Genomic DNA, 52,569 nt, shown 5'->3' with positions numbered 1-52,569 from the left:
AAGGCCGCCTCGAGCACCGACCGGGTCCCGGCCGTGAGGATCGCGACCATCCGCAGCATCGGGTAGCCGGCCTCCCCGTTGGGGCCACCACGCGGCTTGGGATACCTCGCCCGGTTGGCCTCGGTGTCAGCCACGGCCAGTTGCGTTCCATCGATCGCCACGACCAGCCGCCCGGCAAACCGGGTCACCTGCCGGGTCCCGGTCACCGCGGGGCCCTTGACCAGGGTGAACAGTTCGCGCAGCGGGGCCACCCCGACCCGGCGCATCGCTTCACTCAGCGCCGAGGCCGAGGGGTTCTTCAGCGGTGCAGGAAGTCCGGAGACCAGGCGGGCGTAGACCTGTTTCCAGCCCTGGTCCGCGAACAGGACCCCGGCCAGCAGCAGGTAGATGACCACCCGGGAGGGCAGCTTGCGCACCCGTTGTTCCTTGCCTCCGGCCGTCTCGAGGGCGGCGTCGACCATCTCGAACGGAACGGCCCAGGTTAGCTCACCCAAATGTCCCGGCGCGAATACCCCCGGGGCGTGATTAATGGCAGAATCGGACATCGTGGCTCCCGTGGGGGTGGATCAGTCTTGGAGGACCGAACTACTGAAACAGGGGCCACACCTCTTTTCCCGGTGACACGCCGATTTGACGCCGAACTCAGGAGCCTAACCGAACGGCATTGGCTCTAACGCTGACCTACATCACATCCGGCTACTTCAGCCAGGCGTTCACCGCCTCCGGGTGGGCATCCACCCAGACCTTGGCGGCGTCAGCTGGCTTCATGCCTCCTTGGATGGCTTTTGCCACCGAGTTCTGGTCCGCGTTTGTCCATTTGAAGGCCGTGATGAGTTTCGCTGCGGGCGAGCCGCTGTCGGAGAGCTTCTTCGAGATCACCTTATTCAGGTTGTAGACCGGGTAGTCGCAGGCCACCTTCTCCGGATCGGCATCGCAGCCGGGCGTCCACGCCGGGAGGTTGACCTTCACCAGCGGGACCTCGGAGAGGAACCACTGGGGGTCGTAGAAGTACCCCAGCAGCGGCGTCTTGTTCGCTTCCGCGGTGCGGAACGACTGGATGAGTGCCGCCTCGGAGCCGGAGAAGACAACCTTGTAGTCGAGGTTGAGGTTCTTCACCAGGGCCTCATCGTTGGTCACGAAGGCCGGATCGCCGTCGAGCACCTGCCCCTTGCCTGCGGACTCCGACGTTTTGAACAGGTCCGCGTACTTGTTCAGGTTCGCGCCGTCGGTGATGTCAGGGTACTTGGCGGCCATCCACGGTGGTACGTACCAGCCGATGTGCCCCACGTTGCCCGTGGATCCCGCGTCGACGGCGACCTTCTGGTCCGTGATGTACTGCTTGGCCAGATCCTCGTGGCCCCAGTTTTCCATGATGACGTCGACCTGGCCGGAGGCGAATCCCTGCCAGGAGATCTGCTCGTTCAGGTTCTTCTCCACCACCGTGCAACCGAGTTTGTTCTTGGCCACGTAGTCGAAGACCGCCGCGTCGGCGGTGTAGCCGACCCAGGCATTGAGGGCAACATTAATGGTTCCGCAGTCTGTTTTCGCGGGACCGGCGGCTACCCCCTGGTTCACGGTTGCAGCGCCGCAACCGGTGAGCAGCATGAGCGCCCCAACTGCCGCGGCGGCGGCAGGGAGACTTCGGTTCAAGAGTCCTGCAGTTCTGGCCATGCTTTTCTCCTTGGATTGGCGGTTGTTAGATCTTGCTGGCAACTTGCTTCCTGACGGGAACCTGCCGGCGAACCGGGGTTGCGGCAGCGGCCTGGGTGATGCGGTCCAGGAGAATGCCCAGGAAGACAATGGCCAGGCCGGCGGCCAGGCCCTTTCCGAAGACCGAACTCTGGACGAAGCCGGCGACGACGTCATAGCCGAGGCCGCCGGCGCCCACCAGGGCCCCGATGACGACCATGGCAAGGACGTACATCAGACCCTGGTTGGCAGCCAGGGCCAGCGTCTTGCGGGCCATGGGAAGTTGGACCTTGCTGATGACCTGCCACGGGGTGGAGCCGCTGGAGACGGCAGCCTCCACCACGGTCGGTGAAATCCCGGCGACGCCGTCCGCGATGATCTTGATGGCCACCGGGGCGGCGTAGATGATGGCGGCCACAATGGCGGTAAAGCGGGTGGCCCCGAACAGTCCCAGGAACGGCACCAGGTAAACGAAGGCCGGCATGGTCTGGCCGGCGTCGAGCATGGGCCGCATGGCCTGGTCCAGTCTGCTGGAGCGGCCCATGGCGACCCCGAAGACGATACCCAACAGCATCACCATGATCGTGGCCAGCAGGGTGCTGGCCAGGGTCACCATGGCGTCGTTCCACAGGCCCAGGGAGATGATCACGGCCAGGCTGAGGGCGGTGACCGCAGCCAGCTTCCAGTGGCCGATGGCATAGGCAACCAGGATGATCACGGCGGACAGGAGGTAGAACGGCGTGTCCGTCAGCAGCGATTGGAACGGGTTGAGAATGCCGACCGTGACGGCTTCCCGGAATGAGTGGGTCAGGAAGTACAGGTTTGCCTGCAGCCAGCCGCTGGCGGCATTGACGCCGTCGCCGATGGCCGGGCCAATGTTGAGGTTCTGCGGGAAGACGGCGGCCCAGAGTATGGTGCGAGAGAGCTGGACAACCCCCAGGGCCAGCACAAGGGTGGCACCGAGCACAATGAGTCGGGTGCGTCCGGACAGCCTGCGGGACTTGGCCGCACCTGGCTCGGCCCGCTGGCTCGCTGCGGTGGTGACGCGGTCAAGCACAATGGCCATCAGCACGATTGCCAGTCCCGAATTGACCGCAGTGCCGACGTCCAGCGACTGCAGGGCGACGACGACCACCTGTCCCAGCCCCGGGGCCGCGATCAAGGCAGCGATGGTCACCATGGACAGCGCCGCCATGGTGCTCTGGTTGATGCCCATCACGATGGTCCGGCGGGCCATGGGCAGTTGCAGGGTGCGCAGCCGCTGCCAGCCGGTTGTCCCCAACGAATCGGAGGCCTCCCTGGTGTTCTCCGGGATGCTGCGGATGCCATGGGCCGTGAGCCGGATCACTGGCGGAGCCGCGTAGATGACGGTGGCGATCACCGCGGAGGCCGGTCCGATCAGGAAGATCAGCGCCAGTGGGGCCAGGTAAACGAATGTGGGCATGGTCTGCATGAAGTCCAGGACTGGCGTGAGGACCTTCTGCACGCGGTTGCTGATGCCGGCCAGCACGCCCAGCGGGATGCCTGCAACCAGGGTCAGCAGCACCGCAGTGACCACCAGAGCAAAGGTGTAGGCCGCATCGACGAACAGGCCCTGGAACCCGAAGAACGTGAATACGGCCGCGGTCAGCAGCGCCACCCGGACGTTTCCGACGGCGAAAGCAATCCAGGTCAGCACGGCCACCGTGCCCAGCCAGCCCATTACGGGGATGAGCTGGCCACTGGGGCTGGCCGCGAAGATGGCCATGAAGAAGCCGGCGACCCAGCCGACCGCGCTGCGCAACGGAGTGAGTAGGTACACGAAGACAGGGTTGCCGTCGCGGTTGTCTGCGATCCAGGCATTGAAGTGGTTCAGGATCCGGTGCAGGTCGGTCAGCTCGGCAGCCGGCAGTGACAGGGTGGCCGTGCCATGCAGGAACGCGAAGCCCAGCAGCCAGAGGGCGCCGGCCGCCAGCAGCAGCCAGGTCCGACGGTTGATCCGACGCCACAGTGCGGGATCAGCGGCCAGTGGGACGGCGGCCGCCGTCCGTTCGCGCAACAGCGTAGCCATCAGGCCACGGCTTCTTCGCTGGGGCTGGCGTGGCTGCCGCCGTCCGGAAGCTGTGCGGCAATGCCGTGGCTGCCGGCGCCGTGGCTGACACCGCCGTGAATGACGGAGAGGATGCTGTCGCGGTCGATCTGTCCCAGAACCGCGCCGCCGGGTTCCGCCACCAAGACCGGACAGGAGGAATCCGTCACCAGCGGGATGGCGTCCCTGATCAGCGTCCCCGCAGCCAGGACGGGAGCGTCGGCGGGCGTGGCGGCATCCACCGGGCGGGTGATCCATTTGAGGGTCAGGACGTCGGCCCGGGGTACTTCCGAGACGAAATCCGCTATGTAGCTGTCCGCCGGCGATCCGACCAATTCGTCGCCGGAACCCATCTGAACCATCTCGCCGTCGCGCATGATCAGGATCCGGTCGCCCAGCTTGAGCGCCTCGGACAGATCGTGGGTGACAAAAACCATGGTCTTTCCCATTTCCTTGTGCAGCCGGATCACCTCGGCCTGCATGTCCCGGCGGATCAGCGGGTCAAGGGCGGAGAACGGCTCGTCGAAGAGGATCGTATCCGGGTCTCCGGCCAGGGCCCGACCCAGCCCGACCCGCTGCTGCATGCCTCCGGAAAGCTGGTCCGGGTAGTGCTGTTCGTAGCCCTTGAGGCCCACCAATTCAATGATTTCGCGTGAGGCGGCGTGCCGTTCCTTCTTGGCCGTCCCCCGGATCTGCAGGCCGTAGGAGACGTTGTCCAGCACGGTCCGGTGGGGGAGCAGGCCAAAGTGCTGGAAGACCATGGACATCTTGCGCCGGCGCAGTTCCCGCAGCTCCGCCGGGGCAGCCTGCAGCACATCGCGGCCGTCCACCAGCACCTGGCCCGCGGTGGGTTCGATCAGCCTGGTCAGGCAGCGGATCAGGGTCGACTTCCCCGAACCGGACAGCCCCATGACCACGAACACCTCGCCCTTGGCCACGTCGAAATTCATGTTCCGAACGGCGGCCACGCAACCCGCCCTTCCAAGAAGGTCTGCGGGGCTCGACTGGGACAGCTTGGGATCGCCGGGTACCTTTTCACCGCCGGGTCCGAAGACCTTCCAGAGATTACGGACCGAAATAACGGGACTGTTCATCACTGTGCTCCTGCTGTCGAGGGCGAAGCCAATGCTTGGCCCAGATGTGACGTCTTTGTACTTCTTCCAGACCCGCTTTTCGTGCCGGACCGGAAGGATCTGTTTCGTATTGAACAACGTTGTCCGCATTACGCAACAGTGTGACGTGGGTCATGTGCGGCTGTCAACAGTTTCGAGCTGCGGTGGAAAATACGATCGGGAAGTCGTTCAGTGGCCGCGCGCGATCCACTGCCAAAGGTGCGATGCCGCGGCGCCGATGGTGGAGGGCCACTGTACGAATGGCCACGCGTATGGATTGCTTGCAGCCTGATAACCGCGACGTCGAAAAGGGCCCCATCCTCACCCCAACGGCCCGGAGTGGTTTTTGGGAAGACCTGCTCCCAGCGGACGATGTCCGCCGAGAGCAGGCAGGATCGCAGCCACCTGTGGCCGCCGACCCGGAGCCCGCCTATCCGACCTCTACCACCGACCGCAAGACCTTGCCTTCGTGGATCTTGCGGAACGCATCTTCGACCTCGTCGATGCCGATCCGTTCGGTCACGAAGGCGTCCAGGTCCAGCCGGCCGAGCTTGTACTGGTCGACCAGCATCTGGATGTCCCGGGAGGGCAGGCAGTCCCCGTACCAGGAGGATTTCAGCGCTCCGCCGCGCCCGAAGACGTCCAGCAGCGGCAGTTCCACGGTCATCTGCGAGGTGGGCACGCCGACGAGCACCACTGTGCCGGCCAGGTCGCGGGCGTAGAAGGCCTGCTTGTAGGTTTCCGGCCGGCCGACGGCGTCGATGACGACGTCCGCGCCGTGACCGCCGGTGAGCTTCCGGATGGCCTCGACCGGATTGGTCAACGATGAGTCGACCACGTGGGTCGCACCGAGTTCCTGGGCCCGGCCGAGCTTGTTGGCGTCGATGTCGACCGCGATGATTGTGGTGGCGCCGGCCAGGGCCGATCCGGCAATGGCGGCGACGCCGACGCCGCCGCAACCGATAACGGCCACGGAATCGCCGCGAGTCACCCCGCCCGTGTTGATGGCGGCGCCAATGCCGGCCATCACGCCACAGCCCAGCAGGCCGATTGCGGCGGCGTCCGCGCCGTCGCCCACCTTCGTGCATTGCCCTGCGGCCACCAGCGTCTTCTCCGCGAAAGCGCCGATACCGAGCGCTGGTGAGAGCTCGGTGCCGTCTTCCAGGGTCATCTTCTGGGTTGCATTGTGGGTGTTGAAACAATACTGGGGTTCACCACGGCGGCAGGCCCGGCACCGTCCACAGACCGCTCGCCAGTTCAGCACCACCCGGTCGCCCGGGGACACGTCGGTGACGTCGGGTCCGACCGCGGCGACCACCCCGGTGGCCTCGTGGCCGAGAAGGAAGGGGAAATCATCGCTGATTCCGCCCAGCTTGTAATGCAGGTCGGTATGGCAGACGCCGCAGGTCTCGATATCCACCAGTGCCTCCCCGGGGCCGGGGTCGGGCACCAGGATGGTTTCGACCGAAACCGGCTGGCCTTTTGCCTTGGCAACAACTGCCTTCACTCTGTGAACCACGTGGATCTGTTCCTTTCAGGAGGTTTGTGCTAAGTCCAGCTCCGGGCGCGGGTCGGGTTCGACCCCGTCCGGGCGCGCCGCATGCTCGGTCCGAACACCGGTCTGGTGTCTGATCTTCGTCCGGAAGAGCGCAAGCCCCCCGACCACGACGGCGCCGACGAAGATCACCCCGCCCCAGCGCCAATACCACTGGAACGGCGGCAAGGGGTTGTATATCGCGGTGCGCGGCCAGATCAGGTTCACCGTCATCGCCACGCCCCAAAGCACCGCCACAAGATTGACCACGAGCCCCCACCTGCCCAACGAGAAGCCCACCTCGGCTCCGTCCCGCAGGGGCCATTTCTTCTGCAGCCGGTTGCGCAGCATCGGAAGGGTGACCAGCAGGTACGACAGGTAGATCAGCACAATGGCGATGCTGGAGACAATCGTGAAGATCGCCGGCTGGCCGATATTGACGATCAGCGGAATCATCGCGCAGGCCCCGGTCACCACCGAGGCGACCGTCGGGGTCTTGTGTTTCGGGTGCACCTTGCTCAGATACCGGCTGAATGGAAGGTTGTTGTCCCTGGCCATGGCGAAAATCATCCGGGCCGAGGCCGCCTGGACGGCGAGGCAGCACACCGTGATCGCGATCACCACGCAGACCAGGAATGCCTTCCCGAACGGGTTGCCCAGGACCTCGAGCACAATGTACTGCAGCCCGCCGTCGGCCGAGCCCAGTTTCGGGTCCAACAGGTTCGGCGCCGCCAGGATGCTCAGGAATAGGATCAGCCCACCCAGCAGGAACGACGCGGTCACCGCCCGGATGATTGCCCGCGGGGCGGTGTGCTTGGGATCCTTGGTCTCTTCCCCCAGCGAGCTGGCGGTATCGAAACCGTACATGACGTAGCCGGAGGCGAGCGCTGCGATCAGGAAGGCTCCGAAGTAGCCCAGCGACTGCCCGTGCCCGATCCCGCCCGTATGCACGAACACGCTGGGGCCGCGCACCACGTGGAAGGCCAGGGCCAGGACCAGCAAAACGGCTGCGGTCAATTCCACGAAAACGCCGAAGCTGTTGATCCGGGTGGTCAACTTCACGCCGAAGGAATTGACCAGGGTGGAGAAGGTGATAAGCAGGCCGGCCAGGACGACACCGTTCAGCGCGAAATCATAGGGTCCGCTGCCGTTTCCCACGAATTGGAACCCGGACCAGATCTGCGGCAGGGTGATCTGCAAGGCCAGGGCCACCGCCGCCAGCGATACGACGGAGGAGATCAGCAGCAACCATCCGGCCATCCAGGACGACGTCGGTGAGGACAGTCTCTTCGCCCAGTTGTATACCGAGCCGGCGACCGGATAGCGGCCGGCGAGTTCGGCGAAACACAGTGCGATCATGAGCTGGCCGACGAAAACCATCGGCCAGGACCACGCATAGGCCGGGCCCGCTGTGCCGAAACCGAAATAGAACAGTTGGAACACGCCGGTGAGTATGGAGATATAGCTGATGCCGGCCGCAAAGCTGGCAAACTTTCCGATGCTGCGGTCCAGGGTCTGCGAGTACCCGAACTCGTCCATGCCACTCGCGCCGTCGCGACCTCCCCGGCCTCCATCGTCGCCCGGGGCCCCTGGGTTGCTTGGCTGTGCACCAGTGCTTTGTTCAGACATTGGTATTCCTTTTGGACGGTTCGAAATGGGGTGGTACGACCAGGTGCGAGTCTGGTCGTAGCGCAAGTCACCGATGCACTTCACGCAAGACCTACTCACCCCATGAACATGGCCGGGGATTGTCGGCCCGGTCAGACCCGGAGCGTCTCGGCCGGGTGTGAACCGGAGCGCCGCTGCGACTGCCGCAGGCCCCGAACGTCGCCATCGCGTCGGGCTGCCTTGATCAGATCCGAACAGCGTTCACCGATCATCATGGTGGTCAAATTCGGATTCACCGTGGTCAGTTCGGGCATCACCGACGCATCGGCAACGCGAAGACCGGTGACCCCCTTCACCCGCAACTGCGGATCCAACGGCGAGCCGTCGTCGTCGGCCGCTCCCATCCGCACCGTCCCGGCCGGGTGGTACACGGTGTTGTGCGTCTTGCGGATGTACGCGGCGATTTCCTCATCCGTTTGCACCGCCGGGCCAGGGTACAGTTCTGCCCCGGCCCAGTCCGCCATGGCGGACTGGGCGACGATCTCGCGGGCCTTCTTGATCCCGGCGATCATCACCCGCATGTCGTGCGGATCGGTGAAGTATTGTGGGTCGACCTTGGGCTTGTCCCGGAAATCTTGGCTCCGCAGCCGGACCGTGCCGCGGGAGCGGGCGTGTGTGACGTTCGGAGTCAGGCAGAAGCCGTTTTCGGTGGTCGGGAAGCCCTGCCGCGCCGTGTGCATGTCGAACGGAACCGAGCCGTAGTGGAACATCAGGTCCGGTCGGTCCAGGCCGTCCTCGGTGGTGGTGAAGATACCGATCTCCCACCACTGGGTCGACTCGGTGACCATCGGCTGCCTGGCTTCCCACTGGATCACCCCTTCGGGGTGATCCTGCAGATTGGAGCCGACCCCGGCCGAATCCACCAGCACGTCGACCCCGATCTCGCGCAGATGCCCCGCCGGGCCGATCCCGGAGAGCATCAGCAGTTTCGGCGAGTCGATCGCACCGGCACTGAGAATGACCTCCCGCCGGGCGCCGATGGTGCGAGTGTGAATCAGGTCGGCATCCAGAACGTCGACGCCGGTGCACCGCTTGTGCGCGTCGAAGTTGAGTCTTTTCGCCCGCAGCCCGGTCAGGATGGTGAGGTTGGGGCGGCCCAGGATCGGGTGAAGGTAGCTGACCGAGGAGGAGGCCCGCACCCCGTCCTCGCGCACATTGATCTGGAAGAAATTGGCGCCATTGACCACGGTGGCCTCGTCATTGAACTGCACCCGCGGGATCCCGGCCTGTTCACAGGCGTCCAGCAGCGCGACGCCGCACGGGTCTGTGGGCGGAACGTTGCGCACCCGCACGGGTCCTTCGTGGCCGTGGTGCTCACCGCGTTCGGCGTTGTTTTCGAGGCGCCGATACAGCGGACGGGTGTTCGCCGCCTGCCAGCCCTGCGCGCCCATCGCCGCCCATTCGTCCAGGTCCTCAACCGGCGCCCAGAAGGCGATGCAGGAGTTGTGCGAGGAGCAGCCGCCGAGCACCTTGGCCCGGGCATGGCGCATAAAGGAATTTCCGTTCTGCTGGGGCTCGATCGGGTAGTCCCAGTCGTAACCGGATTCGAGCAGCTCCATCCAGCGTGTGACCTGCAGGATCGCGTCCTGGCCGACGTCCGACGGGCCGGCCTCCACCAAGGCAACGGTGACGTCGTCATCCTCGCTCAGCCGGGCCGCCACCGCCGCGCCGGCGGATCCACCGCCGACCACCACATAGTCGTATTCTTCGGTCTTCACAAACTTCACCTCAGCCTCATTGCCGGTTGATTGTTCTTCGGGTCAGCGTTCATGGGTGGGAAACCACCCGGTGACCGCGGGTTGCAGGTTCTGGTAGATGTGCTTGGCCTCCTGGTACTCGGCCAGGCCGCTCGGCCCCAGTTCGCGGCCGACGCCGGATCGGCCGAAGCCACCCCATTCGGCCTGCGGGAGATAGGGATGGTAGTCGTTGATCCACACGGTGCCGTGGCGCAGCTTGGCGGCCACCCGCTGCGCCTTGCCCGCATCTTGGGTCCAGACCGCGCCGGCCAGACCGTAGGCGGTGTCGTTGGCGATGAAGACCGCGTCGTCCTCGGTGCGGAAGGTCTCGACGGTGACGATCGGGCCGAACCCCTCCTCGATCACCACGGACATGCCGGACTTCACCTCGTCCAACACGGTGGGCAGATAGTAGTAGCCCTCCGCCAGTTCTCCGTCGCCCCAGGCCCCGCCGCAGCGCAGTACGGCACCCTCGTCCAACCCGCGCTGCACATAGGCGCTCACCTTGTCCCGGTGGCCCGCCGAAATCAGCGGGCCGGCCTCTGCCTCCGGATCGAAGGGGCCGCCCAGGCGAATCGACTGGGCCCGCCGAACCAACGCGTCGACGAACGCGTCATGAATGGACTCTTCCACGATCAGGCGCGACCCGGCGGAGCACACCTGGCCGGAGTGTACGAAGGCGGCGTTGAGCGCATTGTCCAACGCGGCGTCGAAGTCGGCGTCCGCGAACACCACGTTCGGGTTTTTCCCGCCGAGTTCCAGGGCCACCTTCTTCACCGTGGCCGCCGCAGCGGCAGCCACCCGGGTGCCGGTGGCAAGGCCTCCGGTGAAGGAGACAAGGTCGACGTCGGGGTGCTCGGACAGTGGCGCTCCGGCCACCGGGCCGGCCCCGAGCACCAGATTGGCGACGCCGTCCGGAACGCCCACCTGAGCCAGGACGTCCATCAACAGGATGGCAGTGTGCGGGGTGAGCTCGCTGGGCTTGAGCACAAAGGTGTTTCCCGCTGCGAGGGCAGGGGCAACTTTCCAGGCCGCCTGCAGCAATGGATAGTTCCAGGGCGCGATCAGCCCGCACACCCCTACGGGTTCATAGGCGATGCGGCTGACGACGTTACTGTTGCCGGCGTCGACCAGCCGGCCGGCGTCTTGACCGGCGAGCTTGCCGAAGTACCGGAAGCAGTTGGCGATGTCGTCCATGTCGATTTCGCTCTCGACCAGCCGTTTGCCGGTGTCCAGCGATTCGGCCCGGGCGAATTCGTCCTTGCGCGCTTCCAATGCGGACGCCACTTTCAGCAAGGCGTCGCCACGCTCGGCGGCGGCGAGGCCGGGCCACCGTCCGGCGTCGAAGGCCCGGCGGGCCGCGGCGATGGCGAGTTGCACGTCCTCGGTCGTGGCCTCCGAGACCGTGCCCACCAATGTGCCGTCGGCCGGGCAGCGGATGTCGCGGGTGCCCCCGTCGGAAGCGGGGACCCAGGCCCCGTCGATGAACAGGGTGGCGGGTGAACTCATGAAGTCGACTCCTCGTCTGGCTGGTTTCTCACCAGGGCGTTCGCGCGGAAGGCGTGCCCATCAAGGTTAGGCGCTCGAAGCTGCAAATTCGCCGGGATCAGGCCGGGCCACCAACGGACAGACCCGGGGGAAGGTTTGGGACGTCGCCTGATTCCGTGATCATGATGTCCCCGTCGATCACGCGGACTTCGTGCACGCGCACCGGCAGCTTCGCCGGCGGGGCATCCACGGCGCCCGTGCGTAGATTGAACTTGGATGCATGCAGCGGGCACTCGACCTCACACCCTTCAACCCAGCCGTCCGCCAGGGATGCGTCTTGATGCGTGCAGGTGTCATCGATGGCGAAGAGCTCCCCCTCCTCCGTGTGGAAGAGGGCTATGGGCGGCGTCGTATCCAGCCGTAGCGCGTCTCCCGGCGCCAGCTGACTCAGTGGACATGCCTTGTGCATCGGATCTACCTCATTTCTTGCCAAATGACCCAGGCGAGCCGGATGGTTTCACATTGTTCAACTAGACTCACAATATGCAACAGTGTGACGGCGCACACATCGCGGCGTCAAGGCCCCGGGCAATTTTGCGATGTGCTTGACATCACAGCGGTTCGGATCCATCCTGTTTCACATAGTGCATCGAGTTGCGTAATCCGCAATTGCTTACAAGGAGGTAAAGATGCAGACCATTGCGATCGTCGGGGCGTCGCTCGCCGGCATCTCGGCCGCCCGCGCACTGCGCATTCAGGGTTTCGAAGGTCGGCTCGTCATCATCGGCGATGAGGCACAACGGCCGTACGACCGCCCGCCGTTGTCAAAGGACTTTCTTGCCGGCCGGATCAGCGCGGACGACCTCGCCCTGGAGGACTCCGCGGAAGATCTCCAGGCCGAATGGCGGCTGGGAGCCGCCGCGGTCAGTCTCGATGTCGCCCGGCGAAGCATCCGACTCAGTGACGACAGCCGGATAGGTTTCGACGGCGTCGTCATTGCGACCGGCGCCTCGGCCAGGATGCTGCCGGAGGTGGCCGGCCGAACGAATGTCCACCGCCTGCGGACCCTCGAGGACGCCCGGGCGCTGCGCGAGCAGCTCGTACCCGGCGCCCGTCTGGTGGTCATCGGGGCCGGCTTCATCGGCGCCGAGGTGGCCTCAACCGCCCGCGGCCTGGGCCTGGACGTCACCGTGGTCGAGATGGGTGAAGTCCCGCTCAGGGGCCCGCTGGGTGCCGAAATGGGCGATGCTGTCGGGCGCCTGCATTCGGCCAACGGCGTGGAATTGATCTGCGGGGCACGGATCGCGGGTTTCGACATCAGCAACAATCAGGTCACCGCCGTCCGGTTGGACGACGGCCGGTATCTGCCGGCCGATGTGGTCGTGGTCGGCATCGGCGCCGAGCCGAATATCGCCTGGCTGCGAGACGGCGGCCTCGAGTTGGGCAACGGTGTGTTGTGCGATTCGACCGGCCGGACCAGTGTCCCGGGGATTGTCGCGGTCGGCGATTGCGCCGCGTGGCAGGATCCGCGCACCGGCGACCACCAGCGGATCGAGCATTGGACCGGCGCGATCGAACGGCCGGCCCTGGCCGCCGCAGCCCTGCTGGCCGGCGAGAGCGGTGCGGATTACGGGCCGGCAGCGCTGAACCTGCCGTATTTCTGGTCCGACCAGTATGGCACCAGGCTGCAATTCGTTGGCCACGCCGCGTCCGCCGACCGGGTGGTGATCGAGACCGGGGACCCGGCAGACCACAATTTCCTCGCCGTCTACTACGACGCCGAAGCGCCGGTGGCAGTGCTCGGCTTGAACCAAACCCGCCTGTTCACCAAATGGCGCCGGGCCTTGAACCAGGGAACCGGGTTGCCGCTGCAACCAGCCGGCGCATCGTAACTGCCGCATCCACACTTCACACCATCCGTCACTATCGTCGCTGAGGAGTCACCATGACCGCTGAAGTACTTTCGGAGAGCCTCATCTCCACCCTGCCCGGCCACACCTATGTGGATGAGAACATCTTCCGTGCCGAGCAGGAACGCATTTTCGAGAAGATGTGGTTCTGCGCCGTCCTGGCCGCGGATCTGGACAAGGCCGGGGTCTATAAAACGGTCCAGGTCGGCCGCGAGAGCGTGATCATCAACCGGACACGCAAGGGCGAGATTCGCGCCTTCTACAACATCTGCCGGCATCGCGGAGTCAAGCTCTGCATGGAGGAATCAGGGGAGGTCAACCGCGCCTTCCAGTGTCCGTACCACGCGTGGACGTACGACCTCGAGGGGAAGCTGATCGCGGCGCCAAATCTGACCAAGATGCCCGACATCGACCGACAGAAATACGGGCTGGTCAACGTCGCCGTGCGCGAGTACATGGGCTACATCTGGGTGTGCCTGGCCGATGAGCCGCCGTCCTTCGAAGAGGACGTGATGGGTGCCATCGAGGAGCGGCTCGGCGACCTGCGCGCCATCGAGGGTTACGACATCGCCCATCTGAGCCTTGGTCGCCGGATCAAGTACGACGTCAAGGCCAACTGGAAGCTCATCATTGAAAACTTCATGGAGTGCTACCACTGCGCCACGATCCACCCGGAGCTCACCGAAGTGCTGCCGGAGTTCGCCGACGGTCTGGCCGCCCAGTACTTTGTCGGGCACGGGGCCGAATTCGGCGCGGACATCAAGGGCTTCACGGTAGACGGTTCCGAGGGCCTGGACGTGATTCCGAGCCTGTCCGAAGATCAGGACCGCCGCTACTATGCGATCACGATCAAGCCCACGGTCTTCGTCAACCTGGTCCCGGATCACGTGATCATCCACCGGATGTTCCCGCTCGCCGCCGACCGCACCATCGTGGAATGCGACTGGCTGTACCTGCCCAGCGTGGTGGAAAGCGGAAAGGACGTTTCTGCCTCGGTGGAGCTGTTCCACCGGGTGAACCAGCAGGACTTCGATGCCTGCGAACGCTGCCAGCCCGCGATGGGATCCCGGATCTACGCCAAGGGTGGCGTGCTCGTGCCCAGCGAACACCACATCGGCGCCTTCCATGACTGGGTCAACGACAAGGTGGGCGACGTCGTCCCGGCTTCGTAAAGCCTGGGTCAGGGTGCGAGCGGGTGGAGTCCCCGCTCGCCGGGTTCCCTGACAGCGCGAAGCGAGGTCAGGGTGCGTGCGGGGAAAAGCCCATCTTCTCGCTGATCAAGAGCCCGGTCTGCTGGAGTTCCGCCAGCAGACCGGGTTCTTTCTCGGGGTCGAAGCGGAATGCCGGTCCGGAGACGCTCACCGCGCCGATGACGAGGCCCCGGTGGTCCCGGACGGGAACCGCTACGGCGTTGATGCCGATTTCCAGCTCTTGGTAGGTGGTGGCGTACCCCACATGCGCGGCAGTCATGAGTTGTTTTTCCAGCGCCTTGCGGGAGGTGATGGTATTCGCCGTCAACATTGGCAGGCCGGCCTCCTTCAAGATCCGGTCGCGTTCTCCGGTTTCCAGATACGCGAGCAGGATCTTGCCGCTCGAGGTTGCGTGCACGGGCGTGAGATTCCCCACCCAGTCATAGGTGGCCAGCGTCGAACTGCCCATGGCCTGATCGACATTCACGGCGAAATTCGAGCGAAGCACTGCCAGATTGGCAGTTTCCTGAAACTGGGCCGCCAAGGCCTGCAGAAAGGGACGGGCCTCGTGCGCCAAGCTGAGGCGTCCCGGAATTGCGCTGGCAAGACGCAAAATGCCCACGCCAAGCTGATATTTGCCGCGCTCACTATTCTGCTGGACCATCCCCCGCGCATCCAGGGCGCTCAGCAGCCGGGAGGCGGTGGATTTGTGGACGCGCATTTCGTCGGCGATTTCGCTGACGCCCGCATCGCCCCTCCGGGCCAGGATCTCCAGGACCGTAATGGCTCTATCCACGGACTGCACGCCGGTGTGCGAAGCGGCCTCCGCTTCGAGTTCGGGTTCTGGGGACTTGTTGGCAACCATAGGAATATGTTCTCAGACCGCCTGTGTCCTCGTGCACCACGAATAGTTCAAGCTGGGTGGTGGCAGCGGGAGTTAGACGCCGCGCCTTCGTGCCCCGTGACCCTTGACACACCGACGAGCCGGCCCATAGAGTTCCTCATATATCAGTTGTATTTTCAAAGATGAGAGGCTGATGATGGCGCTAATCCGCGACGAACAAATCGGTTCCTACATCGATCGATTGGGGCAGCGGGTCCCCGCTCCGGGCGGGGGTGCCGCTTCGGGCCTGAATGTTGCCCAGGCCGCTGCGCTATTAGGCATGGTCGCCCGGTACACGTCTGGGGCGAAATTCGCGGACCACCAGGAAACCGTCGAACGGCTGGTCGAGGAGTGCGGCCGGCTGGCCGAGTCCGCTCTGCGTGCGGCCGAAGATGACGAGGCAGCGTTTGCGGCGGTGGGCGCCGTGTATCGCCTGCCCAATGTCACGGCGGACGAACGGCGGGAACGTTCGCTGCGGCTGGCCGACGCCGTTCGGGCTGCCGCCAAGCCCCCGGCGGACGTCGTCGACATCGCCGAACGTCTGGTGGCTGTCGCCGAGGAGCTGCTGCCCATCGGCAACAAAAGCGTGATCTCTGATGTGGGCGCCGCGTCGGAGTCCTTGCGGGCAGGCGCGGCCACAGCCAGGATCAACCTCGAGGTCAATCTCCCCGGAGTCCAAGACGAGCAAGAGAAATCGGCTCTTCGAAAGCAGGTGGGGCGAGTGGACGGCATCCTGTCTCGAAGCCAGCGGATCGGCGACCAGGTACGTGAGGTGATTCGCGGATGAGCGCCCGAATCTTGTCCGGGCAGCCGGCGGCGGAGCGGATCAGGGCGGACGTCGGAAGGCAGGTTGAGGAGCTGACGCAGCTTGGCCGCGAGGCGACTCTGGCCATCGTGACCGCCAACGATGATGAGTCCAGCTCCTGGTATGTGCGATCACTCGTGTCCTCGGCCGCGAAACTCGGAGTCAATGCCGCGGTCCACGATCTCGGGCCGTGCGCCGGCGAGGTGACTATCCGGGCGACCCTGGAACGGCTCAGCACCGACCATGCGGTACACGGAATCATTCTGCAGACGCCGCTTCCCGGTGGCATTGACCTTGGGGATGTCGCACGTGCCATTTCGCCCGAAAAGGACGTGGACGGGGCAAACCCGGTGTCGTTGGGGTTGCTGGCCGCGGGCTTGCAGGCATTTGCTCCCGCCACGGCCGAGGCGGTGATGACCCTGCTGGATGAATATCAGATCGACGTCGAAGGCCGTGAAGCGGTCATTGTGGGGCGCTCCGCCGTGGTCGGCAAGCCACTGTTCCATTTGCTCCTGAACAAGAACGCGACAATCACCGTGTGCCACTCGCGCAGCAGCAACCTTCAGGACGTCACGCGGAGGGCGGACGTCGTCGTCGCCGCCGTCGGCAAGGCCCGCCTGCTCACTTCCGAACACGTCGCACCCGGTGCCGTCGTCATCGACGTAGGCACCAATGCCGACCCAAAGGAAGGCTTGGTGGGAGACGTCGATGCGAACGACGTCGGACCGCTCGCCGCCGCGCTCAGCCCGGTGCCGGGCGGGGTTGGCGCCGTCACCACCTCGCTGCTTCTGCTGCATACCACCAGCGCCGCCCTGCGCGCGCAGGGCCAAAACTTCACCCCAGCCGGAATCGGCAGTTAGCCACAGTTACGGAGACATCATGACCTCAACACTCGCTCCACGGTTGGACAGCGCACCGTCGCGCCCTGACGCCGCCGTCGTGCCCAGCACCTATGTTCTCACCCTCTCCTGCCTGGAGCAGCCGGGAATCGTGCACGCGGTGACCAAGTTCCTGGCGGACAGACTTTACGACATCGTCGAGCACCAACAGTTCGATGACAGCCGCCGGGGCGTGCTTTACCTCCGTACCGTCTTCGCCGGCACGGAAGGTCCGGCTTCCGCGGCGGACCTGGCGGCGGAATTCTCCCTGGTCGCTCGCGACTACGACATGGACTTTCAATTCCACGACGAGCGGGTTCCCCGGATCGCGGTCATGGTTTCCAAGTTCGGCCACTGTCTCAATGACTTGATCTACCGATGGCGTTCCGGCACGCTGGGTGCCGACATCGCCATGGTGATCTCCAATCATGAGGATCTACGCCAGATGGCGGAATCTGCCGGTCTTCCGTTCATACACGTCCCCGTCACCGCGGAGAGCAAACCGGCGGCCGAGGCCCGCCTGCTGGAGCTCATTGCGGAGTACCAGATCGACCTGGTCGTGCTCGCCCGCTACATGCAGGTGCTTTCCGACGCGTTGTGCACCCGGCTCGCGGGCAGGGCGATCAACATCCATCACTCCTTCCTGCCCGGGTTCAAAGGGGCCAGGCCGTACCACCAGGCCTATGACCGGGGGGTCAAACAGGTTGGTGCAACCGCCCACTATGTGACCGGGGATTTGGATGAAGGACCGATCATCGAGCAGGAGGTGATCCGGGTGGACCACCGCTACGGCCCGGCAGAGCTGACCACGGCGGGCCAGGACGCCGAGTCCCAGGCCCTGGCCAGGGCTGTCCGCTGGCACGCCCAGCATCGTGTGATGATCACCGGAAACAGCACGATCGTGTTCAAGTGACGCCCCTGGGCCACTGACCCAGTACCCGCAACAACGACCGCTCGACGTCCCATAGGAGAAAGAAATGTCCCTCAGCAAACCCCGCGTTGTCATCATCGGAGCCGGAATCGTCGGTGCAAATCTCGCCGACGAGCTCACCGAGCGTGGCTGGAACGACGTCACCGTCCTGGATCAAGGCCCCTTGCCCCTGACCGGGGGATCCACCTCGCATGCCCCGGGCCTGGTGTTCCAGACGAACACCTCCAAGGCCATGACCGAATTGGCCAGCTACACGGTAGCCAAGTTTCTCTCCTTGGAGAAGGACGGCGCCCGGGCGTTCAACCAGGTCGGCGGCCTGGAAGTTGCGACGACGCCGGCCCGGCTGGCAGAGCTGAACCGCAAACTCGGCTATGCGACGTCATGGGGAGTCGACGCGCGCCTGGTCGATCCGGAAGAGGCCAAACGCCTGCACCCGCTGATCGACCAGGCCCAAGTGCTCGGCGGCCTCCACATTCCCTCCGACGGCTTGGCCTCCGCCGTTCGAGCTGTTGAAGTCCTGCAAGCCCGTGCCGAGTCGCGTGGAGCCCGGTTCGTGAGCTTCACGAAGGTGACCGGCATCGAGCAGAACCACGGTCGAGTGACCGGCGTCCGCTCGGGCGATTCAATCTTCCCGGCGGACATCGTCGTCTCGTGTGCAGGGTTCTGGGGGCCGGCCATCGGAGACCTGATCGGCATGAGGGTTCCACTGATCCCGATGGCCCATCAATACGCGAAGACCACCTCGCTGGCCGAGCTACGGGGCGAGGCCCATGTCGATGCCAGGCTTCCGATTCTGCGCCACCAGGACGAGGACCTGTACTACCGCCAGCATGGGAACCAGATCGGCATCGGCTCCTACGCCCACCGTCCCATTCCCGTGGGACTCCATGAGCTGGATGAGAGCGACCCGCAGAATTTCAGCCACACCCGGATGCCCTCCCGGCTGGACTTCACGACGGAGGACTTCGAAACGTCGTGGAAGGCCAGCCAGGTGCTGCTGCCCGCGCTGGAAGCCGCCGAGGTGGCCGACGGCTTCAACGGCATCTTTTCCTTTACCCCGGACGGCGGCTCCTTGGTGGGTGAATCCGCGGACGTGAGGGGATTCTTCATCGCGGAGGCGGTTTGGGTGACCCACTCGGCCGGCGTTGCCAAGTCGATGGCCGAATTGCTCATCACCGGGCGTTCCGAGATCGACCTGCACGAACTGGATGTTGCTCGCTTCGAAGATGTGCAATTGGACTCCGGCTACGTGCTCGAGACCTCACAACAGAGCTTCGTCGAGGTCTACGACATCCTGCACCCGCTGCAGCCGCGCGTCTCGCCCAGGAACCTGCGGGTCTCGCCGTTCTTCGCTCGGGAACAGGAACTGGGTGCGTTCTTCCTGGAAAGTGGCGGCTGGGAGCGCCCGCACTGGTACGAAAGCAACGCTCGCCTGCTGGACACCCTCCCCGGAGATTGGCAGCCGCCGGCTCGCGGACCGTGGTCGGCCCAGTTTGATTCGCCCATCGCCGCCGCCGAGGCGTACGCCACCAGGACCAATGTGGCCCTGTACGACATGACGCCGCTGAAGCGGCTGGAGATCTCCGGACCGGGTGCGCTCGGTCTGCTCCAGCGTCTGACCTCCGGCCAGATCAACAAGAGCGTCGGATCTGTCACGTACTGTTTGGCACTTGACACCAGGGGCGGTGTCAAGAGCGATCTGACCGTGGCCCGAATCGAGGAGAACCTGTTCCAGGTCGGTGCCAACGGCGGCCTCGACCTGGACTATTTCACCAAGGCGGCCCAGGAGCAGACGAGCGCAGGTGCGGTGGGTGATTGGGTTGAGGTCCGCGACACCACCGGGGGCACCTGCTGCATCGGCGTGTGGGGTCCGCGCGCCCGGGACCTGGTCCAGCCGCTCAGCCCCCAGGACTTCTCCAACGAAGGGCTGAAGTACTTCCGCGGGCAGGCGGCAAACATCGCGGGCGTCCCGGTGCGTGCCCTGCGGCTTTCCTACGTCGGGGAGTTGGGGTGGGAGCTATATACCAGCGCGGACAATGGTTTGCGGCTCTGGGATGCGTTGTGGGAGGCGGGGCAGGAGTTGGGTGTCATCGCGGCAGGCCGCGAGGCGTTCAACAGCCTGAGGTTGGAGAAGGGTTACCGCTCCTGGGGAACGGACATGACCACCGAGCACAACCCGTACGAGGCCGGACTGGGGTTCGCCATCAACAGGAAGAAGGGTGAATTCGTCGGCAGCGCGGCCTTGGAGAACGAGAGCGACCAGACCGCCACCCGCCGATTGCGGTGCCTCACTGTGGACGATGGGCGCAGCATGGTTTTGGGCAAGGAGCCCGTGTACCTGAACGGCCGGCCGGCCGGGTATGTCACCAGTGCCGCCTACGGGTACACCGTCCACACCCCCATCGCCTATGCCTGGCTCCCAGCCACCGCCGAAGTCGGCACCCAGGTGGAGATCGAGTATTTCGGGAACCGGATCAAGGCAACCGTCACCGAAGAGCCCCTGGTTGATCCCGAAATGAAAAAGATCCGCAGCTAGTGACCCGAGGGGCCTGTTTGGGTGTCCGAGCTCCTGCTTGCCCCTGGTGAGCGTGTGCGCTCGATCTGCGTCACCTGCTCAGCTTCGGTGCCGCCGGCACACCCTCACGCCAGCGGCAACCTGGCTCACCTCATTGCGCGCAGGTTCGCGGCGCGTGCGGACAAGGCTGGCCGTGCGGATTTGCCGCGCAATCACTGGTGTAAATTCATAGTGAACTCGAGATCCCGCCCGATTCGGCGAGGGGAGGTAGGCAATGCAACGGACCGAATCGCTCACCATGGCCGAATACGCATACATCGAATTGCGCGACCGCATCATCGATATGCGGCTGCCCCCGGGCAGCGCACTGGATGAAGATGCGCTGATGAGCGAACTCGGCGTGGGCCGGACGCCCATGCGCGAAGCGGTCAAGCGGCTCGAATCGGACCGGATGCTCACGGTGTATTCGCGCCGGGGGACCATCGTGGCCGATGTCAATATCCTCGATTTGCGGCTGATCTCGGACGCACGCCGGGTGATGGAATCCTACGCGGCCCGGTGTGCGGCCGAGCGGGCCACCGCCGCCGATCGCCGGAAGTTGCGTGAGCTGATCGAGCAGATCGACGGCTCGCAGACGATGCCGGCGGCCCAGCAGATGAACTTCGATGCCTCTATCCACCGCCAGATCTACGCCGTCATGCGCAACTCCTACCTCGAAACCACCCTGGCCGCGTACTTCAACCTGTCCTTGCGGCTGTGGAATTTCGTCCTGGACCGGCTGCCCTCGATTGGTGGAAACCTCAGCGAACACATCACCCTGCTTCAGGCCATCATCGACGGCGATGCGGACAAGGCGGCCCTGCTCGCCGAGGAACACGTCACACACTTCGAGGAACGCATCCGCAGCATCCTCTAGGCCCGGCTTGTCGGCCGCGCTATCCCGGCCACGCATGAGGCCGGGGCTGCAGAGCGCTAGAGCACGCTGCGCACCGTCCGCTCGAAACTGGTCACATGCGCCAGGGCAAGGGCGCCGGCCCGTTCGCCGTCACCGTCGGCAATGGCCTGGAGCAGGTCGACGTGTTCGGTGATGTGTCCGGCCACGGACGGGATCTTGTCCAGCACCAGGCACCAGATGCGGGTGGCCAGGTTGTCGTACCGGATCAGCACGTCCTCCAGGTGCGGGTTCGCCGCAGCCGCATAGATCTGCCGGTGCACCATGATGTCGTAGCGCATGAGCGCGCGCTGGTCCGCATCGCTGGGATCCGACGCGGCGATGTCGGCGGCCAGGGTCCGAAGCGCGGTGCGCATGTCCGGGGTGGCGGTCCGGGCTGCCCGCCGGGCCGCCAGCGGCTCGAGCAACTCGCGGATCTCGGAGATGTCGGCCAGCTCGGTGATGTCCACGCGCGTGGCGAACGTGCCCCGGCGTGGATAGGACACGACCAGGTGGTCACCTTCCAGGCGCTTGAGCGCCTCCCGCACAGGCGTGCGGCCGACGCCGAGTTTCACGGCCAGTGACGAGTCGTTGATGGCGTCGCCGGGCCGGATCTCCAGCATGATCAGCTGGTCCCGCAGTTGCCGGTAGGCCTGTTCGGACAGCGGCAGGTCCGCGTCCATGGTGGGCTCGTCGTCCAGGGCCAGGCTCATCTCTCTCCTCCTCGGTGGTTCGTGGGCGCCCGGCGAAGTCCCGTTCCGCCGGGCCCTTGACGTGGCGTGATCTACAACATATTGTTGCACTCAATCTAATATATCAGTCAGGTATTAGTTGAGTAATAGTTTTGGACAACGAGGATTTTCGAAGGAGCTACCCATGGTTGATGTGCTCACCGGCACCCTTGCCGGCATCGACGCGGAGGTCGAGGCAGCCATCGCGCAGGAATTGGAACGCCAGCAGACCACGCTGGAGATGATCGCGTCGGAGAACTTCGCGCCCACTGCCGTGATGGCGGCCCAGGGTTCGGTCCTGACGAACAAGTACGCCGAGGGGTACCCCGGCAAGCGCTACTACGGCGGCTGCGAACACGTCGATGTGATCGAGCAGCTCGCCATCGACCGGGTCAAGGCGCTCTTCGGCGCCGAGGCGGCCAACGTCCAGCCCCACTCCGGGGCGCAGGCCAACGCCGCCGCCATGTTCGCGCTGCTGGATCCGGGCGACACGATCCTGGGCCTGGACCTGGCCCACGGCGGCCACCTCACGCACGGCATGCGGATCAACTTCTCCGGCAAGCTCTACAACGTGGTGCCGTACCACGTGAATGAGAAGGACCTGCTGGTGGACATGGCCGAGGTCGAGGCACTGGCCCTCGAACACCGGCCCAAGCTGATCGTGGCCGGCTGGTCCGCCTACTCCCGGCAGCTCGACTTCGCCGAGTTCCGCCGCATCGCCGATCTGGTCGGCGCCTACCTCATGGTGGACATGGCCCACTTCGCCGGGCTGGTGGCCGCCGGGCTGCACCCGAACCCGGTGCCCTACGCCGACGTCGTGACCACCACCACGCACAAGACCCTCGGCGGGCCGCGCGGCGGCGTCATCCTCAGCAAGGCCGGGCTGGCCAAGAAGATCAACTCCGCCGTGTTCCCCGGCCAGCAGGGCGGACCGCTGGAGCATGTGATCGCCGCCAAGGCCGTCGCCTTCAAGATCGCCGCCTCCGAGGCATTCAAGGAACGCCAGCAGCGCACCCTGGAAGGCGCGAAGATCCTGGCCGAGCGCCTGCTGTCCGACGACGTCGCGGCCGCCGGCATCTCCGTCGTCAACGGCGGCACCGACGTGCACCTGGTCCTCGTGGACCTGCGCCACTCCGACCTCGACGGCCAGCAGGGCGAGGACCGGCTGCACCGGATCGGCATCACCGTCAACCGCAACGCCGTCCCCTTCGACCCGCGCCCGCCCATGGTGTCCTCCGGGCTGCGCATCGGCACGCCGGCGCTGGCCACCCGCGGATTCGGCCGCGCCGAATTCACCGAGGTCGCCGACATCATCGCCACCGCGCTGCGTGGAAGCCAGGGAGGCGAGCTCGACGACGACCTCGCCACCCTGCTCCGCGACCGGGTCAGCGTGCTGGCCGCCAAATTCCCCCTGTACCCCAACCTGTCCGACGGCGTCGCGCCGGCCGCGGCCGAAACCAACACGAACGGAGACGTCCAGTGAGTGCCGACCTGCTTCCCGAACACCCGGACTTCCTGTGGCGGAACCCGGACCCCAAGTCCTCCTACGACGCCGTGATCGTCGGCGGCGGCGGGCACGGCCTGGCCACCGCCTACTACCTGGCCAAGAACCACGGGATGACGAACATCGCCATCCTGGAGAAGGGCTGGCTGGCCGGCGGCAACATGGCCCGCAACACGACCATCATCCGTTCCAACTACCTGTGGGACGAGAGCGCCGCCATGTACGAGCAGGCGCTGAAGCTGTGGGAGATCCTGCCCGAGGAACTGGAGTACGACTTCCTGTTCAGCCAGCGCGGGGTCATGAACCTGGCCCACACGCTCGGCGACGTGCGTGAGAGCATCCGCCGGGTCGGGGCCAACAAGCTCAACGGCGTCGACGCCGAATGGCTGGACCCGCAGCAGGTCAAGGAATTGTGCCCGATCCTGAACACGAGCGACAACATCCGCTACCCGGTCATGGGCGCCACCTACCAGCCGCGGGCCGGCATCGCCAAGCACGACCACGTGGCTTGGGCGTTCGCGCGCAAATGCGATGAGCTGGGCGTGGACATCATCCAGAACTGCGAGGTGACCGGGTTCCTCAAGGACGGGAACCGCGTCACCGGGGTGCAGACCACGCGGGGCACCATCCACACCGGCAAGGTCGGCCTGGCCGCCGCCGGCCACAGCTCCGTGCTGGCCGAGCTGGCCGGGTTCAAGCTGCCCATCCAGTCCCACCCGCTGCAGGCCCTGGTGTCCGAGCTGCACGAGCCCGTGCACCCGACGGTCGTCATGTCCAACCACGTGCACGTGTACGTGTCCCAGGCGCACAAGGGCGAACTCGTCATGGGCGCCGGCATCGACTCGTACAACGGCTACGGCCAGCGCGGCTCCTTCCACGTGATCGAGGAGCAGATGGCCGCCGCCGTCGAACTCTTCCCCATCTTCGCCCGGGCGCACGTGCTGCGCACCTGGGGCGGCATCGTGGACACCACGCTGGATGCCTCGCCCATCGTGGGGCTGACCCCGGTGGAGAACATGTACGTCAACTGCGGGTGGGGGACCGGCGGGTTCAAGGGGACCCCGGCCGCCGGGCTCACATTCGCCCACACCATCGCCACCGGCGCCCCGCACCGCCTCAACGAGCCGTTCTCGCTGGATCGCTTCGAAACCGGCGCCCTCATCGACGAACACGGCGCCGCCGCCGTCGCCCACTAAGGAAGGAGCACACCATGCTGCTATTCACCTGCCCCAATTGCGGCCCGCGGGACGAGACCGAGTTCCACTACGGTGGCCAGGCCCACGTGCCCTACCCGGAGAACCCGGCCGACCTCAGCGACGTCGAATGGTCCCGGTACCTGTTCTACCGGGAGAACCCGAAGGGCGTGTTCGCCGAGCGCTGGGTGCACAGCACCGGCTGCCGGCAGTGGTTCAACATGCTCCGCGACACCGTCAGCTACGACGTGCACGCCGTCTACCCGATGGGCGCACCCCAGCCCGCCACCGCCACCACCCAGCAGAAAGGGGCCTGAGGACATGACCTCCCCGAATTCCGCGCCGCACCGCCTGGCCACCGGCGGGCGCATCGACCGCACCATCACGTGGCGCTTCACGCTCGACGGGACCGAGTACACCGGCCACCCCGGCGACACGCTCGCCTCCGCCCTGCTCGCCAACGGTCGCATCGCCGTCGGCAAGTCCCTCTACCAGGGCCGCCCGCGCGGCGTCGTCTCCGCCGGGGTCGAGGAATCCAACGCGCTGGTCAAGGTCGCCGGCCGGTTCCCGGGGCACGCCGCCGAATCCATGCTGCCGGCCACCACGGTGGCGCTGGTCGACGGGCTCTCCGCCGAGCTCCTCGAGGGCCTGGGCCGGCTCGACCCGAGCGAGGACACCGCCGTCTACGACAAGAAATACGTGCACACCGACGTGCTCGTCGTCGGGGCCGGCCCGGCCGGGCTGGCCGCCGCCCGCGCCGCCGTGCGCACCGGCGCCCGGGTGATCGTCATCGACGACCAGCCGGAGCTCGGTGGCACGCTGCTCTCCGGCCGCGGCGAGACGGTGGACGGCGTCCCGGCCCTCGACTGGGTCCAGGACGTGGAGACCGAGCTGGTCTCCGCCGCCGAATGCACCGTCCTGCACCGCACCACCGCGTTCGGCGCCTATGACAGCAACTACGTCATCGCCGTGCAGAACCGCACCGACCACCTGTCCGCCCCCGCCGCCGACGGCGTGTCCCGCCAACGCATCTGGCACATCCGGGCCCGCCAAGTGGTCCTCGCCACCGGCGCGCACGAGCGCCCGCTGGTGTTCGAAAACAACGACCGCCCCGGCATCATGCTCGCCTCCGCCGTGCGCACCTACCTGAACCGGTACGGCGTGGCCGCGGGCCGCCGGGTTGTCCTCGCCACCACGAACGACAGCGCCTACCAGGTCGCCGCGGACCTGCTCGCCGCCGGCGTCGAGGTCGCCGCCGTCGTCGACGCCCGCACCGAGCTGTCCGAGGTTGCCGCCGCCAGCACGGACGTGCGCGTCATCACCGGCAGCGCCGTCGTGGACACGGCCGGGGAGAGCGTGCTCGGCGCCGTCACCGTCGCGGCCATCGACGATGCCGGCACACCGGTCGGCGCGCCCGAACAGATCTCCTGCGACCTGCTCGCCGTCTCCGGCGGATTCTCGCCGGTCGTCCACCTGCACAGCCAGCGCCAGGGCAAGCTGCGCTGGGACGACGAACTCGTCGGGTTCGTGCCGTCCAGCGTGGTCCGGGACCAGCAGGTCGTCGGCGCCGCCCGTGGCAGCTACGCGCTTATCGACGCGCTGGCCGAGGGGGCGTCGGCCGGCTCCAGTGCGGCCGTCGCCGCCGGGTTCGCGACGGCCGACGCCGTGGCCGCCGCCACGGCCGCGGCCTCCCGCCCCGTCCGTCCGGCCCGCGCACTCGGCCCCACCCGCGCGCTGTGGCTGGTCGCCGGCCGGGAGGGCACGCCGTCGGACTGGCACCACCATTTCGTCGACTTCCAGCGCGACCAGACCGTCGCCGACGTGCTCCGCGCCACCGGAGCCGGCATGCGCAGCGTGGAGCACGTGAAGCGGTACACGTCCATCAGCACCGCCAACGACCAGGGCAAGACGAGCGGCGTCAACGCCATCGGCGTCATCGCCGCCGCGCTGAAGAACGGCCAGGGCGTGGGCGACATCGGCACCACCACCTACCGCGCCCCGTTCACGCCCGTGGCGTTCGCCGCGCTGGCCGGGCGCAGGCGCGGGGACCTGTTCGACCCGGCCCGGTGGACGTCCATCCACCCGTGGCACGTCGCCCACGGGGCGGAGTTCGAGGACGTCGGGCAGTGGAAGCGGCCCTGGTACTACCCGCAGCCGGGCGAGGACATGGACGCGGCCGTGCTGCGCGAATGCGCGGCCGTGCGCGACTCGGTCGGCGTCATGGACGCCACCACGCTGGGCAAGATCGAGATCCGCGGCAAGGACGCCGGCGAATTCCTGAACCGCATCTACACGAACGCGTTCAAGAAGCTGGCGCCCGGCCTGGCCCGCTACGGCGTCATGTGCACGCCGGACGGGATGATCTTCGACGACGGCGTCACCCTGCGCCTGGACGAGGACAGGTATTTCATGACCACCACCACCGGTGGCGCCGCCAAGGTGCTCGACTGGCTGGAGGAATGGCAGCAGACCGAATGGCCCGAGCTGGACGTGGTCTTCACCTCGGTGACCGAACAGTGGACGACCATCGCCGTCGTCGGACCGCGCTCCCGCGACGTGCTGGCCAAGCTGGCCCCGGCGCTGGAGCTGGGCACGGCCGAGGACGCCGGCGCGTTCCCGTTCATGGCGTTCCGCGAGACCGTGCTGGCCTCCGGCGTCGCCGCGCGCGTGTGCCGAATCTCCTTCTCCGGCGAACTGGCCTACGAGATCAACGTCCCGGCCTGGTACGGGCTGGCGACGTGGAACTCCGTCATGGACGCCGGGGCGCGGTTCAACATCACCCCGTACGGCACCGAAACCATGCATGTGCTGCGCGCCGAGAAGGGCTACCCGATCGTCGGCCAGGACACCGACGGCACCATCACCCCGCAGGATGCCGGCATGGACTGGGTGGTCTCCAAGGCCAAGGACTTCATCGGCAAGCGCTCCTACCAGCGCGCCGATACGGCCCGCACCGACCGCAAGCACCTGGTCAGCGTGCTGCCGGACGACACGACCCTGCGCCTGCCGGAGGGAACCCAGCTGGTCGAGGCCGGCGTGAGCACGAACCCCGCCTACGGGCCCGTGCCCATGCAGGGCTTCGTCACCTCCAGCTATCACAGCGCCGCGCTGGGCCGGTCGTTCGGGCTGGCGCTGATCAAGAACGGCCGCAACCGGATCGGCGAGAAGCTCGTCGCCGCCGTCGGCAATGACCTCGTCACCGTCACCGTCGCCGAGACGGTGCTTTTTGATCCCGAAGGGAAGCGCAAGGATGGCTAACACAGCAGAACTGACCAACGCCGAGGTGCTGGGGCTGCGCCGCAGCCCCGCCGGGCACCTGGCCGACGACTTCGCCAAGGGCTCGACCGCCGGCACGCACGGCGTGAGCCTGCGGGAGCTCCCGTTCCAGTCCATGGTGGGCGTCCGCGTCGACCCGGGCTCGGACGCCGGCGCGCGCGTCGCGGCCGTCACCGGCGGACTGCCGGCGTCGTGCGGCCAGGTGGTGGCGGGCCCGGCCGGGCTGGCCACGCTGTGGCTGGGGCCGCAGGAGTTCCTGGTCACCGCGCCGGCGGACCGCCAGTCCGGACTGGCCCCGGACCTGGTGGCCGCGCTCGCCGACGGTGCCGGCCAGGTCGTGGAGCTGTCCGCCAACCGCACCACGTTCGAACTGTCCGGGCCGTCCGCCAGGGCCGTGCTCGAGAAGGGCTGCGCCGCGGACCTGCACCCCCGCGCGTTCACGGTCGGCACGGCGATCACCACGGAGATCGGCGGCATCCCGGTCGTGTTGTGGAAGACGGGCGACGACACGTTCTGGATCCTGCCGCGGGCCTCGTTCGCGGACTTCCTGGGCCGCTGGCTGCTGGACGGCATGCGCGAGTTCGCATCCGTCGAGGGCACGCCGTGGCCCTGAGCGTGCTCGACCTGTTCTCCGTCGGCATCGGCCCCTCCTCCTCCCACACGGTGGGGCCGATGCGCGCGGCGAAGCGGTTCGCGCGGGGCCTGGTGGATTCCGCCGACCTGGCCGCCACGGTGCGCGTGACGACCGAGCTGTTCGGCTCGCTGGGCGCCACCGGGCGCGGCCACGGCTCCGACAAGGCCGTGGTGCTGGGCCTGCAGGGGGAGGACCCGGAGTCCGTGGACACGGCCACGGCCGATGACCAGGTCGCCGCCGCCGCGCTTGACGCCCGGCTGCGCCTGGACGGTCGGCACGAGATCGACTTCAACTTCGACGACGACGTCGTGCTGCACCGGCGCAAGTCCCTGCCGGCCCACCCGAACGGCATGACGTTCCGGGCGCTGGACCACACCGGCGCCACCGTGCGTGAACGCACCTACTATTCGGTGGGCGGCGGGTTCGTCGTCGACGAGGCCGCCGCCGGGGCCGACCGGGTGGTCCTGGACGAGACGGTGCTGCCGTACCCGTTCACCACGGCCGACGAGCTGTTGGCGATCTGTGCCCGGGAGGGGATGGGCATCGCCGAGGTCATGCTGGCCAACGAACGGGTCTGGCACACGGAGGAGGAACTGCGCGCCAAGCTGCTGGGCATCTGGGACGTCATGCGGGCGTGCGTGGCCAACGGCTGCGCCGCCGAGGGCATCCTGCCCGGCGGCCTGCAGGTGCCGCGCCGCGCGCCGGCACTGCACACGGCGTTGACCGAGGCCGGGGACACCGGCGACCCGTTGCGCGCCATGGAGTGGGTGAACCTGTTCGCGCTGGCCGTCAACGAGGAAAACGCGGCCGGCGGCAGGATCGTCACGGCCCCGACCAACGGCGCGGCCGGCATCATCCCGGCCGTGCTGCACTACTACATGATGTTCGTGCCCGGGGCGGACGACGACGGCGTCGTGCGGTTCCTGCTCACGGCGGCCGCCGTCGGCATCCTGTTCAAGCTCAACGCCTCCATCTCCGGCGCCGAGGTCGGCTGCCAGGGCGAGGTCGGTTCGGCCTGTTCGATGGCCGCCGCCGGGCTGTGCGAGGTGCTCGGCGGCACGCCGGAGCAGGTGGAGAACGCGGCCGAGGTCGGCATCGAGCATAATCTGGGCCTGACGTGCGATCCTGTGGGCGGGCTGGTGCAGATCCCGTGCATCGAACGCAACGCGATCGCCAGCGTCAAGGCCATCAACGCCGCACGACTGGCCCTGCACGGGAACGGCAGCCACAAGGTGTCGCTGGACAAGGCCATCAAGACCATGCGTGAGACAGGAGCAGACATGAAAACGAAGTACAAGGAAACGTCCCGCGGGGGGCTGGCCGTCAACGTGATCGAGTGCTGAGCCATGGCCACCGAATTCATCCTCACCCTTGACTGCCCGGAGACGGCCGGGATCGTCCACGCCGTCACCGGCTACCTGCTCGAGCACGGCGCCGACATCATCGACAACCGCCAGTTCGGTGACTGGCAGCACCACGACGCCGCGGCGGAGACCGGCCACTTCTTCATGCGCCTGCACTTCCGCGCGCCGGAGGGGACGACGGCGGCGCGCCTGCAGGCTGACTTCGCACCGTTGGCCGCGGGGTACGGCATGCGGTGGAACATCCGGGACCACGGAGCGCGGCGGCGGGTGCTCATCATGGTCTCCAAATTCGAGCACTGCCTCAATGACCTGTTGTTCCGTACCCGGATCGGCGAACTGCCCATGGACGTCGTCGCCGTCGTCTCCAACCATGAGGACCACCGCGGGCTGGCCGAATGGCACGGCATCCCGTTCTTCCACGTCCCCGTCACGGCGGCCACGAAACCGGCGGCCGAGGCGCGGCTGATGGAACTCGTGGACTCCCTGGACGTGGAACTGGTGGTGCTGGCCCGCTACATGCAGGTGCTCAGCGACGATTTGACGCGCAAGCTCGATGGCCGGGCGATCAACATCCACCACTCGTTCCTGCCCAGTTTCAAGGGCGCCAAGCCGTACCACCAGGCGTACGCGCGCGGCGTGAAGACGGTGGGCGCCACGGCGCACTACGTCAACAGCGAGCTGGACGAGGGGCCGATCATCTCGCAGCAGGTCGTCGAGGTGGACCACTCGTACGGCCCGGACGACCTGGTCGCCGCCGGGCGGGACACCGAATGCAAGGCGCTCAGCAACGCCGTGCGCTGGCATTGCGAGGACCGGGTGTTCCTGCAGGGCAACCGGACCATCGTATTCCGGTAACGCGCCGGTGGTCGAGCCCGTCGGTGGTCGAGCTTGTCGAGACCCCCGGGGATTTCGACAAGCTCAATCACCGGCGCCGGCTACCCGACGATGCCGCCGAACAGCAGCCCGAGCAGGTACGTGGCGGCGGCCGCGCCGAGGCCGATGGCCAGCTGGCGCAGGCCGCGCCACAGCGGCGACGCACCGGAGAGCAGGCCGACGACGGCGCCCGTGCCCAGCAACGTCAGCCCGACCAGCACGCAGGCCAGGAGCAGTGCGCCCGCGCCCGTCAGGCCGAACAGGAACGGCAGGATCGGGATGATCGCGCCGGAGGCGAAGAAGCAGAAACTGGACGTCGCCGCACCCCAGGCGGTCCCCAGCGTCTCGTGATCAACAGGCGCGACGTCGTCGTCCGCGTGCCGGGACAGGCTCGGATCGCAGTCGCAGGTGTACAGCCCCATGCGCTCGGCGGCCCGATGCTCGGCGGCCTCCCGCGACATGCCGCGGGCCAGGTACACGAGCACCAGCTCGTTGTGTTCCAGATCCAGCGCCGGGGCGGCGGTCAACGTCACCTGGGTGGGCAGCGACGCGTCGAGCAGCTCGCGCTGGGACCTGACCGAGACGAACTCGCCGGCCCCCATCGACAGGGCGCCGGCCAACAGCCCGGCAATGCCGCTGAGCAGCACCACCTGGCTGGACACGCCCGTGGCCGCCATGCCGACCACCAGCGACAGGTTGCTGACCAGGCCGTCATTGGCGCCGAACACGGCGGCCCGGAACGACCCGGACAGCCGGTTCCGCCCGCTCGTGGCCAACGCCCGGATGACCTCCTCATGGATTGCCTCATCGGCGGCCATCGACCGCGTGGCGTCCGCGTCCGTCGCATAGGGGGACCGGGACTCGGCCCGCTGGGCGAGGGCCAGCACGAACACGGAGCCGAAGCGCCGGGCCAGGAAGCCCAGCAGGCGGTTGCGGGCGGAGGCCCGCGCCGGCTGGCCGGCGTGCTCGCCCAGCAGGGCCAGCCAGTGCGCCTCGTGCCGGCCCTCGGCCTCGGCCAGGGCCAGCAGGATGCGCCGTTCCTCGCCGGTGCGGCGCTTGGCGAGGTCGCGGTAGACGGCGGCCTCGCCGCGCTCGTCGGCCAGGTACTGCCGCCAGCGCTTCACTTCCGTGGGCGTGGGGGTGCGTTCGGTCACTGTCAGTCTCCTCAGGTCAGCCATCACTCTATGACGATTGCGCGCGGATTTTTGGCTGGCCTTCCTGCCTCCCGTTTTTCGGTACGCCGCAACCGCGACGCACTCCGGATGCCCAGCGAGGCAGGGCCGGCCGGAACGGCGGGGATGTGGGGTAGCCTGAGAGCGGAGGTGTTGTGATGCAGCCCACAACCACCGGGGATGGGAAGGCACCAACGCTGATCTCATCGGTCAACCGCGCCCTGACGGTGCTCGACTGCTTGGGCTCGGCCGCCCGGCCGCTGTCCGCGAAGTCCATCGCCCGGGCCACGTCACTGAGCCTCGGCACGGCCTACAACGTGCTGCGCACCCTGGCCCATTCGGGCTACGTCGTCCAGGACCAGGACGGCTTCGTGCTCGGCCCGGCACACCCGGCCATGGCGCCCTCCGGCGACGGCGTGGCGTTCGCCCACGAGCGGGCCGTGCTGAACGGGATTCGCGACGAACTGCAGGCGGCGGCCTACCTGAGCCGGTACCACGACGGCGAGATCGAGATCGTCGACATCGTGGACGGCCCGTTCGCCCCCCGCGTGGACCTGTGGGTCGGGCTGCAGGACAGCGCCCACGCCACGGCACTGGGCAAGCAGATCCTGGCCGCACTGGACCCGGCCGCCCGGCTGGACTACATCGCCCGGCACCCGCTGGTCGAGTTGACGCCGTACACCATCCGCACGCCGCGGGAATTCATCCGGGCGCTGGAACGCAACCCCACCACCATGGTGGACGACCAGGAATACTCGTTGGGCAACACGTGTTTGGCCGTCCCCGTCACCACCTCCTCCTGGGTGGGCGCGGTGGCCATCTCCGTGCCGGCCGGCCGGCGCGCCCCCGGCGTGGATCACACGGCCGTGGACCGCGTGCGCGTGCTCCGGCGCGCCGCCGAACGGCTGGCCTTGTTCCTGGGCGTCGGCACCGCCGGGTTCGAGGCCACTGTGCAACCGGCCAGCATGCAATCGGCCACCGTGCAACCGGAGACCACTCGACCGGCCCCGGCCGCCCGGCAGCACGGTCAAGACCGGGAATTTCAGCATCTGAAATAACGGCCCTACCCGCCACACCACTCCCGTCCTAGGCTTGCCACAGGGGGGCCGGACAGTCGCGACGACGCGGCGGTCGTAGGAGGGTTGGAGGAATCGTGACCTTGGGAACCACCGAACGCGCGGCCGAACTCAACGCCCGGGACAGGCGCGCGCTGCTGCGCCAGATGATCCTGATCAGGACGTTTGAGGAAGCCATCCTGCGTGAGTACCACGCGGACAAGAAGCCCGGCTTCGATATCGGGGCCGGCAAGATCCCCGGCGAAATGCACCTGTCGGCCGGCCAGGAACCCGTGGCTGCCGGCGTCTGCGCCCACCTGGGGCCGGGCGACGCCGTCACGGCTACGCACCGCCCGCACCACCTGGCCATCGCCCATGGCATGAAGCTGCGGCCGCTGGCCGCGGAGATCTTCGGACGTGAAACGGGGCTCGGCCGCGGCCGCGGCGGGCACATGCACCTGTTCGACCCGGAAACACATTTCTCCTGCTCGGGCATCATCGCCGAGGGGCTGCCCCCGGCGCTCGGCCAGGCCTTCGCGTTTCGGCACGCCGGTGCCGACAACATCGCCGTGGCCGTCACCGGCGAGGGCGCCGCCAACGCCGGCGCATTTCACGAATCGCTGAACCTGGCCGCGTTGTGGAAGCTGCCCGTCGTCGTCGTGGTCGAGGACAACGACTGGGGCATTTCCGTCGCCCGGCAATCGTCCACGGCCGTCCCGTCCAACGCGGTGCGCGGCGCGGCCTACGGCATCCCCGGCGTCCGGGTCGAGGGCAACGACGTCGAGGCCGTGCACGCCGCCGCCGGCGAGGCGGTGGCCCGCGCCCGGGCCGGCGGCGGGCCCAGCCTCATCGAGGTGCACACGCTGCGCCTGTGGGGCCACTTCGAGGGCGACGCCCAGGGCTACCGTCCGGACCTGGCCGACGTCCCCGGACGCGACCCCATCCCCGTCTATGAGAAGAAACTGCTGGCGGCCGGGGTCCTCACCGAGTCCGACCTGGCCGCCCTGAGGACGGAGGCGTCCGAGCTGGTCGAGGACGCCGTCGCGTTCGCCATCGCCTCACCGGCACCCAGCCCGGACGAGGCGCTGAAGTACGTATTCGCGGACCAGACGGAAGGAGCCCGGTCATGAGCACCGTGGCGGAGAACGCACGGCAAGCACTCCCGGTGGAACCCGACGCCGGCAACCGCCGGCTGAACACGGCCAAGGCCATCCAGGAGGCCATCGGGTCGCAGATGGAACGCGACGAGTCCGTGTTCGTGATCGGGGAGGACGTGGGCGCGTACGGCGGGATCTTCAGCTCCACCACGGGCCTGCTGGAGAGGTTCGGCCCGAAGCGCGTCCTCGACACGCCGATCTCCGAGTCGGCGTTCATCGGCCTCGGCATCGGCGCCGCCGTGGAGGGCATGCGCCCGATCGTGGAACTGATGTTCGTGGATTTCTTCGGCGTGTGCATGGACCAGATCTACAACCACATGGCGAAGATCCACTTCGAATCCGGCGGCAACGTCAGGGTCCCCATGGTGTTGATGACGGCCACCGGCGGCGGCTACTCCGACGGCTCCCAGCACTCGCAGTCGCTGTGGGGCACGTTCGCGCACCTGCCCGGCATGAAAGTCGTCGTCCCGTCCAACCCGTACGACGCCAAGGGGCTGATGACCGCGGCGATCCAATCCGACGACCCGGTCGTGTACATGTTCCACAAGGGCGTCATGGGCCTGGCCTGGATGAAGAAGAACCCGCGCTCCATCGCCGCCGTCCCGGCCGGGGACTACGTGGTCCCGATCGGCAAGGCCAAGGTGGCGCGGGAGGGCACGGACGTGTCCATCGTGACGCTGTCGCTGTCCGTCCACCACAGCCTGGACGTCGCCGAGAAGCTCGCCGGCGAGGGCATCAGCGTGGAGGTGCTGGACCTGCGCAGCCTGGTCCCGCTGGACCGGGACGCCATCGTGGCCACGGCCGCCAAGACAGGGCGGGTCGTCGTCGTGGACGAGGACTACCAGTCGTTCGGTCTCTCCGGCGAGATCGCCGCCACCATTGCCGAACACGACCCCGGGCTGCTGAAGTCCTTCAGCCGGGTGTGCGTGCCCGACGTGCCGATCCCGTACGCGCGCGAGCTCGAATACGCGGTCCTGCCCACCCCGGTCCGGATCGAGGCGGCCGTCCGGAAGGCGGTGGGTGCGTGACCGAGGTCCGGTTCCCGATGATGACCGGCGACGCGTCCGCGCCCGGCGTGCTGGCCACTTGGTACGTCCGGGACGGCGAGACGGTGGCGGACGGGCAGCTGCTGGCCGAGGTGGCCATCGACAAGGTCGACGCGGAGGTCCTGGCCCCCGGCCCGGGCATCGTGCGGCTGAGCGTTTTGGAGGGCGCCGAGGTGGCGCAGGGGGCGGTGATCGCCCACATCGAATGACCGCAGGGATCCGGCCCTGGCGAAAAAGTTCTCAGACGGCTAGGAGGACAAAGCCAAGGCCGCGGCCCTGCCGGTGCCCGGTGCCCGCCACGGTGACGACCAGGGTGTGGATCTCGGGGAACCAGTGCGCCGGGCGCACCGCCTGGGCCAGCGCGTCCAGCAGCGCCGCGGGCTGATCCGTCCAGCAGTGCCGCCAGCCGGCCGGGGTGGCGAACGTGACGGCGCCCAGGTTGGCGTCGACGGCGGGCAGGACGGGGATGCCGTGGGCCGGCGCGGCGGCGGGGTGGGTCACAGCCGGGGATGGTGTGCGCATGGAGGTGCCTCACTCGTGTGCTCTTACCCGGTGCGGTTCCGCGACGGGTCGCTTCTCTGTCCGGTCCACCCGTGAACATGGGGTTGGCGCGCGACCAGCCGGTGCTTTCCGTCGCGACTCTTGAAGCTTGGCCACCAGCGTAGCGTGTTGACGCACGACGCCGGCCCGCGCCGTCATTTGTTACGTCACCGATGCCGGGGGTGGGTTCACCGGTGGCCGCGCCGGCCGCAGCGCACCCGAGCAGGCAATGGAGGCGAGCATCCACGCGGCCGCGTAGCCGAACGCGATGGTCGGGGAGAAGGCGGCCCACAGGATGCCGGCCGTGACGGTGGCGCCCAGGTCGCCGGCGGACTGCACCAGGCCCAGGACGCCGAAGCCGTTGCCGCGCAGCCGGTCGGGCAGTGCCAGGGCCACGGCCGCCGACTGGGCCGTCTCGGCGCACCCGATGCCGGCACCGGCCAGGATGAACGCCGCCAGGACCGGCCCCCACGCGTGCGGGCTGAAGCCGAACAACAGGTAGGCGGCCACGTAGACGGCGGCGCCGGCGGCGAAGACGACGCGCGGCCCGTACCTGTCCACCAGGTGGCCGCCGAGGAGGGCAGCGACGGTCGCGGCCGCATTGTGCGCGGCATAGAAGAAGATGGCCAGCGCGGCCGCCGCGGCCGGGTCCCGGCCCTCGCCGGTGAGCAGGCCGGTGGCGCGCAGGATCAGCAGTGTCGTGGCCAGGTTGCCCAGTTCGAAGAATGCGACGGGGACCAGTGCCCGGGCCGCACCACTGTCGCGCAGTTCGCGGAGGTTGAAGCCGAGCCGGGCCCTCCCCTCCGGGGCGGCCAGCACGCGCCGGGCCGCCCGGGCGGTCACCGTGATGGCGACGGCGGCGAAGACGCTCGGGATGAAGGAGACCAGAATGGCCGATCGCACCCCGATGACGCCGACGAGCAGCCCGGCCAGCAACGGCCCCACAATGGCCCCGGCGTTGTCGCCGGCCCGTTCGATCCCGGACGCCCGGCCGAAGGCGGCGCGCGGCGTGATCGAGACGAGCAGCGCGTTCCGGGCGGGGGAGCGGACGCCGCGGGCGGCCCAGGCCAGGGCACGCAGGCCCGCCACCTGCCACACCATGGTGCACACGCCGATCAAGGCGGTGGCGACGGCCGTGACCAGGTAGCCGCCGGAGGCCACCCTGGCACGCCGGGACGGTTCGGCGGACAACGGGCCGCCGGCCAGCTTGCTCAATCCCATGAGCGCGTCGGAGGCGCCCTCGATGGCGCCGAGCGCGGCCGGGCCGGCATGGAGCGTGGCGGTGAGGAACGACGGCAGCAGCGACGTGACGAGCTCGTGCCCGGCATCGCTGAAGAACGAGGCGCCGCCGACGCCCACGATGCCCCTGTTCAGCCACTTGCCGTCCGGTGGACCGTCCGGATCGACGGGATCGACCGCCACGCCTCATTGTAGGCCCGCACCGCTACCCGGGTGCGGGCCAGGCACCCAAGCCGGGTTACGCCGTCGTGCCTGCCGTCGCGGCAATCTCGGCGTCGTCGCGCACGCTGTCGGTCGCGGCGTCGGCGAGCCGGGCCTCCCACGCCTCGCGGATGTGCGCCGGGGTGGGCGGGGTCAGCAGCGACACGACCACGTACACGACCAGCGAGGCGGCCAGGCCGTAGTAGATGGGCTCGTTGGCGTAGATGCCGTCCGCGCTGGGGATGACGCCCGTCGCGTACAGGATGAGCAGCGCGAGCGTGAGCACGCAGCCCACGGCCATGGACCAGGCCGCGCCCAGGCCCGTGCCGCGCTTCCACACGAGCGCGCCGAGGATGGCGACGAGCAGGCCGCCGACCAGGATGTCGTAGGCGATGGTCAGCGCGAACACGACGTCCTGCGCGGCGATGGAGATGAGCACGACGACGACGCCCAGGCCCAGCACGTACCAACGGTTGGCGTTGACGTCGTGCTCCGGGTTGGACGTGTCGGAGGTGTCGATCGTCTTGCCGAACCAGCTGGCCACGAACGGGACCACGTCCTTGCGCGCCACCGTGGCGGCGGCGATCAGGGCACCGGAGGCGGTGGACATCATGGCGGCGACGGCCGCGGCCATGACGATGCCGCCGATGCCGATGGGCAGGATGTGGGTGGCGACCTCCGCATAGACGACGTCCTTGCCGAGGGTGGCGACGTCGATGTGCGGCAGGGCCACCCGGGCGGCCAGGCCGATCAGCGCGCCGGCCACGCCGTACAGGATGCAGTACACGCCGGCGGTGGCGCCGCCCCAGCGGGCCACCGTGGGGGTCTTGGCCGTGAACACACGCTGCCAGATGTCCTGGCCGATCAGCAGGCCCAGCGTGTAGACGACGAAGTACGTGACGATGGTCTGCACGCCGATGCCGTCCCAGTGGAAGAAGGTGGCGTCGACGCGGCTCTGGATGCCGGCCAGGCCGCCGGCGGCGTTCCATGCGAACGGCAGCATGAGGGCGAAAATGCCGACGGTCTTGATGACGAACTGCACCTGGTCGGCCAGCGTGATGGACCACATGCCGCCGATCGTCGAGTAGACGAGCACGATGGCGCCGCCCACGGCGATGGCCAGCCAGCGCTCCCACCCGAACAGCACCACAAAAATGGTGGCGTAGGCGCCGGTGGAGGTGGCGGAGATCATGACCGTGTAGCCGAGCATGACGATGCCGGACATCTTCGTGGTCTCCTGGCCGTAGCGCAGGGACAACATCTGGGAGACCGTGTAGATCTTCAGCTTCTGGATGGTGCCCGCGAACAGCAGACTCAGCAGCAGCACCCCGACGCCGATCGCCACGACCAGCCACATGCCGGAGATGCCGAACTTGTAGCCCAGGCCCACGCCGCCGACCGTGGACGCGCCGCCCAGCACGACCGCGGCCATGGTGCCGGTGTACAGGAACGGGCCCAGCCGGCGGCCGGCCACGAGGAAGTCGCTGTTGTTCTTGGTGCGGGATTTGCCCCACCACCCGAAGGCCAGCATGGCCACCAGGTAGAGGACGACTATGGCGATATTCAAGGTCATGGGTGCTCCGGGGTGCGTTGTGCGGATATCACTCGGTGATGACCGCGAAGATTATTTGCCTAGTAGGCAACAACTGTTGCCCTATAGGCTAAGCTGTGATTGGCGCAACAGTCAACGTGGGGAGTCGCCGGGCGCGCTCACACGGCCGTGGCCGGATAGAGTCACCCTGTGCGCCAGTCACCAGGCCGCATCGACGGAAGGACCGATCATGAAAGCGCTGCCCGTGGAACCCAGTGCCGCCCCGGTGGCCATCGGGTCCCGGATCCGTGCGGCCCGGCAGGCCCAGCGGCTCACGATCGAGCACGTCGCGGACGCCACCGGACTGACCAAGGGGTTCCTGAGCCGGGTCGAGCGCGACCTGACCTCGCCGTCCGTCGCCTCCCTCGTCACGTTGTGCCAGGTGCTGTCCATCTCCGTGGGCGACCTGTTCGCCGTGCCGGAGACGCACCTGTGCCGTGACGGCGACGGCCCCCGCATCTCGCTGGGCGGCGAGGGCATCGTCGAGCGGCTGCTCACGGCGCGCTCCGAGCGGCGGCTGCAGATCCTCAGTGCCACCATCGACCCGCGCGGGTCCGGCGAGTCAGAGCTCTATGCCGTGGACTGTGACGTTGACGTGCTGCACATCAAGTCCGGCCGGCTGACCCTCATCATGGCGAATTCACGCTACGAGCTGGCGGCGGGGGACACGCTGTCCTTCCCCGGCCGGGAACCGCACAGCTGGGTGAACGAGACCGACCAGCCCGTCGAGGCGCTCTGGGTCCTGGTGCCCGCGGCCTCCGGCTCCGGCGGATAACGACCGTTCCGCGCGGCGTACTCATGCTAGGTTGCGCCAGGGGGCAACATGCACAGCGTTGGGGGACATAGCGTGCGCAGAACGGTCCGACGGACTTACCCCACGTGCACCCAGGGCCGTTGGGTCAGCTCCGGCTCGGCCTCGCGCAACACCTCGCGCGTCACCGGGGCGATCTCGCCCTCGCCGAGGAACAGGAACTTCGCCATGTTCAGCAGCGGGTTGCCCTCGGTCCAGCGGAAGTAGATGTGCGGGATCAGCCCGGTCACGTCGCGCACGTGCAGCAGCACGGCGGCCGTGGCGTTGGGCACGTTCGAGGCGTGCAACTGCAGGATGCGGTAGCCGTGCCGTTGCACGCCCGTCACCTCCAGCGCCGTCTCGAAATCCGAGGAGTCGTCGATGATGACCTCCATGAACATGACCTTGCCGCGGTCGCCGAGCCGGTTGTCGATGCCGGCCTGTTCCAGTTTGCGCCGGTAGGCGCCGGCGTCGTCGTGCTTCGGGTCGTGGGCGATGATGCGCAGGGTCTCGGTGTCGGCGGCCGCGACGTACTCGGCGGCGGCGTCGTCGAGCCGGACATAGGTGGCGCGCAGTTCGAACGCGCGGCGTATCCGGGACAGGAAGCTGACCACGATGATGCCCATGATGAACAGTGCGGCGATCTTCAGCCCGTCGGGGCGTTCGATCGAGTTGGCCACGGTCGTGTAGATGAAGGCCAGGGACACGATGGCGAACCCGATTATCTTGCCGCGCTCGCCCTTGCGCTTCGCGGACAGGGTCACGGCGACGGCGGCGGACGTGATGAGCACCAGCACACCGGTGGCGTAGGCGCCGCCTTGGGCGTTGACGTCGGCCTTGAACACGAGCGTGATGATGATGGCGATGACGGTGAACACGAGCACCAGCGGGCGCACCGCGGCCGCCCAGCTCGGGGCCATGCCGAACCGGGGCAGGTAGCGGGGGACCAGGTTCAACAGCCCGGCCATGGCGGAGGCGCCGGCAAACCACAGGATGGCGATGGTGCTGATGTCGTACACGGTGCCGAAGCCCTCGCCGAGCAGGGCGTGCGCCAGGTAGGCCAGGGCGCGGCCGTCGGCCTTGCCGCCGGACTGGAACTCGGCGGCCGGGATGAGGATGATCGTGGCCAGCGACGACGTGATCAGGAACGCGCTCATGATGAGCGCCGCCGTCGTCAGCAGCTTGTGCGCGCCGGCGATGCGTCCGGCCGGGTTGGCGTCCGTGTCGCCGGGTCTGCCCTTGATCTGCGGCATGACGGCCACACCCGTCTCGAAGCCGGACAGGCCCAAGGCCAGGCGCGGGAAGACCAGCAGGGCGATGGCGACGATCATGATCGGGTTGCCGTGCGAGGTGGTCAGCGCCGTCCACCAGTCGTTCACCTGCAGGGGTGCGCCGATCGCATGCGCCAGCGCCGTGCCGACGACCACCACGTTCAGGCCCAGGTACACGGCGACCAGGACCACGGCGATGCCGATGGCCTCCTTGAACCCGCGCAGGAACACGGCCGCCAGCAGCGCGATGAACACGAGCGTGATGCCGATGTTCTGCCCGTGCAGGAAGGCGGGCGCAAACGGGTTCTCGATCACGTGCGCGGACGCGTCGGCGGCCGAGAGGGTGATGGTGATCATGAAGTCCGTGGCCGCGAACCCCAGCAGCGCCAGCACGAACAACTTGCCCCACCAGCGGGGGAGCAGCCGCTCGAGCATGGCGATGGAGCCCGCGCCGCGGTGGCTTTCCCGCGCGACCCGCTTGTACACGGGCAGCGCGCCGGCCAGCGTGACGATGACCAGCACAACCGTGGCCAGCGGGGCCAGCACGCCGGCGGCCAGTGCCGCGATGGCCGGCTGGTAGCCGAGCGTGGAGAAATAGTCCAGGCCGGTCAGGCACATGACACGCCACCAGGTGTGCGGCTTGTGATTGGGGTCGGGGCTGCCGTGCGGGCCCTGACGCTTGCCGGAACTTTCCGGGATGCCTTCAAGCAGCCATCGACGGAACGCGACCCGGCCGGTCGGCTGGGAGCGGGCCCCGGGTTCTGCTGGCGCATTCGACAGGGACGTCACTTCCAACACCTTTCACAGCGGTCACCGCGCACGTCGGGACCATTCCCGTGCGGCTCATGGAGACTAGCACCCGCACACGAGGAAAGGGCAGGGTCTTGACGGAATCTTTACGCCCGTTCCGGCGTGGTGTGACATGGCTCTCGGGCCGGGGTGTCCGGCGCGCCCGAAAGGTGATTCGAGGAAAACATTTGGTTTCCATTAGGAAACAATGGTTGTACGATGGTGGCACCACCGATTGTGACGCACGTCAACTCCCGAAAAGAGGACATCCATGGAAGAGCTGCGCATTGAGGCCAACGGCAACCTGGGCCCGATCGACTCGGCCCGCATCCCGCGCTATGCCGGCGCCGCGACCTACGCTCGCCTCCCGCGACTGGACCAAGTGGCGAAAGCCGATGTCGCCGTCGTCGGCGTCCCCTTCGACTCCGGCGTCTCCTTCCGCCCCGGCGCCCGCTTCGGCGCCAACCACGTCCGCGAGGCCTCGCGCCTGCTGCGCCCCTACAACCCGGCGTGGGACGTCTCCCCGTTCGAGACCATCCAGGTGGCCGACGCCGGCGACATGGCCGTGAACCCGTTCAACATCAACGAGGCCATCGAGACGATCCAGCAAAACGCGCTGGACCTGACCGCCGGCGGGGCGAAGCTGCTGACCCTCGGCGGCGACCACACGATCGCGCTGCCGCTGCTGCGCGCCGCGGCCGAGCGGGCCGGCGGGCCCGTCGCCATGCTGCACTTCGACGCCCACCTGGACACGTGGGACACCTACTTCGGCGCCGCATACACGCACGGCACCCCGTTCCGGCGGGCCGTGGAGGAAGGGCTGCTGGACACCGAGGCCATCAGCCACGTCGGCACCCGCGGGCCGCTGTACGGCAAGAAGGACCTCGACGACGACCACCGCTTCGGCTTCGGCATCGTCACCAGCGCCGACGTCTACTACCAGGGCGTTTTGGAGACCGTGGCCAGGATCCGCGAGCGCATCGGCAACCGCCCGCTGTACATCTCCGTCGACATCGACGTGCTCGACCCCGCGCACGCCCCCGGCACCGGCACGCCCGAGGCCGGCGGCCTGACCAGCCGCGAACTGTTGGAGATCATCCGCGGCTTCCGTGGCATGAACCTGGTCGGCGCCGACATCGTCGAGGTCGCCCCCGCCTACGACCACGCCGAAATCACCGGCGTCGCCGCCAGCCACGTCGGCTACGAGCTCGTCACGCTGCTGGCGGACAACGCCGTGCCGGGCGACCGCTTCGGCGCGCCGAACGGGTACGCGGCCCAGGCGCTCGACGCCGAACCCGCCCGGGTGCCCGCCGGCTTCGCGCGCTCGCACAAGAACGACGCCGGTACCCGGGCGGGTGCCTAATGGCGGCCTCCGTCGAGCCTGCGGCGCCGAGGAGCGGGACCCCGGTGGTCGAGCTTGCCGAGGCCCAGACCCAGCCGGTGGGGGAGCGGCTGGGGAGCGAGACCCACGGGAGCGAATCCGGTGATGTCGACAAGCTCAATGACTTCGACAAGCTCAATCACCGCGAGACGCAGCGCAACGGCGGCGACCTCGTCGTGGAGACGTTGGCCGCGCTGGGCGCCAAGACGGCGTTCGGCATCCCCGGCCAGCACGCCCTGGGCCTGTTCGACGCGCTGGGCCGCTCGCCGCTGCACTTCGTGTCCTCCCGGGTGGAGAACAACTCGGCGTTCGCGGCCGACGGGTATTCCCGGGCCACCGGCGAGGTCGGCGTGCTGTTCCTGTCCACCGGGCCCGGCGCGCTGACGGCACTGGCCGGGTTGCAGGAGGCGTACGCCACGGGTGTGCCCATGATCGTGGTGGCCAGCCAGATCCCGCTCGAGGGCCTGGGCGCCCGGCGCAAGGGCATGCTGCACCAGCTGGACGACCAGAAGGCGTCGGCGGCCAACGTGACGAAGAGCCAGCGGCTCATCCAGCACGCCTCCGGCATACCGTCCGCCATCCAGGACGCGTGGACGGAGGCCGTGTCCTCCCCGCAGGGGCCCGTGTGGATCGAGATCCCGCAAAACGTGCTGCTCGACCCGATCATGGTCCCCCGGGTGGAGGACGCGTTGGCCGAACCGTTCGACAACCCGCCCCGCGTGGAGCTGGTCCGCGAGGCCGTGAAGTGGCTGTCCGCCGCCGAGCGTCCGGCGATCGTGGCCGGGGGCGGCGTGCGTCGCGGCCGGGCCCAGGCGCCGCTGCTCTCGATCGCCGAGAAGCTGGGCGCGCCCGTCGTGTGCACGCCCGGCGGCAACGGCGCGTTCCCGTGGAACCATGAGCTCTCGTTGCAGTCGTGGGTGGAAGACCGCCATGTCACGGACGTCTTGGAAGACGCCGACGTCCTGGTGGTCATTGGCTCCTCGCTGGGCGAAGTGAGCAGCAACTACTTCACCATGGAACCCCGTGGCCGCATCATCCAGATCGACGCCGAACCGCGCGTCCTGGAATCCAACCGGCCGGCGCTGGGCATCCGCGCCGACGCCGGCCAGGCGCTGCGGGCGCTCGACGAGGCGCTGGGCGTCGCGCTGTCGGCCGACGACTCCGCGGCGATGGGTGCCCCGCCCGTCCCCAGCCACTCCCCGGCTTCGCAAGCTCAGCCGGGGACCCCTGTGGCTGTGGCCCCATCGCGGGCGCCCGAAGCCGCTCCCGGGCACCCATCGCCGCTCCGTCGTCGGGCGAACTGGCACGGGCACACGCCGCAGCAGGTCGTCGCGGACACGCTGGCGAAGGTGCAGGCGCGGCTGGACGGGCAGGACCTGGCGCTGGAGCGGAGGTTCATGGCGGACATCCGCGCGGCCGTGCCGGACGCCATGCAGACGTTCTGGGACATGACCATCTCGGCCTACTGGGGCTGGAGCTGCTGGGACGCCCGCGGCGGCGAGTTCCACTCGGCGCAGGGCGCCGGCGGGCTCGGGTACGGGTTCCCGGCCGCCATCGGCGGGGCGTTGGGCCTGCAGGGTGCGGGCAAGCCCGCCCGCGTGCTGGCCGTGTCCGGCGACGGGTCCTCCATGTACTCGATCGCCGAGCTTGCCACGGCGCGCCAGCACAATGCACCCGTCACCTGGCTGATCGTGGACGACGGCGGCTACGGGATCCTGCGCGAATACATGGTCGGCGCCTTCGGCAAGGCCACGCACACCGAATTGGCGCGGCCGGACTTCGTGAAACTGGCGGAGTCGTTCGGCGTCCCGGCACGCCGGGTCGCCCCGGACCAGGTGGGGGAGGCCCTGCGTGAGGGTTTCGCCGCGGACGGGCCCAACGTCGTCGTGGTGGACGTGCTGCTGAAGATGTTCGCCCCGACGCACCTGGACGTGTAGCCCGGGAGTCGTTTCGTGGGAGAATGCCTGCGGGTGCGGGCGTCCTGCACCCGCAGGTCTTGATCACCCGATGCGTTTGGCGGGAGAATTCTGGCATGCAGGCCGCAGAACGCTTCGAGGACCTCGTCGATGAATTCATCGCCGTCCCGGGCGTGACCCCGCCGGGCGCCGGTACGGGTTTCGGCAAGTCGGCGCTGCGCATCAACGGCCGGATCTTCGCCATGCTCGTCCGGGACCGGCTGGTCGTGAAGTTGCCAGCCGCACGGGTCGACGCCATGATCGGCAGCGGTGACGGCGAGCGCTTCGACGCCAACAAGGGCACGCCCATGCGGGAATGGCTGTCGTTGTCCGGCGACTCGGGCGCCTCGTGGCGCGAGTTGGTGGCGGAGGCGCTGGAGTTCGTGCGCGGATCCCGGATCCTGTGAATGGGCTGCGGGGGCACCCCCGTGGCGCTATAATGTCACGTACTTGTCAGACAAGGAATCCCATCATGCCGACGATCAGTGTTCGTGACTTGCAGCGGAACGCCAAGGACATCTTCGATGCAATGGAGCAAAATGGTGCTCCCTTGGTCATCACCCGGCGTGGGCTGCCCGTCGCCGCATTGGTCGCCATCGACCCGGACGAGGCCGAGGCCTACCTGCTGGCCTCCGCCCCGGAACTGGTTGAGAACCGGAGGCGCGCGGAGAATGCGGTTGCGGAGGGCCGGACCACGTCGCTGACCGAGGCGCTTCTGGAGTTCGGTGGCGAAGCGGACCGAGAACCCGAGCAGGAGCCGGACCAGGTTTCGGAAATCGCGGGGACCTGGATGGAGCTCACACAACTGATGGGTTCCAGCCTCGTTGACGAGGTTGAGAGCCGGGCAGGCCGTTACACAAAGAGCGTCACGCAGCAGGCACTGCAGGCCGCGGGCCTGGCGGAGGACCCCGACGACGAACTCTACGGGCAGAGGCTCGATCACCTCCAGGCGCTGAACGAGCGCCTGTTCCTGTTGAGATTCCGCGACGAAATCCTCAGGGTCACACAGGAACGGCTGGCCGCCATCAGCGGGGGGACGGTCGCGTTATTCGAGAGCATCGCCGGTGATGAGGGCGGTCTTGTGGGCCGTCGGCAAACCACGAACGCACTCGACGTGGTGGAAAAAAGTGTCGCAAAGCTGTACCGGAGAATTATTCGCGACAGCGGGCAATTCGACGATCCGGAAGTTTCCTTCAAGCTCATCGAGTCCGGGCTGCAGGTGGGCATCGCCTCCGTCCTGCTCCCGGATTAGCCGGCCGGGCCGCCTCCTGGCCTCGACCGGCAACCGGATCGGGCTACCGGTTGGGATCCAGGTGCCGTGCCATGGTGGCGTCGTCCGCGGTTTCCTGCGCCGCCAGATTGGCGATGCCCATGCGCACTACGGCCACCAAGACGGCGGTCGCGGCGGCCATGACCACGGCAAAGCCATACCGGTAATCACCGGGCGGCCAGGTTGGCAGCATGCCGAGAATGCTTGCGGTCACCCCCACCCCAAGCCAGGCAAATGTCTCGGTCCTCAGTGCCTTCCGAATCCGGTGTCCGATGCGTGTGGGGAACGCCGAGAGCAGGGAGAGCGGCACCAGCAATGTCGCGAACAGCACCGTCATCGTGGCAAAGAAGGGCGTGACCTCGTTTATGGTCGGATGGGTCGTGTTCACGTCGGGGATCAAGACGAAGGAAACCGCCCCGGCCGCCAGGGGGATCGCGTAGTGCGCGATGAAGGTCTTCATGCGGGACCGGCCAACGTCCACGGCTGGCTGCCCTGCCGGACGAATTCCGCGTGCTGCGCCCCGGTGAGGATGCGCATCACGGTCAAAGTGCCAAGACCTTGGCCGCTGTCCCACAGGTCCGGATTCCCCTTGTCCCATTGGCATACGGCCACCCGTTCGCCGAGCGGGAAGCTGATCCACGAGCCGTCCGGTCCCCGCGGCCAACCCATCCGGGATGCACTGTAGTAGAAGTCATTCGTCAGCCTGTCAAGCAGTCGCAGGTATTCCTTGCGAACGGCTCGCTGCCGCAGATCCTCAGTCCACAGCTGCGAGACCCGGCCGTCCGGATCGCGTGAGACCAGCTCCACATTGAATGTCCTGCCCATGGCCCAACCATCCTGCGCGGGATAACCAGTGTTGCACTTAGACAGACAGTATCGGATGGTGCGTTACAGCTGTCCGGCATCCTTGGCGGTTGGGCGGGCGGCCGGATGGTGGGGCTAGGAGGTGAGGAACGACGCGATCCGCGCGGCACCGACGCCGCGATGAAGTCGGCCGCCGGGTGCATCAGCGGCATGCGGCGAAGCGTGTCTTTGCGTGATGTCAGTGGCCGTGGCACTCAGCGCCGATGGAGGTGCCGGTGGTGGCGCACGGGAATGGCCCGGTGCTGGTGCCTGTGCCGCTGCATGATGGCCAGCCCGACGACGATGGCGGCCAGGACCACGATCACCAGGAACACGAGCACGCCCTCCGGCCCGCCACTGCCGATCACGACGGTGTCGTTGCACACCGGCACGTGAACCGCGCACGACAGCGGCAAAAACTGGACGTTCATGATTCCAGCAAACCACTCCGGCCCGTCCCTGACCAGCGTTTGAACACGTTCAAAACTTGTGGTTCGCCACAATGCGCGGGATCGCCCTCGAGGCGGGCGTCTCGCTGGGCAGCGCCTACTATTACTTCTCGTCCAAGGATGAGCCGGTGCTGGAGTTGTACCGCGAATTCGTCGGCGAGCAGCGGGCGCGGGCCTCCAAGGCCATGGCCAACGAGTCTGGTTTGTCGGACCGCCTCCGCGCTGCCGCCGTCGCCCGCGGCGTTCCTGCTTGGCTGGGCCGTCACGTTCGTGCTGGTCACGGCCGGCGCCGGCGTGTCGCGGTTCACGCGTCGGCGATGGAGCCGCGGTGGAAGTCCGTATGCCAGACGTCCGCCACGTGGTCACGGGTGTCCGTGACAAGGTATTCGGGCCAGCGGTCGAACGCGGAGCAGGGATGCGAAATCCCCAGCTCCACGATGTCTGTCACGCCAAGTCCTTGCGCTTCGAGTAGAACCGCGTGGTGGTCGAAGAGCGTGTGCACGGTCGCCCGGGCGCCGGCCTTCGCGGCGCCGTCCGCGGTGCAGGCGGAGAGCAACGTGGGCAGTCCGGCGTCGTACGGCAGGTCGCGCTTTCCGGCGCCCACGACAACCAGGCCGTCTTCGGGAGCCGACACCACCACGGCCCGGACCGTCAACGCCGGGATGAGCCCGGGGATGGGGGTGACGCCTGCGTAGGTGCCGTGGTCATGGGTTGCATAGCAGCCGGAGCGCAGCAAGCGAATGGTTCCGGGTACCTCGGCGTCCGTCGGAAGGAACTCGACCACGCGGTCGGGGAATGCCGAGCCGCCCATGGAAAAGATCTTGCCGTCCGTTTCGATGAGGTCCGCCACCTCCACGAAAATGTCGTGCACCAGCTTGCAGTGGCCGTCCACCGCCGCGAGATTGGCGACGTCGCGCGAGTTCGGCACCACGCCCTCATAGCCGGCCACACCCACCAACCGAAGCCCCGGCGCCGCCACAACCAGTTCCGCGAGCGCCCCGGCGGCAACGGCATCCCGCACGCCGGTCCGCCCGCCCGGGGTCCCGACGTCCAGCAATACCTGCAGCGGCCGGCCGTCGCCGCTGAATATATCGGCGGCGAGCGCAACGCCTGCAGCGGAGTCGGCGAAGATGCGGATGATGGCATTGGGATCCGCGTCGAGCCACGCCTTGATGCGGGTCAGGCCCAGCCGGTCCACCACCTGGTTGGCAACCAGGATGTCGCGGTGCCCCCACCCGAGCACGGTTTCCACCTGGTCAACCGTCGCCACGGTCACGCCCACGGCCCCTGCGGTCATTTGGCGCTCGATGACGGATGCCGACATGGTGGTCTTCACATGCGGGGCCAGCAGCACGTTCCGGTCCCGGCACCACGCGGCCATGGTCTCAATGTTGTGCTCGAGGGCTTCGAGGTTGAGTCGTAGCTGCGGGTAAGCCGATTTGTTCACCATTGCTCCATTTCGGCATCGTTTGGGCGGGCTTCCAGGCTGCCGGGGTTGGCCCGGATGCCAGCAAGTCTAACGGCGGGCCGGTGCTCGCAGTGGTTGGATTGCCTCATGACCAATGCCGCCGATTCCGGAACGCTCCCCGCCGCCACGATGACCGTCACCACCATCACCCTCGACGTCGCCGAGCTGGGCCCCGACTCGCCGCTGCCCTCGGTCCGGCCGCTGCTGGAGCCGCCCTACGAGGTGGGCGACGGCATCCCGGCGGAGATCGCGGCCGGCGCCCGGTGGGGCAAGGCCCCGAATATCTACCCCTACGCCCTGCAGGACGGCTACACGCGAGCGGTCGGCGCGACGGAACTGACCGCCGTCGTACTTGACAACACGTACCTGCGCGCGACGTTCCTGCCGCAGCTGGGCGGGCGGCTGTGGCGGCTGACCGACAAGAAAACCGGCAAGGAGTTGCTGCACACGGGCGACCGCATCCAGTTCGCGAACCTGGCGCTGCGCAACGCCTGGTTCGCCGGCGGCATCGAATTCAACATCGGCACCCGCGGGCACTCGCCCACCACCTGCTCGCCGCTGCACGCGGGCATCGTGCGCACGCCCGACGGCCAGGACGTGCTGCGGATGTGGGAATTCGACCGGTTGCGCGAGGTCGTGTTCCAGCTCGACGCCTGGCTGCCGGACGATTCGCCCGTGCTGTTCACCGCCGTGCGCGTCCGCAACCCGAACCGCCACACCGTGCCCATGTACTGGTGGACGAACGCGGCCGTCCCGCAGACGCCGGGAACCCGGGTGATCGCCCCGGCACAGGAGGCGTACGCCACCGACTACGACGGCTCGCTGGCCCGCGTGCGCCCCACGTCCGTCGCGGGTGTCGACGCCACCTGGCCGGCGCGCAACACCCGGGCCGCGGACTTCTTCTTCGACCTGGCCCCGGACCAGCGCCGCTGGGAGGTGGCCGCGGACGACGACGGCGATGGGCTTGCGTTGGTGTCCTCGCCGCGGCTGCGGGGCCGGAAGCTCTTCGTGTGGGGCGAGAGCGTCGGTGGACGCCGCTGGCAGGAATGGCTGCGCGGGGGGCCCGGCTCTCTTTATGCCGAGATCCAGTCCGGGCTGGCGCAGACGCAGTTCGAACACGTGCCGTTGCCGGCGGGGGAGTCGTGGCAGTGGGTGGAGGCATACGGGAATGCCTCCCTGGATCCGGCCCCCGCGCACGGTTCGTGGGAGGCGGCCGTGGCGCACGGTGCGGCGCGGATCGAGGAGCTCGTCAGCGAGGCGGCCGTGTCCGCGGCGCTGGATGCCGCCGCGCGCTGGGCGGATCTGGCCCCGTCGCAGCCGGTGCTGGCCGGGTCCGGCTGGGGTGCGCTGGAGGCCCGCCGCCGGGCCCGGGCGGGGCTGCCGTGGATCGACCAATCCGGGACGCCGTTCGCCGCGTCGACGCTGGGCCCGGAGCAGGCGCCCTGGGTCGACCTGCTGGCGGGGGGCTTCGGCTCCGGGGACCGCGCGTTCTCCGCGGGTTCGTACGTGCGCGGCGCCGACTGGTCAGCCTTGTTGGCCGACGTGGCCGGGGCGGATGCGCTGTACCACCGGGCCGTGCAGTCGCACGCGGACGCCGACCTCGGCCAGGCCGCGGGACTGTACCGCCGGGCGCTCGCGGCCGGTCCGGGCCCCGTCACGGGCGCGCTGGCCCACCGCGGCCTGGGCCTGGTGCTGCTGGCCACCGGCGAGACGGTGCCCGGGCTGGCCGAGCTGCGCCGTGCGTGCCAGGACGCGCCGACGAACCGGTGGCTGCTGGTCGAGGCGCTGGACCTGGCGATCGGGCACGGCGACCCGGCCGGGGCCCTCGCGCTCGCGGACGCGGCCCCCGAATCCCTGGCCGGCCTGGGCCGGGTGCGGTTCCTCGTGGCGCTGGCCCACGCCCGGGCCGGGGCCCCGGAGGTTGCGGCCCGGATGCTGCGCGACGGCGTCGAGGTGCCGGACCTGCGCGAAGGCGAGAACTCCATCACGGCACTGTGGCGGGAGGTCTGCCCGGACGAGGACGTGCCCGGGCACTACCAGTTCTCCATGCACTGACGCCGGCCTACCGTTCTGCGCAGTCTTGACCCCCTTACATTGCGCACCTCGGCCAATGGCGCAACTTACGGGGTGGTACGTTGCGCAGAACGGAGGCCGCCCGCCCGGGTTGACGCTTGCGGGGGTGCCGTGGGAAGGTCCAATGCGTGCACGGGCGCCCGTGCGAGCCACGCCGTACGCCTTAACGGAGAGGACCACCGATGCCCGACATCATCCCGGCGCACGCGCCACTGGCCGTGCAGATCCGCGGCGACCTGGTCGAGAGCGTGCACTACGGCTCCCTGGCCGCCCTCGACGCGGACGGCTCAACGCTCATCCGCCGCGGCGACCCCGACGCGTTGTTCTACCCGCGTTCCGCGCTCAAGCCGCTCATGGCCGTGGCCATGGTCCGCGCCGGCCTGCGCCTGCCGCCCGAGCAGCTGGCACTGGCCGCGTCCAGCCATTCCGGCGCCCCGGAGCACCTCGCCGGCACGCTCGCGATCCTGGTCGACGCCGGCCTCGACGCGTCGGCACTGCGGAACTCCACCGACCTGCCCTACGGCACCGAGGAGCGCCGGCAGTGGCTGGCCGACGGGCTTGGCCCCACCCAGCTGGCGCAGAACTGCTCGGGCAAGCACGCCGCCATGCTGGCCACGTGCATCGTCAACGGCTGGCCGGCCGAGTCCTACCTGGGTCGCGAGCACCCGCTGCCGCGCTTCATCCGCGAAGTGGTCAGCGAGCTCACCGACTGCCCGGTGGAGACGGTCAGCACGGACGGCTGCGGCACGGAGGTCTTCGCCGTCACCCTCACCGGCATGGCCCGGGCGTTCGGACGGCTCGCCACGGCGCCGGAGGGCACGGCGGAGTACGACGTCGCCGCCGCCATGCGCCTGCACCCCGGCATGGTCGGGGGGACGGGGCGGGATGTGACCGACCTGATGGCGGCGGTGCCCGGGCTGATCGCCAAGGACGGCTTCGAGGGCGTCCAGCTGGTTGCGCTCGCGGACGGCAGTGCCGTGGCGGTCAAGGTCTCCGACGGGGGTGATCGAGCCCGCCTGCCGGCCGCGGCACCCGCGCTGCTGGCGCTGGGAGTCGATCCCGCCGTCGTGCGTCAATTCAACGATCTCGACGTCATCGGCGGCGGGCACCCGGTGGGCGTGCTGCACGGTCTGCCACTGTAGAAACCAACGCCACCGGCCCGCTGGTCGAGCCTGTCGAGACCCGGTCCGCTGGTCGAGCGTGTCGAGGCCCGCTGGTCGAGCCCGGGGAGCGAGGCCCGGTCCCGGTGGATCGAGTGATCGATGGATCGGGGTGGGCGGGTGGCGGACCCGGATGTATCGATCAGTGGATCGGGGTCGGTGGCGTGTCGGGGGCCCGCGGGGGTCAGCAGCCCTCGCCGGCGGGG

The 52,569-nt window shown here is 68.0% G+C and carries 44 protein-coding genes, 1 pseudogene and 1 riboswitch; of the genes and pseudogenes, 25 read left to right on the top strand and 20 right to left on the bottom strand.

Translation table 11 applies throughout. The features are described from left to right. The 9 genes from EJC77_RS12925 to EJC77_RS12885 all read right to left on the bottom strand — a co-directional run. The coding region (locus EJC77_RS12925; protein WP_205787259.1) for a transposase domain-containing protein at window positions 1-494 on the bottom strand (494 nt) is incomplete at its 3' end. A gap of 202 nt (window positions 495-696) precedes the next feature. Further along, window positions 697-1,671: an ABC transporter substrate-binding protein gene (locus tag EJC77_RS12920; protein WP_205787257.1), complete on the bottom strand. Its 975-nt coding sequence runs from the start codon at window positions 1,669-1,671 to the stop codon at window positions 697-699. Between the two features lie 25 nt (window positions 1,672-1,696). After that, a complete protein-coding gene (locus tag EJC77_RS12915; RefSeq protein ID WP_125613247.1) occupies window positions 1,697-3,739 on the bottom strand; it encodes an ABC transporter permease in 2,043 nt (680 codons plus the stop codon). Beyond that, window positions 3,739-4,725, bottom strand: coding sequence for a quaternary amine ABC transporter ATP-binding protein (locus EJC77_RS12910; RefSeq protein ID WP_240630221.1), 987 nt, complete (start codon window positions 4,723-4,725; stop codon window positions 3,739-3,741). The genes EJC77_RS12915 and EJC77_RS12910 overlap by 1 nt, the downstream gene beginning before the upstream one ends. 574 nt (window positions 4,726-5,299) lie before the next feature. Further along, the gene (locus EJC77_RS12905; protein WP_125613243.1) at window positions 5,300-6,388 is read right to left on the bottom strand and encodes an S-(hydroxymethyl)mycothiol dehydrogenase; all 1,089 of its coding nucleotides are present in this window, start codon (window positions 6,386-6,388) and stop codon (window positions 5,300-5,302) included. 15 nt (window positions 6,389-6,403) lie between these two features. Further along, on the bottom strand, window positions 6,404-7,942 hold the full coding sequence (locus tag EJC77_RS12900) for an APC family permease (protein WP_125613256.1): 1,539 nt from the start codon (window positions 7,940-7,942) through the stop codon (window positions 6,404-6,406). A 221-nt stretch (window positions 7,943-8,163) separates the two neighbouring features. Next, window positions 8,164-9,789 (bottom strand): GMC family oxidoreductase, encoded by a 1,626-nt coding sequence (locus EJC77_RS12895; RefSeq protein ID WP_125613241.1) that lies wholly within the window; start codon window positions 9,787-9,789, stop codon window positions 8,164-8,166. A 42-nt stretch (window positions 9,790-9,831) separates the two neighbouring features. After that, the gene (locus EJC77_RS12890) at window positions 9,832-11,316 is read right to left on the bottom strand and encodes an aldehyde dehydrogenase family protein (RefSeq protein ID WP_125613239.1); all 1,485 of its coding nucleotides are present in this window, start codon (window positions 11,314-11,316) and stop codon (window positions 9,832-9,834) included. Window positions 11,317-11,413: 97 nt separating this feature from the next. Then, window positions 11,414-11,764 carry a bifunctional 3-phenylpropionate/cinnamic acid dioxygenase ferredoxin subunit gene (locus EJC77_RS12885; protein WP_125613237.1) on the bottom strand — a complete coding sequence of 117 codons (351 nt, stop codon included), beginning with the start codon at window positions 11,762-11,764 and terminating at the stop codon, window positions 11,414-11,416. 220 nt (window positions 11,765-11,984) lie between these two features. Between EJC77_RS12885 and EJC77_RS12880 the strand changes: the two genes are divergently transcribed. Then, window positions 11,985-13,187, top strand: coding sequence for an NAD(P)/FAD-dependent oxidoreductase (locus EJC77_RS12880; protein ID WP_125613235.1), 1,203 nt, complete (start codon window positions 11,985-11,987; stop codon window positions 13,185-13,187). Between the two features lie 53 nt (window positions 13,188-13,240). Next, window positions 13,241-14,377: an aromatic ring-hydroxylating oxygenase subunit alpha gene (locus tag EJC77_RS12875; protein ID WP_125613233.1), complete on the top strand. Its 1,137-nt coding sequence runs from the start codon at window positions 13,241-13,243 to the stop codon at window positions 14,375-14,377. A 67-nt stretch (window positions 14,378-14,444) separates the two neighbouring features. Here the strand turns inward: EJC77_RS12875 and EJC77_RS12870 are convergent, their stop codons facing one another. After that, entirely contained in the window at window positions 14,445-15,260 is an 816-nt protein-coding gene (locus EJC77_RS12870) for an IclR family transcriptional regulator (protein WP_125613231.1), read from the bottom strand. 172 nt (window positions 15,261-15,432) lie between these two features. Here EJC77_RS12870 and EJC77_RS12865 point away from each other — a divergent pair, with 172 nt between their 5' ends. The 5 genes from EJC77_RS12865 (at window position 15,433) to EJC77_RS12845 (ending at window position 21,323) form a co-directional block, all read left to right on the top strand. Next, entirely contained in the window at window positions 15,433-16,065 is a 633-nt protein-coding gene (locus EJC77_RS12865) for a cyclodeaminase/cyclohydrolase family protein (RefSeq protein ID WP_205787247.1), read from the top strand. Continuing rightward, window positions 16,062-16,943, top strand: a complete 882-nt coding sequence (locus EJC77_RS12860) for a bifunctional 5,10-methylenetetrahydrofolate dehydrogenase/5,10-methenyltetrahydrofolate cyclohydrolase (protein ID WP_125613229.1) — start codon at window positions 16,062-16,064, stop codon at window positions 16,941-16,943. Before EJC77_RS12865 ends, EJC77_RS12860 begins: the two co-directional genes overlap by 4 nt. A 19-nt stretch (window positions 16,944-16,962) precedes the next feature. Next, on the top strand, window positions 16,963-17,874 hold the full coding sequence (gene purU, locus EJC77_RS12855; protein ID WP_125613227.1) for a formyltetrahydrofolate deformylase: 912 nt from the start codon (window positions 16,963-16,965) through the stop codon (window positions 17,872-17,874). Window positions 17,875-17,938: 64 nt separating this feature from the next. Next, the gene (locus EJC77_RS12850) at window positions 17,939-20,428 is read left to right on the top strand and encodes a GcvT family protein (protein WP_125613225.1); all 2,490 of its coding nucleotides are present in this window, start codon (window positions 17,939-17,941) and stop codon (window positions 20,426-20,428) included. Between the two features lie 253 nt (window positions 20,429-20,681). Continuing rightward, window positions 20,682-21,323 carry a GntR family transcriptional regulator gene (locus EJC77_RS12845; protein WP_125613223.1) on the top strand — a complete coding sequence of 214 codons (642 nt, stop codon included), beginning with the start codon at window positions 20,682-20,684 and terminating at the stop codon, window positions 21,321-21,323. A gap of 56 nt (window positions 21,324-21,379) precedes the next feature. Here the strand turns inward: EJC77_RS12845 and EJC77_RS12840 are convergent, their stop codons facing one another. Continuing rightward, on the bottom strand, window positions 21,380-22,051 hold the full coding sequence (locus EJC77_RS12840; RefSeq protein WP_125613221.1) for a GntR family transcriptional regulator: 672 nt from the start codon (window positions 22,049-22,051) through the stop codon (window positions 21,380-21,382). A 163-nt stretch (window positions 22,052-22,214) separates the two neighbouring features. Between EJC77_RS12840 and EJC77_RS12835 the strand changes: the two genes are divergently transcribed. From EJC77_RS12835 to purU (EJC77_RS12805), 7 genes and pseudogenes are all read left to right on the top strand, one after another. Next, window positions 22,215-23,552 (top strand): serine hydroxymethyltransferase, encoded by a 1,338-nt coding sequence (locus EJC77_RS12835; RefSeq protein WP_125613219.1) that lies wholly within the window; start codon window positions 22,215-22,217, stop codon window positions 23,550-23,552. Further along, window positions 23,549-24,769, top strand: coding sequence for a sarcosine oxidase subunit beta family protein (locus EJC77_RS12830; RefSeq protein ID WP_125613217.1), 1,221 nt, complete (start codon window positions 23,549-23,551; stop codon window positions 24,767-24,769). Before EJC77_RS12835 ends, EJC77_RS12830 begins: the two co-directional genes overlap by 4 nt. Window positions 24,770-24,783: 14 nt before the next feature. Further along, window positions 24,784-25,065: pseudogene (locus EJC77_RS12825) on the top strand (sarcosine oxidase subunit delta); the annotation flags it as partial. Between the two features lie 22 nt (window positions 25,066-25,087). Next, window positions 25,088-28,024, top strand: a complete 2,937-nt coding sequence (locus tag EJC77_RS12820) for a sarcosine oxidase subunit alpha family protein (RefSeq protein ID WP_125613213.1) — start codon at window positions 25,088-25,090, stop codon at window positions 28,022-28,024. After that, window positions 28,017-28,655, top strand: coding sequence for a sarcosine oxidase subunit gamma (locus EJC77_RS12815; RefSeq protein WP_125613211.1), 639 nt, complete (start codon window positions 28,017-28,019; stop codon window positions 28,653-28,655). The genes EJC77_RS12820 and EJC77_RS12815 overlap by 8 nt, the downstream gene beginning before the upstream one ends. Next, entirely contained in the window at window positions 28,646-30,019 is a 1,374-nt protein-coding gene (locus EJC77_RS12810) for an L-serine ammonia-lyase (RefSeq protein WP_125613209.1), read from the top strand. Before EJC77_RS12815 ends, EJC77_RS12810 begins: the two co-directional genes overlap by 10 nt. Window positions 30,020-30,022: 3 nt before the next feature. Next, window positions 30,023-30,895 (top strand): formyltetrahydrofolate deformylase, encoded by an 873-nt coding sequence (gene purU, locus EJC77_RS12805; RefSeq protein ID WP_125613207.1) that lies wholly within the window; start codon window positions 30,023-30,025, stop codon window positions 30,893-30,895. A gap of 80 nt (window positions 30,896-30,975) precedes the next feature. Here the strand turns inward: purU (EJC77_RS12805) and EJC77_RS12800 are convergent, their stop codons facing one another. Then, complete coding sequence (locus tag EJC77_RS12800) at window positions 30,976-32,091, bottom strand: VIT1/CCC1 transporter family protein (protein WP_125613204.1); 1,116 nt, start codon at window positions 32,089-32,091, stop codon at window positions 30,976-30,978. A 152-nt stretch (window positions 32,092-32,243) separates the two neighbouring features. Here EJC77_RS12800 and EJC77_RS12795 point away from each other — a divergent pair, with 152 nt between their 5' ends. The 4 genes from EJC77_RS12795 to EJC77_RS12780 all read left to right on the top strand — a co-directional run bounded on the left by EJC77_RS12795 (window position 32,244) and on the right by EJC77_RS12780 (window position 35,552). Further along, on the top strand, window positions 32,244-33,143 hold the full coding sequence (locus EJC77_RS12795) for an IclR family transcriptional regulator (RefSeq protein ID WP_125613202.1): 900 nt from the start codon (window positions 32,244-32,246) through the stop codon (window positions 33,141-33,143). A 95-nt stretch (window positions 33,144-33,238) separates the two neighbouring features. Next, window positions 33,239-34,270 (top strand): thiamine pyrophosphate-dependent dehydrogenase E1 component subunit alpha, encoded by a 1,032-nt coding sequence (locus EJC77_RS12790; protein ID WP_240630217.1) that lies wholly within the window; start codon window positions 33,239-33,241, stop codon window positions 34,268-34,270. After that, window positions 34,267-35,325: an alpha-ketoacid dehydrogenase subunit beta gene (locus tag EJC77_RS12785; protein WP_125613200.1), complete on the top strand. Its 1,059-nt coding sequence runs from the start codon at window positions 34,267-34,269 to the stop codon at window positions 35,323-35,325. Before EJC77_RS12790 ends, EJC77_RS12785 begins: the two co-directional genes overlap by 4 nt. After that, window positions 35,322-35,552 carry a biotin/lipoyl-containing protein gene (locus tag EJC77_RS12780; protein ID WP_125613198.1) on the top strand — a complete coding sequence of 77 codons (231 nt, stop codon included), beginning with the start codon at window positions 35,322-35,324 and terminating at the stop codon, window positions 35,550-35,552. Before EJC77_RS12785 ends, EJC77_RS12780 begins: the two co-directional genes overlap by 4 nt. A gap of 31 nt (window positions 35,553-35,583) precedes the next feature. Here the strand turns inward: EJC77_RS12780 and EJC77_RS12775 are convergent, their stop codons facing one another. The 3 genes from EJC77_RS12775 to EJC77_RS12765 form a co-directional block, all read right to left on the bottom strand. Further along, window positions 35,584-35,865 (bottom strand): hypothetical protein, encoded by a 282-nt coding sequence (locus EJC77_RS12775; protein WP_125613196.1) that lies wholly within the window; start codon window positions 35,863-35,865, stop codon window positions 35,584-35,586. A 14-nt stretch (window positions 35,866-35,879) separates the two neighbouring features. After that, a riboswitch (SAM riboswitch) is annotated at window positions 35,880-35,991 on the bottom strand. A gap of 54 nt (window positions 35,992-36,045) precedes the next feature. After that, complete coding sequence (locus tag EJC77_RS12770; RefSeq protein ID WP_125613194.1) at window positions 36,046-37,305, bottom strand: MFS transporter; 1,260 nt, start codon at window positions 37,303-37,305, stop codon at window positions 36,046-36,048. A gap of 55 nt (window positions 37,306-37,360) precedes the next feature. Beyond that, complete coding sequence (locus tag EJC77_RS12765; RefSeq protein ID WP_125613192.1) at window positions 37,361-38,896, bottom strand: sodium:solute symporter family protein; 1,536 nt, start codon at window positions 38,894-38,896, stop codon at window positions 37,361-37,363. 208 nt (window positions 38,897-39,104) lie between these two features. On the opposite strand from EJC77_RS12765, the gene EJC77_RS12760 reads away from it, so the two are divergent. Further along, the gene (locus tag EJC77_RS12760) at window positions 39,105-39,689 is read left to right on the top strand and encodes a cupin domain-containing protein (RefSeq protein WP_125613190.1); all 585 of its coding nucleotides are present in this window, start codon (window positions 39,105-39,107) and stop codon (window positions 39,687-39,689) included. 95 nt (window positions 39,690-39,784) lie between these two features. Here EJC77_RS12760 and EJC77_RS12755 read toward each other — a convergent pair whose 3' ends face one another. Continuing rightward, window positions 39,785-41,764, bottom strand: a complete 1,980-nt coding sequence (locus tag EJC77_RS12755; RefSeq protein ID WP_125613188.1) for an APC family permease — start codon at window positions 41,762-41,764, stop codon at window positions 39,785-39,787. A 271-nt stretch (window positions 41,765-42,035) separates the two neighbouring features. Between EJC77_RS12755 and speB the strand changes: the two genes are divergently transcribed. The 4 genes from speB (at window position 42,036) to EJC77_RS12730 (ending at window position 46,352) form a co-directional block, all read left to right on the top strand. Beyond that, window positions 42,036-43,127 carry an agmatinase gene (gene speB, locus EJC77_RS12750; RefSeq protein ID WP_125613186.1) on the top strand — a complete coding sequence of 364 codons (1,092 nt, stop codon included), beginning with the start codon at window positions 42,036-42,038 and terminating at the stop codon, window positions 43,125-43,127. 44 nt (window positions 43,128-43,171) lie between these two features. Beyond that, the gene (locus tag EJC77_RS21120; RefSeq protein WP_276309076.1) at window positions 43,172-45,082 is read left to right on the top strand and encodes a thiamine pyrophosphate-binding protein; all 1,911 of its coding nucleotides are present in this window, start codon (window positions 43,172-43,174) and stop codon (window positions 45,080-45,082) included. A gap of 95 nt (window positions 45,083-45,177) precedes the next feature. Further along, the gene (locus tag EJC77_RS12735; RefSeq protein WP_205787245.1) at window positions 45,178-45,507 is read left to right on the top strand and encodes a hypothetical protein; all 330 of its coding nucleotides are present in this window, start codon (window positions 45,178-45,180) and stop codon (window positions 45,505-45,507) included. Between the two features lie 65 nt (window positions 45,508-45,572). After that, entirely contained in the window at window positions 45,573-46,352 is a 780-nt protein-coding gene (locus EJC77_RS12730) for a type II toxin-antitoxin system Phd/YefM family antitoxin (protein WP_164520408.1), read from the top strand. 43 nt (window positions 46,353-46,395) lie between these two features. On the opposite strand, the gene EJC77_RS12725 is transcribed toward EJC77_RS12730, so the two are convergent. The 4 genes from EJC77_RS12725 to EJC77_RS12705 form a co-directional block, all read right to left on the bottom strand. Continuing rightward, entirely contained in the window at window positions 46,396-46,830 is a 435-nt protein-coding gene (locus tag EJC77_RS12725) for a hypothetical protein (protein ID WP_125613182.1), read from the bottom strand. Beyond that, entirely contained in the window at window positions 46,827-47,195 is a 369-nt protein-coding gene (locus EJC77_RS12720) for a hypothetical protein (RefSeq protein ID WP_125613180.1), read from the bottom strand. Before EJC77_RS12720 ends, EJC77_RS12725 begins: the two co-directional genes overlap by 4 nt. 233 nt (window positions 47,196-47,428) lie before the next feature. Next, a complete protein-coding gene (locus EJC77_RS12715) occupies window positions 47,429-47,644 on the bottom strand; it encodes a hypothetical protein (RefSeq protein WP_125613178.1) in 216 nt (71 codons plus the stop codon). Between the two features lie 322 nt (window positions 47,645-47,966). Then, window positions 47,967-49,109 carry an alanine racemase gene (locus EJC77_RS12705; RefSeq protein WP_240630215.1) on the bottom strand — a complete coding sequence of 381 codons (1,143 nt, stop codon included), beginning with the start codon at window positions 49,107-49,109 and terminating at the stop codon, window positions 47,967-47,969. Window positions 49,110-49,217: 108 nt separating this feature from the next. Between EJC77_RS12705 and EJC77_RS12700 the strand changes: the two genes are divergently transcribed. Together EJC77_RS12700 and EJC77_RS12695 are read left to right on the top strand one after the other, a co-directional pair. Further along, window positions 49,218-51,185, top strand: a complete 1,968-nt coding sequence (locus EJC77_RS12700) for a DUF5107 domain-containing protein (RefSeq protein WP_205787243.1) — start codon at window positions 49,218-49,220, stop codon at window positions 51,183-51,185. 200 nt (window positions 51,186-51,385) lie between these two features. Further along, window positions 51,386-52,345, top strand: a complete 960-nt coding sequence (locus EJC77_RS12695; RefSeq protein WP_125613174.1) for an asparaginase — start codon at window positions 51,386-51,388, stop codon at window positions 52,343-52,345. Window positions 52,346-52,569: the final 224 nt, after the last annotated feature.

It is taken from the genome of Specibacter cremeus (assembly GCF_003946885.1).
In the GTDB taxonomy this organism is placed as follows: Bacteria; Actinomycetota; Actinomycetes; order Actinomycetales; family Micrococcaceae; genus Specibacter; species Specibacter cremeus.
Note: the sequence above shows the minus strand (reverse complement) of the source record. Positions and strands in the feature narration are given on the sequence as shown.

What these genes read in the sequence shown, in the direction of transcription:
- EJC77_RS12920 (WP_205787257.1), bottom strand. Translation starts at nt 1,671, where the DNA reads ATGGCCAGAACTGCAGGACTCTTGAACCGAAGTCTCCCTGCCGCCGCC.
- EJC77_RS12915 (WP_125613247.1), bottom strand. Translation starts at nt 3,739, where the DNA reads ATGGCTACGCTGTTGCGCGAACGGACGGCGGCCGCCGTCCCACTGGCC.
- EJC77_RS12900 (WP_125613256.1), bottom strand. Translation starts at nt 7,942, where the DNA reads ATGGACGAGTTCGGGTACTCGCAGACCCTGGACCGCAGCATCGGAAAG.
- EJC77_RS12890 (WP_125613239.1), bottom strand. Translation starts at nt 11,316, where the DNA reads ATGAGTTCACCCGCCACCCTGTTCATCGACGGGGCCTGGGTCCCCGCT.
- EJC77_RS12885 (WP_125613237.1), bottom strand. Translation starts at nt 11,764, where the DNA reads ATGCACAAGGCATGTCCACTGAGTCAGCTGGCGCCGGGAGACGCGCTA.
- EJC77_RS12880 (WP_125613235.1), top strand. Translation starts at nt 11,985, where the DNA reads ATGCAGACCATTGCGATCGTCGGGGCGTCGCTCGCCGGCATCTCGGCC.
- EJC77_RS12875 (WP_125613233.1), top strand. Translation starts at nt 13,241, where the DNA reads ATGACCGCTGAAGTACTTTCGGAGAGCCTCATCTCCACCCTGCCCGGC.
- EJC77_RS12870 (WP_125613231.1), bottom strand. Translation starts at nt 15,260, where the DNA reads ATGGTTGCCAACAAGTCCCCAGAACCCGAACTCGAAGCGGAGGCCGCT.
- EJC77_RS12865 (WP_205787247.1), top strand. Translation starts at nt 15,433, where the DNA reads ATGATGGCGCTAATCCGCGACGAACAAATCGGTTCCTACATCGATCGA.
- EJC77_RS12860 (WP_125613229.1), top strand. Translation starts at nt 16,062, where the DNA reads ATGAGCGCCCGAATCTTGTCCGGGCAGCCGGCGGCGGAGCGGATCAGG.
- purU (WP_125613227.1), top strand. Translation starts at nt 16,963, where the DNA reads ATGACCTCAACACTCGCTCCACGGTTGGACAGCGCACCGTCGCGCCCT.
- EJC77_RS12850 (WP_125613225.1), top strand. Translation starts at nt 17,939, where the DNA reads ATGTCCCTCAGCAAACCCCGCGTTGTCATCATCGGAGCCGGAATCGTC.
- EJC77_RS12845 (WP_125613223.1), top strand. Translation starts at nt 20,682, where the DNA reads ATGCAACGGACCGAATCGCTCACCATGGCCGAATACGCATACATCGAA.
- EJC77_RS12840 (WP_125613221.1), bottom strand. Translation starts at nt 22,051, where the DNA reads ATGAGCCTGGCCCTGGACGACGAGCCCACCATGGACGCGGACCTGCCG.
- EJC77_RS12835 (WP_125613219.1), top strand. Translation starts at nt 22,215, where the DNA reads ATGGTTGATGTGCTCACCGGCACCCTTGCCGGCATCGACGCGGAGGTC.
- EJC77_RS12820 (WP_125613213.1), top strand. Translation starts at nt 25,088, where the DNA reads ATGACCTCCCCGAATTCCGCGCCGCACCGCCTGGCCACCGGCGGGCGC.
- EJC77_RS12815 (WP_125613211.1), top strand. Translation starts at nt 28,017, where the DNA reads ATGGCTAACACAGCAGAACTGACCAACGCCGAGGTGCTGGGGCTGCGC.
- purU (WP_125613207.1), top strand. Translation starts at nt 30,023, where the DNA reads ATGGCCACCGAATTCATCCTCACCCTTGACTGCCCGGAGACGGCCGGG.
- EJC77_RS12800 (WP_125613204.1), bottom strand. Translation starts at nt 32,091, where the DNA reads ATGGCTGACCTGAGGAGACTGACAGTGACCGAACGCACCCCCACGCCC.
- EJC77_RS12795 (WP_125613202.1), top strand. Translation starts at nt 32,244, where the DNA reads ATGCAGCCCACAACCACCGGGGATGGGAAGGCACCAACGCTGATCTCA.
- EJC77_RS12785 (WP_125613200.1), top strand. Translation starts at nt 34,267, where the DNA reads ATGAGCACCGTGGCGGAGAACGCACGGCAAGCACTCCCGGTGGAACCC.
- EJC77_RS12775 (WP_125613196.1), bottom strand. Translation starts at nt 35,865, where the DNA reads ATGCGCACACCATCCCCGGCTGTGACCCACCCCGCCGCCGCGCCGGCC.
- EJC77_RS12765 (WP_125613192.1), bottom strand. Translation starts at nt 38,896, where the DNA reads ATGACCTTGAATATCGCCATAGTCGTCCTCTACCTGGTGGCCATGCTG.
- EJC77_RS12760 (WP_125613190.1), top strand. Translation starts at nt 39,105, where the DNA reads ATGAAAGCGCTGCCCGTGGAACCCAGTGCCGCCCCGGTGGCCATCGGG.
- speB (WP_125613186.1), top strand. Translation starts at nt 42,036, where the DNA reads ATGGAAGAGCTGCGCATTGAGGCCAACGGCAACCTGGGCCCGATCGAC.
- EJC77_RS12735 (WP_205787245.1), top strand. Translation starts at nt 45,178, where the DNA reads ATGCAGGCCGCAGAACGCTTCGAGGACCTCGTCGATGAATTCATCGCC.
- EJC77_RS12730 (WP_164520408.1), top strand. Translation starts at nt 45,573, where the DNA reads ATGCCGACGATCAGTGTTCGTGACTTGCAGCGGAACGCCAAGGACATC.
- EJC77_RS12725 (WP_125613182.1), bottom strand. Translation starts at nt 46,830, where the DNA reads ATGAAGACCTTCATCGCGCACTACGCGATCCCCCTGGCGGCCGGGGCG.
- EJC77_RS12720 (WP_125613180.1), bottom strand. Translation starts at nt 47,195, where the DNA reads ATGGGCAGGACATTCAATGTGGAGCTGGTCTCACGCGATCCGGACGGC.
- EJC77_RS12715 (WP_125613178.1), bottom strand. Translation starts at nt 47,644, where the DNA reads ATGAACGTCCAGTTTTTGCCGCTGTCGTGCGCGGTTCACGTGCCGGTG.
- EJC77_RS12700 (WP_205787243.1), top strand. Translation starts at nt 49,218, where the DNA reads ATGACCAATGCCGCCGATTCCGGAACGCTCCCCGCCGCCACGATGACC.
- EJC77_RS12695 (WP_125613174.1), top strand. Translation starts at nt 51,386, where the DNA reads ATGCCCGACATCATCCCGGCGCACGCGCCACTGGCCGTGCAGATCCGC.